General features: G+C 63.5%; 58 protein-coding genes and 1 pseudogene. 40 read left to right on the top strand and 19 right to left on the bottom strand.

Annotated features, from left to right (window positions below; all coding sequences use genetic code 11):
* The 30 genes and pseudogenes from RMO95_RS12460 to rplQ all read left to right on the top strand — a co-directional run.
* Positions 1-80: pseudogene (locus RMO95_RS12460) on the top strand (elongation factor Tu); the annotation flags it as partial.
* A gap of 79 nt (positions 81-159) precedes the next feature.
* Positions 160-471 (top strand): 30S ribosomal protein S10, encoded by a 312-nt coding sequence (gene rpsJ, locus RMO95_RS12455; RefSeq protein ID WP_294988002.1) that lies wholly within the window; start codon positions 160-162, stop codon positions 469-471.
* A 110-nt stretch (positions 472-581) separates the two neighbouring features.
* On the top strand, positions 582-1,226 hold the full coding sequence (rplC, locus tag RMO95_RS12450; RefSeq protein ID WP_310450955.1) for a 50S ribosomal protein L3: 645 nt from the start codon (positions 582-584) through the stop codon (positions 1,224-1,226).
* An 11-nt stretch (positions 1,227-1,237) separates the two neighbouring features.
* Positions 1,238-1,864, top strand: coding sequence for a 50S ribosomal protein L4 (gene rplD, locus RMO95_RS12445; RefSeq protein WP_310450954.1), 627 nt, complete (start codon positions 1,238-1,240; stop codon positions 1,862-1,864).
* Positions 1,861-2,175 carry a 50S ribosomal protein L23 gene (rplW, locus tag RMO95_RS12440; protein ID WP_310450953.1) on the top strand — a complete coding sequence of 105 codons (315 nt, stop codon included), beginning with the start codon at positions 1,861-1,863 and terminating at the stop codon, positions 2,173-2,175. Before rplD ends, rplW begins: the two co-directional genes overlap by 4 nt.
* The gene (gene rplB / locus RMO95_RS12435; protein ID WP_310450952.1) at positions 2,176-3,009 is read left to right on the top strand and encodes a 50S ribosomal protein L2; all 834 of its coding nucleotides are present in this window, start codon (positions 2,176-2,178) and stop codon (positions 3,007-3,009) included.
* Positions 3,010-3,012: 3 nt separating this feature from the next.
* Positions 3,013-3,294, top strand: coding sequence for a 30S ribosomal protein S19 (gene rpsS / locus RMO95_RS12430; RefSeq protein ID WP_041097057.1), 282 nt, complete (start codon positions 3,013-3,015; stop codon positions 3,292-3,294).
* A 9-nt stretch (positions 3,295-3,303) separates the two neighbouring features.
* Entirely contained in the window at positions 3,304-3,633 is a 330-nt protein-coding gene (gene rplV / locus RMO95_RS12425) for a 50S ribosomal protein L22 (protein WP_294988014.1), read from the top strand.
* A gap of 9 nt (positions 3,634-3,642) precedes the next feature.
* Positions 3,643-4,536 (top strand): 30S ribosomal protein S3, encoded by an 894-nt coding sequence (gene rpsC, locus RMO95_RS12420; protein WP_310450951.1) that lies wholly within the window; start codon positions 3,643-3,645, stop codon positions 4,534-4,536.
* Between the two features lie 3 nt (positions 4,537-4,539).
* Complete coding sequence (gene rplP / locus RMO95_RS12415; RefSeq protein ID WP_310450950.1) at positions 4,540-4,953, top strand: 50S ribosomal protein L16; 414 nt, start codon at positions 4,540-4,542, stop codon at positions 4,951-4,953.
* Positions 4,954-4,956: 3 nt separating this feature from the next.
* On the top strand, positions 4,957-5,151 hold the full coding sequence (rpmC, locus tag RMO95_RS12410; RefSeq protein ID WP_310450949.1) for a 50S ribosomal protein L29: 195 nt from the start codon (positions 4,957-4,959) through the stop codon (positions 5,149-5,151).
* On the top strand, positions 5,148-5,420 hold the full coding sequence (rpsQ, locus tag RMO95_RS12405; protein ID WP_310450948.1) for a 30S ribosomal protein S17: 273 nt from the start codon (positions 5,148-5,150) through the stop codon (positions 5,418-5,420). The genes rpmC and rpsQ overlap by 4 nt, the downstream gene beginning before the upstream one ends.
* Before the next feature lie 183 nt (positions 5,421-5,603).
* Positions 5,604-5,972: a 50S ribosomal protein L14 gene (gene rplN, locus RMO95_RS12400; RefSeq protein ID WP_041097068.1), complete on the top strand. Its 369-nt coding sequence runs from the start codon at positions 5,604-5,606 to the stop codon at positions 5,970-5,972.
* 22 nt (positions 5,973-5,994) lie between these two features.
* Positions 5,995-6,312, top strand: coding sequence for a 50S ribosomal protein L24 (rplX, locus tag RMO95_RS12395; RefSeq protein ID WP_310450947.1), 318 nt, complete (start codon positions 5,995-5,997; stop codon positions 6,310-6,312).
* 9 nt (positions 6,313-6,321) lie between these two features.
* A complete protein-coding gene (rplE, locus tag RMO95_RS12390; protein WP_310450946.1) occupies positions 6,322-6,861 on the top strand; it encodes a 50S ribosomal protein L5 in 540 nt (179 codons plus the stop codon).
* A 7-nt stretch (positions 6,862-6,868) separates the two neighbouring features.
* The gene (rpsN, locus tag RMO95_RS12385; protein WP_310450945.1) at positions 6,869-7,174 is read left to right on the top strand and encodes a 30S ribosomal protein S14; all 306 of its coding nucleotides are present in this window, start codon (positions 6,869-6,871) and stop codon (positions 7,172-7,174) included.
* A 10-nt stretch (positions 7,175-7,184) separates the two neighbouring features.
* Positions 7,185-7,580, top strand: coding sequence for a 30S ribosomal protein S8 (rpsH, locus tag RMO95_RS12380; RefSeq protein ID WP_310450944.1), 396 nt, complete (start codon positions 7,185-7,187; stop codon positions 7,578-7,580).
* Positions 7,581-7,592: 12 nt separating this feature from the next.
* Positions 7,593-8,126 (top strand): 50S ribosomal protein L6, encoded by a 534-nt coding sequence (rplF, locus tag RMO95_RS12375; protein ID WP_310450943.1) that lies wholly within the window; start codon positions 7,593-7,595, stop codon positions 8,124-8,126.
* Positions 8,127-8,141: 15 nt separating this feature from the next.
* Entirely contained in the window at positions 8,142-8,495 is a 354-nt protein-coding gene (gene rplR, locus RMO95_RS12370) for a 50S ribosomal protein L18 (RefSeq protein WP_310450942.1), read from the top strand.
* An 11-nt stretch (positions 8,496-8,506) separates the two neighbouring features.
* Entirely contained in the window at positions 8,507-9,034 is a 528-nt protein-coding gene (gene rpsE / locus RMO95_RS12365) for a 30S ribosomal protein S5 (RefSeq protein WP_310450941.1), read from the top strand.
* A gap of 3 nt (positions 9,035-9,037) precedes the next feature.
* Positions 9,038-9,220 carry a 50S ribosomal protein L30 gene (rpmD, locus tag RMO95_RS12360; protein WP_310450940.1) on the top strand — a complete coding sequence of 61 codons (183 nt, stop codon included), beginning with the start codon at positions 9,038-9,040 and terminating at the stop codon, positions 9,218-9,220.
* A gap of 16 nt (positions 9,221-9,236) precedes the next feature.
* Complete coding sequence (gene rplO, locus RMO95_RS12355; protein ID WP_310450957.1) at positions 9,237-9,683, top strand: 50S ribosomal protein L15; 447 nt, start codon at positions 9,237-9,239, stop codon at positions 9,681-9,683.
* A 21-nt stretch (positions 9,684-9,704) separates the two neighbouring features.
* Positions 9,705-11,033 (top strand): preprotein translocase subunit SecY, encoded by a 1,329-nt coding sequence (gene secY / locus RMO95_RS12350; RefSeq protein ID WP_310450939.1) that lies wholly within the window; start codon positions 9,705-9,707, stop codon positions 11,031-11,033.
* Between the two features lie 3 nt (positions 11,034-11,036).
* Positions 11,037-11,255, top strand: coding sequence for a translation initiation factor IF-1 (gene infA, locus RMO95_RS12345; RefSeq protein WP_310450938.1), 219 nt, complete (start codon positions 11,037-11,039; stop codon positions 11,253-11,255).
* Positions 11,256-11,282: 27 nt separating this feature from the next.
* Positions 11,283-11,396: a 50S ribosomal protein L36 gene (rpmJ, locus tag RMO95_RS12340; RefSeq protein ID WP_310450937.1), complete on the top strand. Its 114-nt coding sequence runs from the start codon at positions 11,283-11,285 to the stop codon at positions 11,394-11,396.
* Between the two features lie 91 nt (positions 11,397-11,487).
* Complete coding sequence (gene rpsM, locus RMO95_RS12335) at positions 11,488-11,853, top strand: 30S ribosomal protein S13 (protein ID WP_310450936.1); 366 nt, start codon at positions 11,488-11,490, stop codon at positions 11,851-11,853.
* Positions 11,854-11,868: 15 nt separating this feature from the next.
* Entirely contained in the window at positions 11,869-12,258 is a 390-nt protein-coding gene (gene rpsK / locus RMO95_RS12330) for a 30S ribosomal protein S11 (protein ID WP_041097093.1), read from the top strand.
* Positions 12,259-12,279: 21 nt separating this feature from the next.
* Complete coding sequence (rpsD, locus tag RMO95_RS12325; protein WP_310450935.1) at positions 12,280-12,909, top strand: 30S ribosomal protein S4; 630 nt, start codon at positions 12,280-12,282, stop codon at positions 12,907-12,909.
* Positions 12,910-12,964: 55 nt separating this feature from the next.
* Positions 12,965-13,948: a DNA-directed RNA polymerase subunit alpha gene (locus RMO95_RS12320; RefSeq protein ID WP_310450934.1), complete on the top strand. Its 984-nt coding sequence runs from the start codon at positions 12,965-12,967 to the stop codon at positions 13,946-13,948.
* 190 nt (positions 13,949-14,138) lie between these two features.
* Positions 14,139-14,531 (top strand): 50S ribosomal protein L17, encoded by a 393-nt coding sequence (gene rplQ / locus RMO95_RS12315; protein WP_310450933.1) that lies wholly within the window; start codon positions 14,139-14,141, stop codon positions 14,529-14,531.
* Positions 14,532-14,572: 41 nt separating this feature from the next.
* Here rplQ and RMO95_RS12310 read toward each other — a convergent pair whose 3' ends face one another.
* Together RMO95_RS12310 and RMO95_RS12305 are read right to left on the bottom strand one after the other, a co-directional pair.
* Complete coding sequence (locus RMO95_RS12310) at positions 14,573-15,739, bottom strand: pyridoxal phosphate-dependent aminotransferase (protein WP_310450932.1); 1,167 nt, start codon at positions 15,737-15,739, stop codon at positions 14,573-14,575.
* A 79-nt stretch (positions 15,740-15,818) separates the two neighbouring features.
* Positions 15,819-17,651, bottom strand: coding sequence for a phosphoenolpyruvate carboxykinase (GTP) (locus RMO95_RS12305; RefSeq protein ID WP_310450931.1), 1,833 nt, complete (start codon positions 17,649-17,651; stop codon positions 15,819-15,821).
* A 331-nt stretch (positions 17,652-17,982) separates the two neighbouring features.
* Between RMO95_RS12305 and RMO95_RS12300 the strand changes: the two genes are divergently transcribed.
* The 7 genes from RMO95_RS12300 to RMO95_RS12270 all read left to right on the top strand — a co-directional run bounded on the left by RMO95_RS12300 (position 17,983) and on the right by RMO95_RS12270 (position 26,885).
* Entirely contained in the window at positions 17,983-20,265 is a 2,283-nt protein-coding gene (locus RMO95_RS12300; RefSeq protein WP_310450930.1) for an NADP-dependent malic enzyme, read from the top strand.
* Positions 20,266-20,272: 7 nt separating this feature from the next.
* Positions 20,273-21,409 carry a patatin-like phospholipase family protein gene (locus RMO95_RS12295; protein ID WP_310450929.1) on the top strand — a complete coding sequence of 379 codons (1,137 nt, stop codon included), beginning with the start codon at positions 20,273-20,275 and terminating at the stop codon, positions 21,407-21,409.
* 117 nt (positions 21,410-21,526) lie between these two features.
* Positions 21,527-22,483 (top strand): D-alanyl-D-alanine endopeptidase, encoded by a 957-nt coding sequence (gene pbpG, locus RMO95_RS12290; protein ID WP_310450928.1) that lies wholly within the window; start codon positions 21,527-21,529, stop codon positions 22,481-22,483.
* A gap of 171 nt (positions 22,484-22,654) precedes the next feature.
* Positions 22,655-23,605 carry a hydroxymethylbilane synthase gene (hemC, locus tag RMO95_RS12285; RefSeq protein WP_310450927.1) on the top strand — a complete coding sequence of 317 codons (951 nt, stop codon included), beginning with the start codon at positions 22,655-22,657 and terminating at the stop codon, positions 23,603-23,605.
* Positions 23,606-23,871: 266 nt separating this feature from the next.
* Positions 23,872-24,654, top strand: coding sequence for a uroporphyrinogen-III synthase (locus RMO95_RS12280; RefSeq protein WP_310450926.1), 783 nt, complete (start codon positions 23,872-23,874; stop codon positions 24,652-24,654).
* Positions 24,632-25,690: a uroporphyrinogen-III C-methyltransferase gene (locus RMO95_RS12275; protein ID WP_310450925.1), complete on the top strand. Its 1,059-nt coding sequence runs from the start codon at positions 24,632-24,634 to the stop codon at positions 25,688-25,690. Before RMO95_RS12280 ends, RMO95_RS12275 begins: the two co-directional genes overlap by 23 nt.
* 7 nt (positions 25,691-25,697) lie before the next feature.
* Entirely contained in the window at positions 25,698-26,885 is a 1,188-nt protein-coding gene (locus tag RMO95_RS12270) for a heme biosynthesis HemY N-terminal domain-containing protein (protein WP_310450924.1), read from the top strand.
* Between the two features lie 89 nt (positions 26,886-26,974).
* On the opposite strand, the gene RMO95_RS12265 is transcribed toward RMO95_RS12270, so the two are convergent.
* The 9 genes from RMO95_RS12265 to RMO95_RS12225 all read right to left on the bottom strand — a co-directional run bounded on the left by RMO95_RS12265 (position 26,975) and on the right by RMO95_RS12225 (position 33,662).
* A complete protein-coding gene (locus RMO95_RS12265; protein WP_310450923.1) occupies positions 26,975-27,406 on the bottom strand; it encodes a type II toxin-antitoxin system VapC family toxin in 432 nt (143 codons plus the stop codon).
* Positions 27,360-27,596, bottom strand: a complete 237-nt coding sequence (locus RMO95_RS12260) for a type II toxin-antitoxin system Phd/YefM family antitoxin (protein ID WP_310450922.1) — start codon at positions 27,594-27,596, stop codon at positions 27,360-27,362. Before RMO95_RS12260 ends, RMO95_RS12265 begins: the two co-directional genes overlap by 47 nt.
* Positions 27,597-27,688: 92 nt before the next feature.
* Complete coding sequence (locus RMO95_RS12255; RefSeq protein ID WP_310450921.1) at positions 27,689-28,222, bottom strand: NUDIX domain-containing protein; 534 nt, start codon at positions 28,220-28,222, stop codon at positions 27,689-27,691.
* Positions 28,223-28,270: 48 nt separating this feature from the next.
* On the bottom strand, positions 28,271-28,702 hold the full coding sequence (locus RMO95_RS12250; protein ID WP_310450956.1) for a GFA family protein: 432 nt from the start codon (positions 28,700-28,702) through the stop codon (positions 28,271-28,273).
* A 115-nt stretch (positions 28,703-28,817) separates the two neighbouring features.
* Positions 28,818-29,732 (bottom strand): oxygen-dependent coproporphyrinogen oxidase, encoded by a 915-nt coding sequence (gene hemF, locus RMO95_RS12245; RefSeq protein ID WP_310450920.1) that lies wholly within the window; start codon positions 29,730-29,732, stop codon positions 28,818-28,820.
* A gap of 8 nt (positions 29,733-29,740) precedes the next feature.
* Complete coding sequence (gene purE, locus RMO95_RS12240; protein ID WP_310450919.1) at positions 29,741-30,241, bottom strand: 5-(carboxyamino)imidazole ribonucleotide mutase; 501 nt, start codon at positions 30,239-30,241, stop codon at positions 29,741-29,743.
* Positions 30,238-31,101, bottom strand: coding sequence for a bifunctional methylenetetrahydrofolate dehydrogenase/methenyltetrahydrofolate cyclohydrolase FolD (gene folD, locus RMO95_RS12235; RefSeq protein ID WP_310450918.1), 864 nt, complete (start codon positions 31,099-31,101; stop codon positions 30,238-30,240). The genes purE and folD overlap by 4 nt, the downstream gene beginning before the upstream one ends.
* A gap of 36 nt (positions 31,102-31,137) precedes the next feature.
* The gene (locus RMO95_RS12230; protein ID WP_310450917.1) at positions 31,138-31,773 is read right to left on the bottom strand and encodes an indolepyruvate oxidoreductase subunit beta; all 636 of its coding nucleotides are present in this window, start codon (positions 31,771-31,773) and stop codon (positions 31,138-31,140) included.
* Positions 31,770-33,662 carry a thiamine pyrophosphate-dependent enzyme gene (locus tag RMO95_RS12225; protein ID WP_310450916.1) on the bottom strand — a complete coding sequence of 631 codons (1,893 nt, stop codon included), beginning with the start codon at positions 33,660-33,662 and terminating at the stop codon, positions 31,770-31,772. The genes RMO95_RS12230 and RMO95_RS12225 overlap by 4 nt, the downstream gene beginning before the upstream one ends.
* A 278-nt stretch (positions 33,663-33,940) precedes the next feature.
* On the opposite strand from RMO95_RS12225, the gene RMO95_RS12220 reads away from it, so the two are divergent.
* The gene (locus RMO95_RS12220; RefSeq protein ID WP_310450915.1) at positions 33,941-34,270 is read left to right on the top strand and encodes a TusE/DsrC/DsvC family sulfur relay protein; all 330 of its coding nucleotides are present in this window, start codon (positions 33,941-33,943) and stop codon (positions 34,268-34,270) included.
* Between the two features lie 188 nt (positions 34,271-34,458).
* Positions 34,459-36,888, top strand: a complete 2,430-nt coding sequence (locus RMO95_RS12215) for a Lon protease family protein (protein ID WP_310450914.1) — start codon at positions 34,459-34,461, stop codon at positions 36,886-36,888.
* A 186-nt stretch (positions 36,889-37,074) separates the two neighbouring features.
* On the opposite strand, the gene RMO95_RS12210 is transcribed toward RMO95_RS12215, so the two are convergent.
* The 3 genes from RMO95_RS12210 to RMO95_RS12200 all read right to left on the bottom strand — a co-directional run bounded on the left by RMO95_RS12210 (position 37,075) and on the right by RMO95_RS12200 (position 39,219).
* Positions 37,075-38,079 (bottom strand): zinc-dependent alcohol dehydrogenase family protein, encoded by a 1,005-nt coding sequence (locus RMO95_RS12210; protein WP_310450913.1) that lies wholly within the window; start codon positions 38,077-38,079, stop codon positions 37,075-37,077.
* A 47-nt stretch (positions 38,080-38,126) separates the two neighbouring features.
* Entirely contained in the window at positions 38,127-38,363 is a 237-nt protein-coding gene (locus RMO95_RS12205) for a hypothetical protein (protein ID WP_310450912.1), read from the bottom strand.
* A 244-nt stretch (positions 38,364-38,607) separates the two neighbouring features.
* Complete coding sequence (locus RMO95_RS12200) at positions 38,608-39,219, bottom strand: protein-L-isoaspartate(D-aspartate) O-methyltransferase (protein ID WP_409574957.1); 612 nt, start codon at positions 39,217-39,219, stop codon at positions 38,608-38,610.
* Positions 39,220-39,467: 248 nt separating this feature from the next.
* Between RMO95_RS12200 and RMO95_RS12195 the strand changes: the two genes are divergently transcribed.
* Positions 39,468-39,626, top strand: coding sequence for a hypothetical protein (locus RMO95_RS12195; RefSeq protein WP_310450910.1), 159 nt, complete (start codon positions 39,468-39,470; stop codon positions 39,624-39,626).
* A 228-nt stretch (positions 39,627-39,854) separates the two neighbouring features.
* On the opposite strand, the gene RMO95_RS12190 is transcribed toward RMO95_RS12195, so the two are convergent.
* Genes RMO95_RS12190 through acsA form a run of 5 tightly spaced genes read right to left on the bottom strand, consistent with a single transcriptional unit; the run spans position 39,855 to position 45,111 of the window.
* A complete protein-coding gene (locus RMO95_RS12190; protein ID WP_310450909.1) occupies positions 39,855-40,106 on the bottom strand; it encodes an acyl carrier protein in 252 nt (83 codons plus the stop codon).
* Positions 40,103-41,287, bottom strand: coding sequence for a dihydrolipoamide acetyltransferase family protein (locus tag RMO95_RS12185; protein ID WP_310450908.1), 1,185 nt, complete (start codon positions 41,285-41,287; stop codon positions 40,103-40,105). The genes RMO95_RS12190 and RMO95_RS12185 overlap by 4 nt, the downstream gene beginning before the upstream one ends.
* Positions 41,284-42,258, bottom strand: a complete 975-nt coding sequence (locus RMO95_RS12180; protein ID WP_310450907.1) for a pyruvate dehydrogenase complex E1 component subunit beta — start codon at positions 42,256-42,258, stop codon at positions 41,284-41,286. The genes RMO95_RS12185 and RMO95_RS12180 overlap by 4 nt, the downstream gene beginning before the upstream one ends.
* Positions 42,255-43,298, bottom strand: coding sequence for a pyruvate dehydrogenase (acetyl-transferring) E1 component subunit alpha (gene pdhA, locus RMO95_RS12175; RefSeq protein ID WP_310450906.1), 1,044 nt, complete (start codon positions 43,296-43,298; stop codon positions 42,255-42,257). Before pdhA ends, RMO95_RS12180 begins: the two co-directional genes overlap by 4 nt.
* A 37-nt stretch (positions 43,299-43,335) precedes the next feature.
* Positions 43,336-45,111 (bottom strand): acetate--CoA ligase, encoded by a 1,776-nt coding sequence (gene acsA, locus RMO95_RS12170; RefSeq protein WP_310450905.1) that lies wholly within the window; start codon positions 45,109-45,111, stop codon positions 43,336-43,338.
* Positions 45,112-45,423 lie beyond the last annotated feature (312 nt).

Raw genomic sequence — 45,423 nt, 5'->3', positions numbered from 1 at the left:
TGGAAGAGGGTCTGCGTTTCGCCATCCGTGAAGGCGGTCGTACCGTCGGCGCCGGTGTCGTCGCCAAGGTCATCGAATAACTATTGTTGCAATACAGCGAAAAGGGCGATAAAATCTCGCCCTTTCGCGATTTGCGACCTCGCTCTTTAAGGATTTGTAATGCAAAGCCAGAAGATACGCATCCGCCTCAAGGCATTCGACTATCGCTTGATTGATCAGTCGGCGCTTGAAATCGTAGAAACGGCGAAGCGCACTGGCGCTGTCGTGCGCGGCCCGGTGCCGCTGCCGACGCGTATTGAACGCTTCGACGTATTGCGGTCGCCGCACGTCAACAAGACTTCGCGGGACCAATTCGAGATTCGCACCCATTTGCGCCTGATGGACATCATCGATCCGACCGACAAGACGGTCGACGCGCTGATGAAGCTGGATTTGCCCGCTGGCGTGGATGTCGAGATCAAGTTGCAATAATTTGTTCAGTAGCAGGGGCTCCGACTTTTTCGGAGTCTGTCGCGGTGACATTTGTCGCTGATTTTTGAAAGTGGGCCCGGCCAATCGTAGCTGGGGTTTAGGAGAATAAAATGAGTCTAGGCCTTGTTGGACGCAAGGTTGGCATGACGCGCGTCTTCGCTGAGGATGGTTCTTCCATTCCGGTGACGGTGCTCGATGTGTCGAATAATCGCGTCACACAAATCAAGACACCTGAGGTGGATGGTTATGCCGCCGTTCAGGTGACCTTTGGCAAGCGTCGCGCAAGTCGGGTCAGCAAACCCGCGGCGGGACATCTCGCCAAGGCCGGCGTCGAAGCCGGTGAAGTTCTGAGGGAATTCCGCGTTGCACCGGATCAGCTCGCCGGATTCAAGCCGGGTGACGTGATCGCGGCAAGCATTTTCAGCGTCGGACAGAAAGTTGACGTGAGCGGCACCTCAATCGGCAAAGGTTTTGCTGGTGCAATCACCCGCCACCATTTTTCGTCGAATCGCGCTTCGCACGGCAATTCCTTGTCGCACAATTCGGCGGGATCGATCGGCATGGCGCAGGATCCGGGCCGTGTGTTTCCCGGCAAGCGCATGGCGGGGCATCTCGGCGATGTCGCGCGTACGACGCAGAATCTCGAAGTGGTTCGCATCGACGAGGCGCGCCAACTCCTGCTGGTCAGGGGTGCGGTGCCTGGCGCCAAAGGGGGCGATGTGGTCGTCGCTCCGGCCGTCAAGGCATCCAACTGAGCGGGGATGACATGGAACTCAAACTAATTAACGCCCAGGGCCAAGCCGCGGCAACCATGACGGCGTCTGATGCGCTGTTTGGCCGCGAATTCAACGAAGCGCTGGTGCATCAGGTGGTGGTCGCCTATCAGGCAAACGCCCGCGCCGGCAATCGCAAGCAGAAGGACCGCGAAGAGGTGCATCACAGCACCAAGAAACCGTTTCGCCAGAAGGGTACCGGTCGAGCTCGTGCTGGTATGACTTCCTCGCCTATTTGGCGTGGCGGCGGTCGGATCTTTCCGAACACACCCGAAGAAAACTTCACCCAGAAGGTCAATCGCAAGATGTATCGCGCCGGTCTGGCAGCGATCCTGTCCCAACTGGCCCGAGAAGACAGGCTGGTGGTGATTGACGATTTCACCATGGAGGCGCCGAAGACCCGCCTGTTTGCACAAAAGCTCAAGGACATGGGACTGGGCTTGGACTCTGTGCTGCTGGTGACCGACAGCCTGGATGACAATCTGGTGCTGGCTTCGCGCAACTTGCCGAATGTGCTGGTGCTGGAAGCGCAGCAGGCTGATCCGGTATCCCTGGTGCGTTTTCCCAAGGTGATTTTCACCAAGGGCGCCGTGGCCAAGATCGAGGAGATGCTGGCATGAGCAAGAACTTCAATCCGGAACGTTTGCTGCAAGTGCTGGTGGCCCCGCAAATTTCCGAAAAGGCTACCTACATTGCCGACAAGAACGAGCAGGTCGTGTTCATCGTGACTCCCGACGCGACCAAGCCTGAAGTCAAGGCGGCCGTCGAAATGTTGTTCAAGGTCGAGGTCAAATCGGTTCAGATCGCCAACCTGAAGGGCAAGATCAAGCGCGCCGGCCGCAACATTGGCCGCCGCAGCGACATCCGAAAGGCATTTGTCTGCCTCAAGCCCGGTCAGGAAATCAATTTCGCGGAAGGGGGGGCTGCTTAAATGGCTCTCGTAAAAGTCAAGCCGACCTCGCCGGGTCGCCGTGGTGTCGTCAAGGTTGTCAACCCGAACCTGCATAAGGGGCGCCCGCACGACAAGCTGGTTGAGTCGAAGACCAGGACTGCTGGTCGCAATGCGCATGGCCATATCACCACGCGGCATATGGGTGGCGGCCACAAGAAGCTTTATCGGGTTATCGATTTTCGCCGTGACAAGGATGGAATTCCGGGCAAGGTGGAAAACCTTCAGTACGATCCGAATCGTTCCGCGAATATCGCTCTGGTGCTTTATGCCGACGGCGAACGCCGCTACATCATCGCCACCAAGGGGATGGTCGTTGGTCAGCCGGTGCTCAGCGGTCCCGAAGCTCCGATCAAGCCGGGCAATACCCTGCCGATTCGCAGCATTCCGGTTGGTACCACCATTCATTGCGTCGAGATGATGCCTGGCAAGGGCGCGCAGATTGCCCGTTCCGCCGGCACGTCGGCCCAACTTCTGGCCCGTGAAGGCACCTACGCCCAGGTTCGGCTGCGTTCCGGCGAAATCCGTCGCATCCACGTCGAGTGCCGTGCCACGATCGGCGAGGTTGGCAACGAAGAACACAGTCTGCGCAAGATCGGCAAGGCCGGTGCGATGCGTTGGCGTGGGGTTCGGCCGACCGTTCGCGGTGTGGCGATGAACCCGGTTGATCACCCGCATGGCGGTGGTGAAGGACGCACTGGCGAGGGACGCGTTCCCGTTAGCCCGTGGGGCCAGCCGACCAAGGGCTATCGCACTCGCAACAACAAGCGCACGGACGTCATGATTGTCCAACGCAGGCCGAAAGGTAAGAGGTAAGACATGGCACGTTCTATCAAGAAGGGCCCGTTCATCGACGCTCACCTGCTCAAGCGGGTGGATGCAGCGCGCGCCTCTAACGACAAGCGCCCGATCAAGACATGGTCACGCCGTTCGACTATTCTTCCCGACTTCGTGGGATTGACCATTGCCGTGCATAACGGCAAGCAGCACATCCCGGTCTATGTGTCGGAAAACATGGTTGGCCATAAGCTTGGCGAGTTCGCGCTGACGCGAACTTTCAAGGGCCACACGGGCGGCAAGAAAGCCGCTGCGAAGAAGTAAGGAGCGACGATGGAAACCAACGCAAACTTGCGCGGTGTCCGACTTTCTGCCCAAAAAGGCCGGCTTGTTGCCGACCTGGTGCGCGGCAAGCCGGTAGATCAGGCGCTCAGTATTCTGGCATTTTCGCCCAAGAAGGGTGCCGGCATCATCAAAAAGGTGCTCGAGTCGGCGATTGCCAACGCAGAGCACAATGATGGCGCAGACATCGATGCATTGAAGATTACGCGTATCTATGTGGAAAAGGGCACGGTGCTCAAGCGCTTTACGGCGCGAGCCAAGGGACGCGGCAACCGCATCCTCAAGCCGACTTGTCACATCTTCGTGACCGTTGGCGATTAAGGGGGACACATGGGACAAAAGATTCATCCGACCGGTTTTCGGCTTTCGGTCACACGCAACTGGACTTCCCGCTGGTACGCCAGCAGCAAGACCTTCCCGCAAATGCTCAAGGAAGATATTGAAGTCCGTGATTATTTGAAGAAAAAATTGGCGCATGCGTCTGTTGGTCGTGTGGTGATTGAGCGCCCGGCCAAGAACGCGCGGGTTACCGTCTACAGCGCCCGGCCTGGGGTTGTTATCGGCAAGAAGGGCGAGGACATCGAGCACCTGAAGGCTGAACTCCAGCGCAAAATGGGCGTGCCTGTGCATGTCAACATCGAAGAAATCCGCAAGCCGGAAATTGATGCTCAACTGATTGCCGACTCGATTGCCCAGCAACTTGAAAAGCGCATCATGTTCCGTCGCGCTATGAAGCGTGCGATGCAGAACGCCATGCGCCTAGGCGCTCAGGGTATCAAGATCATGAGTTCGGGTCGTCTGAACGGCGCCGAGATCGCCCGCAGGGAATGGTATCGCGAAGGCCGCGTGCCCTTGCATACCTTGCGTGCCGACATCGACTACGGTACTTCCGAGGCAAAGACCACCTACGGCATCATCGGGATCAAGGTCTGGGTGTTCAAGGGCGAGATTCTGTCACGCAGCGAAGCCTTGCTGGCAGCCCCCGAGCCCGCTGTTGATGACCAGCGCAAGCCCCGTCGCAGTCCCGGACGCCCGCGCGAGGGTGAGGCGGACGCCAGACCCGCAGCACGCCGTGCCCCCGCAAAAAAGGCCGAGGAAATTAAGCCCGAAACCAAGCCGGAAGCCGTTGCTGCAGCGCCCAAGGCACCTGTCAAGCGCGTGCGCAAGGCAGCCCCGGCCACGGCCGAGGGTGTTGATAGCGCAGCGAAAGAAGGCAAGGAGTAAAACATGCTGCAACCTGCCCGCAGAAAATATCGCAAGGAACAAAAGGGTCGCAATACCGGGCTCGCCACCAGGGGTGCCAAGGTGAGCTTTGGCGAGTTCGGCCTAAAGGCCATCGGTCGCGGTCGCCTAACTGCCCGTCAGATCGAAGCTGCTCGCCGTGCCATGACCCGTCATATCAAACGCGGTGGTCGAATCTGGATCCGCATTTTTCCGGACAAGCCGATTTCGAAGAAGCCGCTGGAAGTTCGTATGGGTAACGGTAAGGGCTCTCCGGAATATTGGGTCGCCGAGATTCAGCCGGGCAAAGTCCTTTACGAAATGGACGGTGTTGACGAGACGTTGGCGCGAGAGGCTTTCCGCCTTGCAGCCGCCAAGCTTCCGCTTGAAACTACCTTCGTTACCCGCCATTTGGGATAAGTCATGAAAACAAGCGAGCTGAGAGCAAAAAACGTCGAGGATCTGCAAAAGGAGCTTTTGGAGTTGCGCAAGGCGCAATTCGGACTTCGCATGCAGGTGGCTACACAACAGCTGACCAATACCAGCCAGGTCGGCAAGGTGCGCAAGGACATCGCGCGCATCAAAACCATTCAGCGTGAGAAGGCGGCAGCAAAATGACGGATGCGACGACTCAAACCGTGCGACGTACCCTCCAGGGGCGTGTTGTGTCGGACAAAATGCAGAAGACCGTGACGGTGTTGGTTGAGCGCAAGGTCAAGCATCCTGTTATCGGCAAAATCATGACGCGTTCAAAGAAATATCACGCACACGTTGAAGGTTTGGAGACTGTAGCCGGGGACTTGGTCCAGATTGAGGAATGTTCCCCAATCTCCAAGACCAAGGCATGGCGTGTCGCCAAGGTTGTCGAGAAGGCACGAGTGGTCTGATTGCGACTTTGCTGCGAAACATTCGGCAAAGCGAAAATATTAGTTGACAAGATGGTGGCGGGATGTAAAATCTCGCCTCTTTGCTCCGCCGGGGTATTCTCTGCCCGGCATTCCAGCCCCTAGCGGGCTCCAAGACTGATCGCGAGAGTTAACTCAAACGCGGATTAAGTTGGAGATGAAAAAATGATTCAAATGCAGTCTCTGCTGGATGTCGCCGATAACACGGGCGCGCGTTCGGTCATGTGCATCAAGGTGCTTGGTGGTTCCAAGCGCCGTTATGCCGGCATTGGTGATGTCATCAAGGTCAGCATCAAGGATGCCGCACCGCGTGGTCGTGTAAAAAAAGGTGAAGTCTATAGCGCAGTAGTGGTGCGTACCGCCAAGGGTGTGCGTCGTTCGGACGGCTCGCTCATCAAGTTTGACGGCAACGCAGCGGTATTGCTGAACAACAAGTTGGAACCGATCGGCACGCGCATCTTCGGCCCGGTGACGCGCGAGCTGCGTACCGAGCGATTTATGAAGATAGTCTCGCTGGCTCCCGAGGTTCTTTGAACCGGCAATCGAGGACTCGATCATGAATAAGATTCGTAAAGGTGACGACGTTGTCGTTATCACAGGCAAGGACAAGGGTAAGCGAGGCGTCGTATTGAATAGCCTCGATGCTGACCGCCTGCTGGTTGAAGGCATCAATCGCGTCAAGAAGCACACCAAGCCTAACCCGCTCAAGGGTAATCAGGGCGGCATTATCGAGAAAGAAATGCCGATCAATATTTCCAATGTGGCGCTGTTCAATCCTGCCACCCAGAAAGCGGATCGCGTTGGTTTCAAGCTGCTCGACGACGGTCGCAAAGTCCGGGTGTTCAAGTCGAACGGCGAAGTTGTTGACGCGTAAGGATCAGTCATGGCGCGCTTGCAGGAATACTACAAACAAACGGTCGTTCCCGAACTGCTCCAGAAGTTCGGTTACAAGTCGATTATGGAAGTTCCGCGCATTACCAAGATCACCCTGAATATGGGTGTGGGTGAGGCGGTCGGTGACAAGAAGGTGCTTGATCACGCTGTTGCCGATATGACAAAGATTGCCGGTCAAAAGCCGGTGGTTACCAAGGCGCGCAAGGCAATCGCCGGCTTCAAGATTCGTGAAGGTTATCCGATCGGCTGCATGCTCACGCTGCGCGGAAATCACATGTACGAGTTTCTTGACCGCCTGGTCACGATCGCAATGCCGCGCATCCGCGATTTCCGCGGAATTTCCGGCAAAGGTTTTGATGGGCGTGGCAACTACAACGTCGGGGTCAAGGAACAGATTATTTTCCCTGAAATTGAGTACGACAAGATCGATGCGTTGCGTGGCATGAATATCAGCATTACCACCACCGCGAAGAACGACGAAGAAGCGAAGGCGCTTCTCGCCGCATTTAAGTTCCCCTTCAAGAACTGAGGGACGTATGGCGAAACTAGCTCTAATTAACCGCGAAGAAAAGCGCGCCAAGACGGTGGCGAAGTATGCCGCCAAGCGCGCCGAACTTTTTGCCGTAATCAACAACGTCAAGCTGTCGGATGAGGAGCGCATGGATGCGCGACTGAAGCTCCAGCAGTTGCCCCGCAACGCGAGTCCGTCCCGTCAGCGCAATCGTTGCGCACTGACCGGGCGTCCGCGCGGTGTGTTCCGCAAGTTCGGTCTGTGTCGTAACAAACTGCGCGAGATTGCCATGCGCGGCGAAGTGCCCGGCATGACCAAGGCGAGCTGGTAAGGAGAGCGATATGAGCATGACCGATCCAGTTGCTGACATGTTGACCCGCATCCGCAACGCGCAGATGGCGGAGAAGGTGTCCGTTTCCATGCCGTCTTCCAAGCTAAAGGTGGCTATTGCCAAGGTGCTGAAGGATGAAGGCTATATTGATGATTTCGCGATTCGTGAGAATGGCGCCAAGCCCGAACTCGATGTTGCCCTCAAGTACTATGCCGGGCGTCCGGTGATAGAGCGGATTGAACGCGTTTCCAAGCCGGGCCTGCGTGTCTATAAGGGCAAGGATGATCTGCCTCGCGTCATGAACGGACTGGGTGTTGCCATCGTCTCCACGCCTAAGGGTGTGATGACCGACCGCCGTGCGCGGGCGGGCAATATGGGCGGCGAAGTTCTCTGCATCGTCGCCTAAGGAGCCGCTACCATGTCACGTATTGCAAAATATCCGGTTGATGTACCCAAGGGCGTCGAAGTGATGCTCTCCGATACCGAGGTCGCGATCAAAGGACCGCTGGGCACGCTGAAGCAGTTCATGTTGCCGGCTGTGAAAGTCGAGAGGAATGGCGAGCAACTGCTCTGTCGCGCCGTTGATGGGGCGCCCAACGCGGGTGCCATGTCGGGTACCATGCGCGCGCTGCTCAACAATATGGTTATCGGCGTAACCAAGGGTTTTGAAAAGAAGTTGAATTTGGTGGGCGTCGGCTATCGTGCCCAGGCACAGGGGGCCAAGCTGAATCTTACGCTCGGCTTTTCGCACCCGGTGGTGCATGACATGCCAAACGGCATCAAGGTTGAAACGCCGACCCAGACTGAGATCCTGATCAAGGGGATCGACAAGCAAGTGGTTGGTCAGGTAGCCGCTGAAGTCCGCGCCTACCGGTCTCCGGAGCCCTATAAGGGCAAGGGTGTCCGGTATTCGGACGAAGTGGTTGTCATCAAGGAAACCAAGAAGAAATAATCGAGGCGCTGAATCATGGAAAAGAAACAGGCTCGTCTGCGCAGGGCGCGCAAAACCCGCGCCAAAATTGCGGAGCTCAAGGTGGTGCGCCTCGCGGTGCATCGCAGTAACTTGCATATCTCTGCCCAGATTTTTTCGGACTGCGGCACCCGCGTACTCGCTGCTGCTTCGACCATGGAGCCGGAAGTGCGGAGCCAGGTCCCGAACGGCGGCAACGTCAATGCCGCCAAAACGGTTGGCAAACTCATCGCCGAGCGGGCCAAAGCGGCCGGCATCGAGCAGGTTGCGTTCGACCGCTCCGGTTTTCATTACCACGGCCGCGTCAAGGCGCTGGCTGAAGCCGCCCGAGAGGGCGGTCTCAAGTTCTAAGCGAGACGGACATGGCTAAACCGCAAGGCAGGAAACAGCAGCAGGTCCAGGAAGAGCGCGACGATGGCATGCGCGAAAAGATGGTGTCCATCAACCGCGTTACCAAGGTGGTGAAGGGCGGCCGAATTCTCGGTTTTGCCGCGCTGACCGTGGTAGGTGACGGCGATGGCGGCATCGGCATGGGCAAGGGCAAATCCCGCGAAGTTCCGGTCGCCGTCCAAAAGGCGATGGAAGAGGCTCGGCGCAAAATGTCCAAAATCAGCCTAAAGGACGGCACCCTGCATCACACAGTTAAGGGTAAGCATGGCGCTACCACGGTGCTGATGTCCCCCGCGTCTCCCGGTACCGGCGTCATTGCTGGCGGCCCGATGCGCGCCGTGTTCGAGGTGATGGGCGTGACCGACGTGGTCGCCAAGACCATCGGCTCGACCAATCCCTACAACGTGGTGCGCGCAACGCTGCACGGCTTGTTGGCGATGAGCACCCCGGCCGAGATCGCTGCGAAACGCGGCAAGGCCATAGCCGAAATTCTGGAGTGAACCATGGCTGACAAAACAATCAAGGTCACGCTGGTAAAGAGTGTGATCGGTACGAAGCAGGATCATCGTGCGACGGTTCGCGGCCTGGGCCTGAAAAAGCTGAATAGTTCGGCTCAACTCGAGGATACGCCCGCAGTGCGGGGCATGATCCGCAAAGTGGCCTATCTGCTGAAGTGCGAAGGCTGAGGGGATATCGATGAGCATGGAACTTAACAATCTGAAGCCGGGCGCCGGCTCCAAGCACGCCGCGAAGCGTGTCGGGCGCGGTATCGGCAGCGGACTCGGCAAAACCGCCGGCCGCGGACACAAAGGGCAGAAGTCGCGTGCCGGTGGTTTCCACAAGGTAGGCTTCGAGGGCGGTCAGATGCCGCTGCAAAGGCGTTTGCCGAAGCGTGGATTCGTTTCCCTGACGGCTAGCCGCAATGTTGAAGTGCGCCTGTCCGAGCTGGACAAGTTGCCGGTCGAAGAAGTGGATCTGCTGGTGCTGAAGCAGGCCGGCGTGATCGCAGGCGACGCCTTGTCAGCGAAAGTCATTCTGTCGGGCAAACTGAACCGCAAGATTGCGCTGAAGGGTGTCGGTGCGACCAAGGGTGCGCGTGCTGCGATCGAAGCGGCTGGCGGCTCTGTCGCCGATATAGCAGCAGCCTGATAGCGGACGAGGACGGACTCAGTGGCAACTCCCCAGGCAGCAGCTCTCGGCAAGACCGGAAAATTCGGCGACCTCTGGCGCCGACTCTGGTTCCTGCTGGGTGCGCTGGTGGTTTACCGAATTGGGGCCCATATTCCAGTGCCGGGCATCGATCCGGTAAAACTGGCCGAGTTGTTCCAGGGCCAGCAGGGCGGCATTCTTGGCGTTTTCAACCTATTTTCCGGGGGCGCGCTGTCCCGCTTTACGCTTTTCGCGCTGGGCATCATGCCCTATATCTCCTCATCGATCATCATGCAGTTGATGACGATCGCGGTGCCCTCGCTCGAGGCGCTGAAGAAGGAAGGCGAGGCAGGACGACGCAAGATCACCCAATACACCCGTTACGGAACCGTGGCCTTGGCGCTGTTCCAGGGCTTGGGCATGGCCGTCGCCCTTGAATCGCAGGCCGGACTGGTCCTCGATCCGGGCCTCATGTTCCGCTTCGTGACCGTCCTGACATTGCTGACCGGAACGATGTTCCTGATGTGGCTGGGCGAGCAGATCACCGAGCGCGGCTTGGGCAACGGCATCTCGATCATCATTTTTGCGGGCATCGTTGCCGGCTTGCCGAGCGCGTTGGGCGGGCTCTTCGAACTGGTCCGTACCGGGGCGATGCATGCAATTTCGGCGTTGTTCATTTGCGTCCTTGTGGTTCTGGTCACCGGCTTCGTGGTGTTCGTGGAAAAGGGCCAACGCAAGATTCTGGTGAACTATGCCAAGCGCCAGGTCGGCAACAAGGTGTACGGCGGACAGAGTTCGCATCTGCCTTTGAAGCTCAATATGTCAGGCGTGATTCCGCCGATCTTTGCGTCCTCGATCATTCTGTTCCCGGCCACGGCGGCAGGCTGGTTCGGGTCCGGCGAGGGCATGACCTGGCTCAAGGACATCGCGGCAACGCTGTCGCCGGGGCAGCCGATTTACGTGATGCTGTATGCGACGGCAATCGTATTTTTCTGCTTCTTCTACACCGCCCTGGTCTTCAATTCCAAGGAGACGGCGGACAACCTGAAGAAGAGCGGCGCATTCGTTCCCGGCATTCGTCCGGGCGACCAGACGGCCCGCTACATCGACAAGATTCTTACCCGTCTGACGCTGGCCGGCGCGATCTACATCACGGTGGTTTGCCTGTTGCCCGAATTCCTGATCCTGAAGTGGAACGTGCCGTTTTATTTTGGGGGTACCAGTCTCTTGATTATTGTTGTGGTGACGATGGACTTCATGTCTCAGGTGCAGGCCTATGTCATGTCGCACCAGTACGAAAGTCTTCTGAAGAAGGCCAATTTCAAGGGGGCGGGTTTCCCGGCTCGCTGAACCATGTCGAAAGAAGACGTCATTGAAATGCAGGGAGAGATTGTCGAAAACCTCCCGAATGCCACGTTCCGAATCAAGCTCGAGAACGGGCATGTGGTCCTGGGCCATATCTCCGGCAAGATGCGCATGCACTACATTCGTATTCTTCCCGGCGATAAGGTCACCGTGCAGCTCACGCCCTACGACCTTTCCAAGGGCCGTATCGTGTTTCGCGCCAAGTAGTTTGGCAATAATTTCCGGAGAAATCCAATGAAAGTTCTGGCTTCGGTCAAACGTATCTGTCGCAATTGCAAAGTCATTCGCCGCAAGGGTGTGGTCAGGATCATCTGTACCGACCCGCGGCACAAGCAGCGTCAGGGTTGATAGAGCGATTCTGATCAGATATAATCTACGGTTTCGCGTTTTTCAGCTAGCCCACCAATAACCGCATCAGCGGCGACGAACAGGTAAGCACATGGCTCGTATAGCAGGCGTCAACATCCCGAATCACCAGCACGCGGAGATTGCTCTCACCGCGATCTATGGCATTGGCCGCACCCGCGCACGGAAAATCTGTGACGCGGTTGGCGTCAAGCGTTCGGCAAAGATCAAGGAACTCACCGACAGCGAAATGGATCGCCTGCGTGAAGAGGTAGGCAGATTCACCGTCGAAGGCGATTTGCGCCGCGAAACGACGATGAATATCAAGCGCCTCATGGATCTTGGCTGCTATCGTGGCGTGCGTCATCGGCGCGGCCTGCCCGTGCGCGGACAGCGCACCCGTACCAACGCACGGACCCGCAAGGGACCGCGCAAGGCAATTTCGATGGGCAAGAAGTAAACCAGGAACCATTACATGGCTAAGACCGCAACCAAAGTTCGCAAGAAGGTCAAGAAGAACGTCGCCGAAGGCATTGCGCACGTTCACGCTTCCTTCAATAACACCATCATCACCATCACCGATCGCCAGGGCAACGCGCTGTCGTGGGCCACGTCCGGCGGTGCCGGCTTTAAGGGTTCGCGCAAGTCCACTCCGTTTGCCGCGCAGATCGCTGCCGAAGCTGCCGGCAAGGCAGCGCAGGAGTGTGGCGTCAAAAACCTGGAAGTTCGCATCAAGGGCCCCGGCCCGGGACGCGAATCTGCGGTTCGGGCGCTTAATGCGCTTGGCATGAAGATCACCAGCATCACCGACATTACCCCGATTCCCCACAATGGATGCCGGCCGCCCAAGCGCCGCCGCATCTAAGGCAATAAGGATACGACACCAATGGCCCGCAACCTAGATGCCAAGTGCCGCCAGTGCCGCCGCGAGGGCGAAAAGCTGTTCCTCAAAGGCGAGAAGTGCTTCACTGACAAATGTTCCGTCGAGCGCCGTGCCTACGCGCCCGGCCAGCACGGCCAAAAGTCCGGGCAGCGCTTGTCCGGTTACGGTACGCAACTGCGCGAAAAGCAAAAAATTCGTCGCATTTATGGCGTTCTCGAACGACAGTTCCGCAAGGTGTTCGGCGAGGCTGAAGCCAAGAAGGGACAGACTGGCGAGAACCTGCTGAAGCTGCTCGAAGCTCGCCTCGACACCGTTGCCTATCGCATGGGTTTTGGCGTGTCACGCGCCGAAGCGCGGCAGGTCGTGCGCCACAACGGCGTGCTGATCAACGGCAAGCCCGTAAACATCCCGTCCTACAACGTGCGTCCTGGAGACGTCATCCAGTTGCTCGACAGCACCCGCGGCCATTTGCGCACCAAAGCCGCGCTGGAAGCTGCCGAGTCACGTGGTTTCCCGGCATGGATCGAGGTGGATGTCAAGGCTGGCAAGGGTGTGTTCAAATCCTATCCGGCACGCGAAGATCTGCCGCCCTCGATCAACGAGGGTCTGGTCGTCGAACTGTATTCGCGTTAATAAGTAGTTATGCGCCTGGCGTCCTTCGGACGCCAGGCGTCGTCCATTTGAAGGAATGCACATGCACACACTTCTGAAACCCCGCAGTATCGATGTCCAGCAGCTTTCGCCGGTGCATGCCCGCGTGGTCATGGAGCCGTTTGAACGCGGCTATGGCCACACGCTGGGCAACGCCCTGCGCCGCATCCTGCTGTCCTCTATGGAAGGCGTGGCCCCGACCGAAGTATCGATCGAAGGCGTGCTCCACGAGTATTCGACGCTGGACGGCGTGCGCGAGGACGTGGTTGACGTTCTGTTGAACCTGAAGGGCGTGGTGCTGAAGATGCACAATCGCCGCGAAGCCACCCTCACGCTTTCCCGCGATGGCGAGGGCGTGGTAACGGCGCGCGACATCGAAACCACCCATGACGTCGAAATCGTCAACCCGGATCATGTCATCGCCCACATCGCTCCCGGCGGCAAGCTCAACATGCAGATCCGCGTCGAATCCGGCCGCGGCTACGTGCCGGCCAATCAGCGCGAAATCGCCCGCGAGAACCGCGCCATCGGCCAGATCATGCTCGACGCCTCGTTCAGCCCGGTGCGTCGCGTCAGCTATTCGGTCGAGTCGGCCCGTGTCGAACAGCGCACCGACCTCGACAAGTTGATTCTCGATATCGAAACCAACGGCGCGATCGACAATGCCGAGGAAGCGGTGCGTACCGCAGCCCGAATCCTGATGGAACAGCTGTCGGTGTTCGCCGATCTCGAAGGCACGCCGATGTCCGCAGAAGCGCCGAAGCAGACCTCGGTCGATCCGGTTCTGGTGCGCCCGGTGGATGATCTGGAACTGACGGTCCGTTCCGCCAACTGCCTCAAGGCCGAGAACATCTATTACATCGGCGACCTGATTCAGCGTACCGAAACCGAGTTGCTCAAGACCCCGAACCTGGGTCGCAAGTCGCTCAACGAAATCAAGGAAGTCCTGGCTTCGCGCGGCCTGACCCTGGGCATGAAGCTCGAAAGCTGGCCGCCGGCCGGGCTGGAAAAGCTCGCCTAAGCTAGCGTTCAGTGGACTTACCTTTGGTTAGTCGTAACTAAAAGCTCGCCTGATGGTTTCAAGACCGGGCTTCGGCCCGGTTGCTGCATCTGATTCATTGTTGTATTTGCTGCACTGATTCACAAACTCTCGATAACCATTAACCGGCCACTTGCATTGCGCGGTGGCCGCAAAAAACGAGGACATCAAAATGCGTCACGGTAACGGACTTCGCAAACTCAATCGCACCTCGGCGCACCGCCAGGCAATGCTGCGCAATATGGCAGTTTCCCTGTTGCGCCACGAGGCCATCAAGACCACCCTGCCCAAGGCCAAGGAATTGCGCCGCGTGGTCGAGCCCCTGATCACGCTGGGCAAGAAACCGAGCCTGGCCAATCGGCGCCTGGCGTTCGATCGCACGCGCGATCGCGAAATCGTCGGCAAGCTGTTCGACGAGCTCGGCCCTCGCTACGCTGCCCGCAACGGCGGCTATCTGCGCATCCTCAAGATGGGCTTCCGCGTCGGCGATAATGCACCGATGGCCTACGTCGAGCTGCTCGACCGTCCGGCGGGCGACACTGCCGAGGCTCCTGTAGCCGAATAAGCCAGAGCGATGCAAAAAAAGCCGGGTGATGCCCGGCTTTTTTATTGCCTCCGCGAATCCAGAAACCCCGCGATGCGGGCGAGGCCTTGCTCGATCAGGCCCCGATCGACTGTATAGGCAAAGCGCATGTGGTGTTGTGGCGCGTTGCGACCGAAGTCCAGGCCCGGCGTCGCGGCCACGCCCGCTTCGGTAAGCAGTTGCCCGGCAAGGTCGTCGCTGTCGGCGGCCAGGGCGCTGCAGTCGGCATATACATAGAATGCGCCATGCGGTTCGGCGGCGATTTTGAACCCGAGCTGGCGCAGACCGGGCAGAAGGACGTCCCGCCGCAAGGCGAACTCGTGGCGCCGGGCTTCGAGGATGGCCATCGTGTCAGGGTCGAAAGCGGCCAGCGCCGCATGCTGGGCCACGGTCGATGGCGCGATGTAGAGGTTTTGCGCCAGCTTTTCGATCTCGCGCACATGGCGTTGCGGTGCAACCAGCCAGCCCAGGCGCCAACCGGTCATGCCGAAGTACTTGGAAAAGCTGTTGATGACAAACACCTCGTCGCTGATCGCCAGCGCCGATTCTGCATCTGCTCCATAAGTCAGACCATGATAGATTTCATCGACCAGCAGCGTGCCACCGCGGACCGCGACGGTATTGGCCAGGGATGCCAGGGTCGCTGCATCGAGCAGGGTTCCGGTCGGATTGGCTGGCGAGGCCACCAGCAAACCGCGTGTCTGCCCGGTCCATGAGGTCGCAACCTGCTCCACCGTCGGCTGGTAGTTCGCTGCCGCCTCGACGGCGAGCGATACCGGCCTGCCTTCGAGCAGGCGCAGGAAGTTGCGGTTGCAGGGATAGCCGGGGTCCGGCAGCAGCCATTGGTCGCCGGGATTCACCAGCACGCCGAGCGCCAGCAGCAGTGCCCCGGAGGCGCCCGCCGTCACCACAATCCGCGCCGGCGAAATGTCCAGGCCGTAGCGCGCGTGATAGAAGCCGCTGATCGCTTCGCGCAACGGGGTCAGGCCGAGGGCCGCCGTGTAGTGCACGTGACCGCCGGCGAGGAAGCGCTGGGCGGCTTCGAGGATCGGATCGGCCGTGGCAAAGTCGGGTTCGCCCACCTCCAGGTGAATGATCGAACGACCCGCGGCTTCCAGCGCCGCAGCGCGCGCCATCAGCTCCATGACATGAAACGGCGCGATCTGCGCCATGCGTGCCGCGATGTTCACTCGGATCTCCAAAAAAACGGCCGCCTTGCGCGAAGCAGGGCGGCCGATTCGTGGTTCGGCGTACCGCCAGCGCCTACTCTTAATCCACCAACGCCAATTCGAACAGCTCGCGCTTGAGGGTCAGCGAGCGCGGCAAGCGGCTCTTCAGCTTGTCGAACCATTCGGCGTGCAGCTTGAGTTCTTCGCGCCAGGCGGCGGTGTCCACGGCGGTGAGTTGCTCGAACTGCGCCTTGCTGACTTCCTCGCTGCCGCTCCAGTCCAGGTCCTCGAAGCGCGGCATCCAGCCGAGTGCGGTTTGCCGGGCGTCGGCCCGGCCGGAGCAGCGGCCGACCACCCACTTGAGGACGCGCATGTTCTCGCCGAAGCCCGGCCACATGAAGTTGCCCTCGGCATCCTGACGGAACCAATTGACGGTAAAGATGCGCGGCGCGTGCTCGATCTGGTGCCCGACGCGCAGCCAGTGGTTGAAGTAGTCACCCATGTGGTAACCGCAGAACGGCAGCATGGCAAACGGGTCGCGGCGCACGATGCCCTGGGCGCCGGCAGCGGCGGCTGTGGTTTCCGAACCAAGCGTGGCCGCCATATAGACGCCGTAGTTCCAGTTGAAGGCTTCGAACACCAGCGGCACCGTGGTCGAGCGGCGGCCGCCGAAGATGAAGGCCGAGATCGGCACGCCGGCGGGATTCTCCCAGTCCGGGTCGATCGAAGGACACTGGCTGGCCGGCGCGGTGAAGCGTGAATTGGGGTGGGCGGCCTTGCGCCCGGTCTCCTTGCCGATCTGCGGCGTCCAGTCCTGGCCCTGCCAGTCGATGCAGTGCGCGGGCGGCTCCTTGCTCATGCCTTCCCACCAGACATCGCCGTCGTCGGTTAGGGCGACGTTGGTGAAAATGATGTTTTCCTTCAGCGTCGCCATGGCGTTGAAATTGGTTTTTTCGCTGGTACCGGGGGCGACGCCGAAAAAGCCGGCCTCCGGATTGATGGCGTAAAGACGGCCGTCCTGCCCCGGCTTGATCCAGGCGATGTCGTCACCGACGGTGGTGACTTTCCAGCCGCCGAGGCTCTCGGGCGGAATCAGCATGGCGAAGTTGGTCTTGCCGCAGGCCGACGGAAAGGCCGCCGCGACATAGGACTTTTCACCTTCCGGGGATTCGACGCCGAGAATCAGCATGTGCTCGGCCAGCCAGCCTTCGTCGCGCGCCATGGTCGAGGCGATGCGCAACGCAAAGCATTTCTTGCCCAGCAGCGCATTGCCGCCGTAGCCGGAGCCGAAGGACCAGATCTCGCGGGTCTCCGGAAAATGGCTGATGTACTTGGTTTTGTTGCATGGCCATTTGACGTCGGCCTGGCCGGGCTCCAGCGGATGACCCACGCTGTGCAGGCAGGGCACGAAAACGCCATCGCTGCCGAGCTGATCGAGTACCGCACGGCCCATGCGCGTCATGATGCGCATATTGACCACTACATAAGGGCTGTCGGAAAGCTCGATGCCGATGTGGGCGATCGGCGAGCCGATCGGGCCCATCGAGAAGGGGACCACGTACATTGTGCGCCCGCGCATGCAGCCCTTGAACAGGCCGCGCAGGGTTTCCTTCATCTGGTCCGGATGTTCCCAGTTGTTGTTGGGGCCCGCATCTTCCGGGTCCGAGGTGCAGACGTAGGTGCGGTCTTCGACGCGGGCGACGTCGGATGGGTCGGACTGGACGAGAAAGGAGTTCTTGCGTTTGGCCGGGTTGAGTCGAATGACGCTGCCGGTCGCGATCATCTGTTCGAAGAGTCGATCGGATTCTTCCCGCGAGCCGTCGCACCAGACGATGTAATCGGGTTCGGTCAGTGCGGCAACTTCGGCAACCCAGGCGACCAGACGGGCGTGTTTGACGTAGGCCGGGGCTTGGAACAGTTTGGGCTGGTTCATGACGCGAGAATCTCCACTATGGAATTGAAGTCGCGCCGGCCTGCCGGGCGATCGGCGGGTAGGGATCGACAAGGCTTCCGGCTGTCCGCAACGGAGGGCGGGGTGGCCCGATCGCGGAGCTGACATAAACGCAAATTATCCCACAATCGAATGCCGCACGCGGCAGGTCGACAGCTGCTGTCCTCCTCGTGCGGACAGCAATGACCGGGAATGGAGACCTGCTTGCCGGCCACTTTGGGGAAATGCGCCGGGAAACTTCCGGTTTGTCACAAAGTTGATGCTGGCGGCACGGCGCTACAATTGAGGCCGACGCTAACAGGAGATGGTTTTCATGGACGAACGTATCCGCGCAGCGGCGCTGGAATATCACCGCAACCCCAAACCCGGCAAGATCGCTGTTACCCCGACCAAGGCGCTGACCGGTCAGGCCGATTTGTCGCTGGCCTACTCCCCTGGCGTCGCCGCCGCCTGCGACGAGATCGTGCGCGACCCCTCCACGGCGGCCTTGTACACCTCGCGCGCCAATCTGGTGGCGGTCATCACCAATGGCACGGCGGTTCTAGGCCTGGGCAATATCGGGCCGCTGGCGGGCAAGCCCGTGATGGAAGGCAAAGGGGTGCTGTTCAAGAAGTTTGCCGGTGTCGATGTATTCGACATCGAAGTTGCCGAGAACGATCCGGACAAACTGGTGGACATCATCGCCTCGCTGGAGCCGACCTTCGGCGGCATCAACCTCGAAGACATCAAGGCACCCGAGTGCTTCTATGTCGAAGCCAAGCTACGCGAACGGATGAAGATCCCGGTGTTCCACGACGACCAGCACGGTACAGCGATCATTGCCAGCGCCGCGGTGCTGAACGGCATGCGGGTGGTCGGCAAGGATCTCGCCCAGGTCAAGCTGGTCTGCTCGGGCGCCGGGGCGGCGGCGATTGCCTGCCTCGACCTGCTGGTGAGCCTCGGCCTCGAGCCGAAGAACGTGTTCGCGGTCGATAGCAAGGGCGTGATCCACACCGGACGCGAAGGGCTTGACCCATCCAAGGCGCGTTATGCCCAGGCGACCGAAGCGCGTTCGTTGGGCGATGCGATAATCGGCGCCGACATTTTCCTCGGCCTGTCGGCGGCGGGTGTGCTGAAACCGGAGATGGTCAAGACCATGGCGCGCGATCCGCTGATCCTGGCGATGGCCAATCCCGACCCGGAAATCCGTCCGGAAGAAGCCAAGGCCGTGCGCCCCGACGCCATCATCGGCACCGGCCGTTCGGACTATCCGAACCAGGTGAATAACGTCCTGTGTTTTCCCTACATGTTCCGCGGCGCGCTCGACGTCGGCGCAACGACCATCAACGAGGCGATGAAAGTCGCCGCCGTGAGGGCGATTGCCGAACTTGCGCATGCCGAGCAGTCGGAGGTGGTGACGGCCGCCTACGGCACGGAGGAGCTTTCCTTCGGCCCCGAATACCTGATTCCGAAGCCGTTCGATCCCCGCCTGATCATCAAGGTGGCGCCGGCGGTGGCGCAGGCGGCAATGGATTCCGGCGTCGCCACGCGGCCGATTGCCGACATGGACGTGTATGCCCAGCAACTGAACGACTTTGTCTATTCCACCGGGCTGCTGATGCGCCCGGTGTTCATCGCCGCCAAGAAGAAGCCGGCCCGCGTGGTTTTCTGCGAAGGCGAGGACGAACGCGTGTTGCGTGCCGTGCAGACGGTATGCGACGAAGGCCTGGCCCTGCCGATCCTGATCGGACGTCCCGAAGTGGTGGACAAGAGCATCGCCCGTCACGGCCTGCGCATTCGCGCCGGCGAGCATTTCGAACTGGTCAGCCCGGATTCCGATCCGCGCTACAAGGAACTCTGGCAGGACTACCACGGCCTGATGTCGCGCCGCGGCGTCAGCGCCGAGTACGCCAAGCGCGAGATGAGGCGGCGCACCACGCTGATCGGTGCCATGCTGGTGCGGCACAACTATGCCGATGCGATGTTGTGCGGCACTTTCGGCAAGCATTCGCTGCACTTGCGCTACGTCGAGACGGTGATCGGGTTGAAGCCCGGGATCGAGCATTTCTATGCGATGAACATGCTGGTGCTGCCGCGCCGCACGCTGTTCATCGGTGATACCTATGTCAATTACGATCCGACCGCCGAGCAGCTCGCCGAGATGACCCTGCTGGCGGCGGACGAGGTGGCCCGCTTCGGCCTGGCGCCCAAGGTCGCACTGCTCTCGCATTCGAGTTTCGGCACCGAGGACACGCCGACCGCGATCAAGATGCGCCGCGCCCTGGAGATCCTGCGCAACATCGCGCCGCAACTGGAAGTCGATGGCGAGATGCATGGCGACGCGGCACTGTCGGAGAGTATCCGGCAGCAGGTATTTCCCGATTCGACGCTGAAGGGCCAGGCCAACCTGCTGATCATGCCGACGCTCGATGCCGCCAACATTTCGTTCAACCTGATCAAGACCTCGGCCGGCGACGGGCTGACCGTGGGGCCGCTGCTGCTCGGTGCGGCGCGTCCGGTGCACATCCTGACGCCGACCGCAACGGTGCGACGCATAGTCAACGTCACTGCCTTGTTGTCGGTGGAGGCGCAGCAGCAGGCCAGGAGTGGCGCTTGATCGGCCTATGACGGAATCCCGCACCGCCCTGATCCTCACCGGTGGCGGTGCGCGTGCCGGCTATCAGGTCGGCGTGCTGAAGGCGATCCGCGAGTTGTTGCCGCAGCCGCAGCGCAACCCGTTTCCGATTCTCTGCGGTACCTCGGCCGGCGCCCTCAATGCTGCGTCGATGGCCGCGGCGGCCGAGGATTTCGGGGCAGGCGTCGAGGGCCTGTTGCAGGTGTGGGAGAACTTCAGCGCCCATCAGGTCTATCGTGCCGATCCGGCAAGAATCGGCGTTGCCGGCGTGCGCTGGCTGTCGACACTGGCCTTCGGCTGGCTGACGCATCGTGCACCGCACTCGCTGCTCGACAACTCGCCCTTGCGCGGGCTGCTGAAAGACAGTCTCGATCTGGGTCGCATTGCGCAATCCATCGAAAGCCGGGCGCTGCATTCGGTCAGCATTACTTGCTCCGGTTACTCGTCCGGACAGAGCGTCAGTTTTTTCCAGGGCCGCGCCGATATCGAACCCTGGCGGCGCAGCCAGCGCATTGGGGCGCCGACCGAGATCTCGGTCGATCATTTGATGGCCTCCAGCGCGATCCCCTTCCTGTTTCCTGCCGTGCATATCAACCGGGAGTGGTTCGGCGACGGCTCGATGCGCCAGGTGGCGCCGATCTCGCCGGCAATCCATCTCGGCGCCGACAGGATTCTGGTCATCGGTGCCGGACGCATGGCCGACGAGAATGCGCGGCCGAACGGCGACAGCTATCCATCGCTGGCGCAAATTGCCGGGCATGCGCTGTCCAGCATCTTTCTCGACAGCATGTCGGTCGACCTGGAACGGATGAGCCGCATCAACCAGACGCTGTCGCTGATACCGGAGGCGGTGCGCCGCGAGCGCGGCACCAGCCTGCGCCCGATCGAGGTGCTGACCATTGCGCCTTCGCAGCGTCTCGACCATCTGGCGGCGCGCCACGCGCGGGCCTTGCCCTGGGCGGTGAGGGCCTTGCTGCGCAATATTGGCGCCATGAACCAGAACGGCGGGGCGCTGACCAGTTATCTATTGTTCGAGCAGCCCTACACCAGGGCCTTGATCGATCTGGGTTACGCGGACACCTTGGCACGCCGCGATGAAGTGCGACGTTTTCTTGATTTGAATTAATGTAGTTGCTGAATCCTGCTGTTCAACTCCTTTATTTGTAACAAGAACTCCAGAAACATCTTTTTTTCTAAGGGATTTCGTCTGCTAGAATCGAACGATTGCAGGAGGGGCGTCTCCATGAAGAAGGCACTACTGATGTTGTTGGTTGCGGCCATAGTCGGTGCCGGCGTGACGTCGAGCACGGCCGAGGCCGGCGAAAAAAAGAAATCCGTTTCTGCCAAGAAGAAGTCTCAGCGCGTGTCGGTGCTGCTCAGGGGCAAGAAGGTCGCGTATGCGCGACCGATACGGCGCAGCATGTCCCTGGATGATGCCCAGCATCTGGCCCTGCAGTCGTCTGCCGTGCTGGTGCAGGATCAGGCGACCGGCGCAATCCTGTTTGAAAAGAACGCCGGTTCCGTGTTGCCGATCGCTTCGATCACCAAGCTGATGACGGCGATGGTGGCGCTCGACGCCAAGCCGGACCTGAACGAGACCCTGTCGATCGGCGACGAGGATGTCGATATGCTCAAAGGCACCCGTTCGCGCCTCAAGGTCGGCACCCAACTGGCGCGCGAAGAAATGCTGCGCCTGGCCCTGATGTCTTCCGAAAATCGTGCCGCTTCGGCGCTTTCGCGCCACTATGCGGGCGGTCGCGAGGCTTTCGTCGCCGCCATGAACCAGAAGGCGCAGGACCTGGGTTTGGGCGACACACGCTTCCAGGACGCCACCGGCTTGACCGCCGCCAATGTCTCGAGTCCGCGCGATCTGGCGAAGCTGGTCAATGCTGCGCATCAGTACCCACTGATTCGCGAGTTTTCCACGGCGTCCGACGGCGAATTCAGCATCGCCGGCCGTCAGCAGCATTTCCACAACACCAATACCCTAGTCAGGAGTTCGACCTGGGAGATCGGTCTGTCCAAGACCGGCTACATCAGCGAGGCCGGGAAATGCCTGGTGATGCAGGCCTGGCTCAACAACAAGCCGATCATCATCGTGCTGCTCGACTCCTGGGGCAAGATGACCCGCATCGGCGACGCCAATCGCATCAAACGCTGGGTCGAGAGCGCTTCCCTGGTGCAGGCGAGCGCCGGCTGATTTTTCGGTCGCTGCCTGGCCGGCCCCCTGCGGGTGATCGGCATGTCGGCATGCCGCACGAAAAACTTGGCGGACTGCTAGAATTGCCAGCAGAATCATGCTGCTGCAAGACCGTCGTGGCGGGCCAGCGAGCAGTATCTCCGTATCCATTCTCCGTCGATCGACCGTCCAGTGAATCCCTTACCTTCCCCCCTATCCCCGCCTGAACGCATCGTCATCGCCACGCGCGAATCCCGTTTGGCCCTGTGGCAGGCCGAGCATGTGCGTAGCCTGCTGCAGCAACTGTATCCGGCCTGCAGCGTCGAGTTGCTCGGCATGACCACGCGCGGCGACCAGATCCTCGACCGGCCGCTGTCCAAGGTCGGCGGCAAGGGCCTGTTCGTCAAGGAACTGGAGGCTGCCCTGCTCGACGGCGCGGCCGATCTCGCCGTGCATTCCATGAAAGACGTGCCGATGCAGATGGAGCCGGAGTTTTCCCTGGTCGCCATCGGCCCTCGCGAAGTACCGCTCGACGCGCTGGTATCGAGCAAGTACGCCAGCCTTGCAGACATGCCGCCCGGCGCCGTGGTCGGCACCTCCAGTCTGCGCCGCGAAGCCCAGTTGCATGCGCGCTATCCCTACCTCGCCGTGACGCCCTTGCGCGGCAACCTCGACACGCGCCTGCGCAAGCTCGACGAAGGCCAGTTCGACGCCATCATTCTCGCCGCGGCGGGCTTGAAGCGCCTCGGTCTCGGCCAGCGCATCCGTGCCGTGCTGCCGGCCGAAGATTCCTTGCCTGCCGCCGGCCAGGGCGCGCTGGGCATCGAGGCCCTGGTCTCGCGCCCGGACGTGGCGGCCTGGCTGGCGCCCCTGAACGATACGGATACCGCGGCCTGCGTGCGCGCCGAACGCGCCGTGTCGCGCGCGCTGGCCGGCAGTTGCGAAGTGCCGCTCGGCGCCTATGCCGAAATGCGTGACGGCAGCATCTATCTGCGCGGCTTCGTCGCCTCGCCCGACGGCACGCGCATGGCGCATGCCGAACTCAGCGGCAGCGGCGCCGACCCCGAGGCACTCGGCCTGCAGCTGGCCGCCGAACTGCGCCGCCAGGGCGCCGCCGAAATTCTCGCCGCGCTCGGAAGTTAGGGCCTGCTGACGACCATGCGACGGTGGCGCCGGGATCAAATTGGGATGCGATGCAAGGCGCGGCGACGCCGCGATATTCATATCTCGCCAGGAGCCGCAACGCCGCAGCGCGCCCAATTTGACCCGGCCCTTCGGGTTGAGGCCGGACGCGGCGTCTGCGGCGTTGTCAGACTTGGCAAGGGATTACCCTTGCCGGCGTCCTCCGCCTTGCATCCATCCGCGTCGGGCCTCAACGCCATCCGCCGGATGGTCGGCAGCAGGCCCTGATGTCTTTGGCCGGCCGCCATGTCGTGGTGACGCGCCCGGCCGGGCAGGCGGCGCACTTCGCCACGGCCCTGACCGAAGCCGGAGCGGTGCCGGTGCTCTACCCGGTACTCGAAATTCGCGAGCTTGAGGATGTTTCGCCACTGCTCGATGTGGCGATCCGCCTCGACAGTTTCGATCTCGCCGTATTCGTCAGTCCCAATGCGATCGAAAAGGCGCTGGCCCAGATCCTGCCGCGGCGGCCATGGCCTGCCGCGCTGCGCGTGGCGGCCCTGGGCAAGAGCAGCGAACGCGAACTGGCGCGGCACGGCATTCACGACGTGATTTCACCGCCGCTGCGCTTCGATTCGGAAGCCTTGCTCGAACTGCCGGACCTGGCCGATGTGCGCGGCCGCCGCGTGATCATTTTCCGCGGCGACGGCGGCCGCGAACTGCTGGGCGATACGCTCCGGGCGCGCGGCGCCAGCGTCGGCTATGTGACCTGCTACCGACGTGCCGTGCCGCAGCTCGATCCTGCGCCGCTGCTCAGCCTGTGGGAGAAGGGCCAGCTCGATGCCGTGACCCTGACCAGCAGCGAAGGCCTGCGCAATTTTTACGACATGGTCGGACGCCTCGGCCAGGCCTGGCTGAAAAAGACCCCAGCCTTCGTGCCGCACGCCCGCATCGCCGAGCAGGCAGTGACTCTCGGCCTGGCCCGGGTGATCCCTACCGGCCCCGGCGATGACGGCCTGATGGCCGGACTCATGCAATACTTCGCATCCCATGGAAACGCCCATTCAAACTGATACGTCGCCGGCCCCCGGCCGCTGGTGGCATGGCCTGCGCCGGCCGTCGCTGCTGCTGGCAGCGGCGGCGATCGCAATCGTCGTCGCGCAGTGGATCGACACTCGCCTGGAAGTCGCCAGCCTGCAGCAGGAACTGGCACGACGCCTGGGCGAGGGTGATGCCGTGGCCAGGGAAGGGCGCACCCTGGCCCGTCAGAACCAGGAAGCCATGGCTGCGCTGCAGGCCAAGGTCGGCGCGCTCGAAGCCAAGCTGGCCGAAACGCAGAGCCAGGCCGTGGCGCTGGAGGCCATGTACCAGGAGATCTCCAGCACCCGTGACGAACGCCTGCTGGCCGAGGTCGAGCAGGCCGTCGTCATAGCCATGCAGCAATTGCAGTTCGCCGGGAATGTCGAGGCGGCGCTGATCGCGCTGCAGGGCGCCGACGCCCGCCTCGCGCGCTCCGTGCAGCCGCAGTTCCTGCCGGCCAGAAAGCTCATTCTGCGCGATATCGAGCGGCTCAAGGGCACGCCGGGGGCCAACATCAGCGGGCTGTCGCTGAAGATCGAAAGCGTGGTGGCCGCCGTCGACAGCCTGCCGCTGGCCTTCGAGCAGCGTCCCAAGGCCGTGACCGCCAAGCCGGCGCTTGCGGCCAAGCCGGCAAGCGTCGATTACTGGCGCGAACTGGGGGCGGACCTGTGGCGCGAATTCCGGCAGTTGGTGCGCATCGAGCGCATCGACCACGGCGACCCTGCGCTCCTGGCGCCGAACCAGAGCTACTTCCTGCGCGAGAACCTCAAGCTGCGCCTGCTCAATGCGCGCCTGGCGCTGCTGCAACGCGACGGCAAGGTCTTCCGCGAGGAGATCCGCCAGTCGCGCGAGCAGCTTGAACGCTACTTCGACGGCCGCGCCAAGCCGGTCCAGGCCGCACAATCGACCTTGGGCACGCTGGCGACAACCGACGTCAGTTTCGATCTGCCGGGACTGGCCGAAACCTTGACGGCGCTGCGCAATCTCAAGTTCGCCCGCGAGCGCAGCGCTGGCGGCAGTGCCCGGTAGCAGCGTCATGCGTGCCGTGTTCTGGCTGCTGATCCTGGCTGCGCTGGCGGTCGGGCTGGCGCTTGCCGCGCGCTACAACGACGGCTACGTGCTGCTGGTGCTGCCGCCGTGGCGCGCCGAGGTCTCGCTCAACCTGTTTCTGCTGCTCTGTGCGGTCGGATTCTTCGTCATCTACCTGCTGGCGCGCGCCGTCAGCCATACCCTGGCCTTGCCGCGTGCGGTCGCCGATTTCCGCCGGCGGCGGCGGCAGGAAAAGGCTGCGCGGGCCCTGCGCGATGCCTGGCGCCTGCTGCAGGAAGGGCGTTACGGGCATGCCCTGCGTTGCGCCGAGAAGGCCCAGCCGGATGACGATGCGGCCGCCGGCATGCTGGCCCTGGCCGGCTGGCGCGCCGCGCACGCCCTGCGCGACGCCGGGCGTGTGGCGGAATGGGCGGCGCGCATGCGCGGCCATGATGGGTCCGGCCTGCAGGCGGCGCGGCTGATGACCGAAGCCGAATTCGCCCTGGAAGAACGCCGCTTCGAGGACGCGCGCGACGCCCTGCATGCTTTCGCCGCCCGCGAGGGCCGGCATATCGCCGCCTTGCGCCTGAGCCTGCGTGCCGAGCAGGGGCTGGGCAACTGGCGCGAAGTGGCACGCCTGGTGCGCCAGCTCGAAAAGCATCAGGCGCTGACCACCGAGCAGGCGGCGCCGATCCGCAGCCGTGCCATGCGCGAAGCCCTGCGCAGCCTGCGCGAAGATCCTCCCGGCCTGATGCGCTACTGGCACGAACTCGACGATAGCGATCGCGCCGAGCCGGCACTGGCGCTGGAAACGGCAAAAGCCTTGATGGCCGCGGGCGATTGCCGCGAAGCCCAGCGCGTGATCGAGGATGCGCTCGACGAACGCTGGGATGCCACGCTGGTGCTGGCCTATGGCGAATGCTGCCGGGCCGGGGAACCCGCCGGTGACGTGCTCGGCCGCATCGCCCAGGCCGAAAAATGGCTGCAGCGCATGCCGCGCGACGGCGAACTGCTATTGACCCTGGGCCGGCTATGCCGCCAGCAGCAACTCTGGGGCAAGGCCCGCAGTTACCTGGAGGCGGCGCTGGCCATAGCTCCGTCGCGCGCCGCGCACGTCGAACTGGCGCAACTGCTGGACCAGCTCGAAGAGTCGACGCTGGCGATACGCCACTATCGCGCGGCCGCGGTGCTCTGACATAGCTGCATCACAAGAGTTGGCGCTGGTGGGACGGCGATTGGAGATGCGCGCTGGGGATCGGCCGAATTCCGCTATCGCGCAGCAGGCTATACGGCCCTGATCAGACCACCGTAGGCGGCGACCTTCGGGTCGGCAGTGAGCAGGACAAGTGGTTCGACAATTGACTGCGCCACCAGCAACCTGGCGAATGGATCCTTGTGATCATTGACCAGCGGCAAGCGGACGACTTGCGTCGCGTGAGCGGCGGCAATCGGTAGTTCAATGAAACCGCTGGCGACGATGGCGCGCGCCATTTCTTCCGGATCGGCCTTGATCTTGCCAAGGGCCGACTTGATTGCAATCTCCCAGATCGAGGCCGCCGAGACGAAGACCTCGGTCGCGTCGCGCATGACCTGTCTGGCTTCCTTGCCCAGGCGCCGGCTGTCGGTTACGGCCCAGATGAACACGTGAGTGTCCAGCAATATCCTCACGTCAGCGTCCCTCGAACCCGGCCAGCACCTCGTCGGGTAACGGGGCATCGAAATCGGCCGCGACGCGAACCTTGCCCTTCAGTATGCCAAAGCGTATCGCCCGCTTGACGGGCTGAATGGCCGTCAGCCGCGCGACCTGCTTGCCACCGCGTGCAATGATGACGTCCTGGCCCGATTCGGCCAATTCGACGTATTTCGAAAACTGGGTCTTCGCTTCGTAGATATTGACTTGTTCCATGTCCTGCTCCTGTCACTTGACCAACTCTAGTCCGGTCTATTCCGGTCTCGGTCCATGTCAAGCGCCTTGGCGGCAGGCTACGCGGACTGCATCTAGGTCGGCAGTTCGATCCACTGCGGCGTCACGCCGCGCGCGGTGAGCCAGTCGGCCAGCGCGTAGCCGGTGCCGGCGCGCCAGCACTTGAGGTCTTCGGGGCGGAACAGCTTGTATTCGGCAAGCTCCGGCGACAAGGCGATCTCGCCGCGCGCCAGCACGTGGTAGGCGACGATGAGCTGGTTCATGCGCTGGAAGTCGTAGACGCCGACCAGCCTGGGCGCCTCGACGCGCAAACCGGTTTCCTCGAGCACTTCGCGGGCGATGCCGTCCTCCGGCGTTTCGCCGGCCTCCATGAAACCCGTGATCAGGGCGAACATCCTGCCGGTCCATGCCGCATTGCGCGCCAGCAGCACCTGCCCCTCGCGGTCGGCCATTTCGATGATCGCGGCGAGCACCGGTGTCGGATTGTTCCAGTGGGTCCAGGCACAGGTCGGGCAACGCAACCGTGTCTTCGGGCCGCCGTCTTCCACTGCGGAGAGCAGTTGCAGGGGCGTTGCGCAATTGGGGCAGAAGTTGAAGTGATGATCCATGCAATGCCTCGAACAGGGAATGCACCGGTGTAGAACAAGGATACGTGTCTAATTCCTCGGCAATCTCACGTACGCCTGCTCATATTTGTCCGCGTCCGGCGGGAAGACGATCCAGTCGTGTGCGGAGCGGGTCCAGATGTGGCGATTTATCTTGAACCAGCCCGGATCGTCGAAAGTTCCGCCGGAGACGACCCGCACGCCGGGGTTCTTTTCCAGCGTGACCAGCACAGTGGTGCCGCAGCGATTGCAGAAGTGGGATCGAAGCCATCGATTGCTTTCGTCCGACCGATGCACGTACTGGGTCAGCGTGGTGCCGACCACTTCCACCTGGTCTTCCTTGAAGGCGACCACGATCGCAAATGCGGAGCCCGTGCGGCGCTGGCAAAACGTGCAATGACAAGCTTGACTGAGCGCGGGCTCTCCGGTGACGCGATATCGAATCGCACCGCACAAGCAGCCGCCTTCGTGTACTGAATTCATCGTCAAGTCTCCTTCGCAAAGTGTGCGCGACCAAGGGTTGGGAGATCCAGCGGGCATTGCTCGTGCCTCAAGAGTTGGTGCTGGTGGTACGCCGTCAACTCGCCGCTACGGTGTTTTAAACCCAGTCGCGTGGCGGCAGGAAGTCGGTGTAGAGTCTGGCCTCCTCGCTGCCTGGCTCGGGCTGCCAGTTGTAGCGCCATTTGACGATGGGCGGCAGCGACATCAGGATGGATTCGGTACGGCCGCCGGATTGCAGGCCGAACAGGGTGCCGCGATCCCAGACCAGGTTGAATTCGACGTAGCGCCCGCGCCGGTAGGCCTGGAAATCGCGCTCACGCTCGCCATAGGGCATCTCGCGGCGGCGTTCGACGAGCGGCAGGTAGGCCGTGGTGAAACTGTCGCCGACGTTTTGCATCAGCGCCTGACAGCGCTGAAACGGAGTTTCGCCGCCCGCGCCGCCCTCGTTGAGGTCGTCGAAAAAAATGCCGCCGATGCCGCGCGCTTCGTTGCGGTGCCGGAGGAAGAAGTAATCGTCGCACCATTTCTTGTAGCGCGCGTGGACCTCCGGGCCGAAGGGCGCCAGGGCATTCTTGCAGCTCTGGTGGAAATGCCGGGCATCTTCTGCGAAACCGTAGTAGGGCGTCAGGTCCATGCCGCCGCCGAACCACCAGACCGGTTCCTCGCCCGCCTTCTCGGCGACGAAGAAGCGTACGTTCATGTGCGAGGTCGGGCAGTAGGGATTGCGCGGATGGATCACCAGCGAGACGCCCATCGCCTGCCAGCGGCGACCCGCCAGTTCGGGGCGGTGGGCGGTGGCCGAGGCGGGCATCTGCTCGCCCATGACGTGCGAGAAATTGACCCCGCCGCGCTCGAACACCTTGCCGTCCTCGATCAGGCGGGAAATGCCACCGCCACCCTGCGGCCGGTCCCAGGCGTCATGCAGGAAAGATTGTCCCTCGATGGTTTCCAGTTCGCCGACGATACGATCCTGCAGGCCGGTGAAGTAGTCGCGGATCGGGGCGATATCCATCGGCAGCCTTAGGCTTCGGGCAGCTTCATCGCCAGCACTTTTTCACTCTGGCGTGCGCGGAAGTCCATGAGTTTTTTCGCCAGCGCGCGGCCGTAATCGTCGTTCGCCGTGGCGATGATGGCGATCGCGGTGAGCGCCGCATTGGCGGCGCCGGCCTCGCCGATGGCGAAGGTGGCGACCGGGACGCCCTTCGGCATTTGCACGATGGAGAGCAGGGAATCGAGGCCGTTGAGGTGCTTCGACGGTACCGGCACGCCGAGCACCGGGACGATGGTCTTGGCCGCCAGCATGCCCGGCAGATGCGCCGCACCGCCGGCGCCGGCGATGATCGCGCGCAGGTCGCGTTCCTGTGCCACGGCGGCATAGTCGAACAGCAGGTCGGGGGTGCGATGGGCCGAAACCACGCGGGTCTCGAAGGGCACGCCGAATTCCTTGAGCACGCTGGCTGCGGCCTGCATGACCGGCCAGTCCGAATCCGAGCCCATCACTATCCCGACCAGGGGTTTCATTTCACGCACCTCATTTGCATACGTTCAGCCGCTTCAAGCGTGTTCGCCAGCAGCATGGTGATGGTCATCGGCCCGACCCCGCCGGGTACCGGAGTGATGACGCCGGCAACTTCCTTGGCGGTTTCGAAATCGACGTCGCCACAAAGCTTGCCCTCGGCGGTGCGATTGATGCCGACATCGATCACCGTGGCGCCGGGCTTGATCATGTCGCCCGTGATCATTTTTGCGCGACCGACGGCAGCGACCAGGATGTCGGCGCGGCGGGTGTGGAAGGCCAGGTCCTTCGACTGCGAATGGCAGATGGTGACGGTGCAGCTTTGCGCCAGCAGCAGCATGGCCATCGGCTTGCCGACGATGTTGCTGCGGCCGACGATGACGACTTCGGCGCCTTTCAGCGGCACCTTCGCGCTTTCCAGCATCTTCATGACGCCATAGGGCGTGCAGGGAATGAAGCGCGGATTGCCCTGCATCAGCGCGCCGACGTTCTCGGCGTGGAAGCCGTCGACGTCCTTCTCCGGCGATATCGATTCGAGCACGGCCGCGGAATCGAAGTGCTTCGGCAGCGGCAACTGGACCAGGATGCCATGCACCGACGGATCGGCATTCAATTCGGCGATGCGCGCGAAGACCACGGCCGGATCGACATCGACGGCATAGACGTCCTTGATCGAGCGCATGCCGGCTTTCTCGCAGGCGGCGACCTTGTTGCGCACATAAACGGCCGACGCCGGATCTTCGCCGACCAGAATTGCCGCCAGGCAGGGCGTGATGCCCTTGGTCTTGAGGACGGCGGCGCGTTCCGCCAACTGGCCGCGCACTTCTGCCGAGAGTGCGTTGCCGTCGATGATTCTTGCTGTCATGGTGTCTTCCGCTTGGATGGTATTCGGTGGAGTGCCTCAGGCCGGCGTGTTCTCGGCTGGCTCGGCGCCGAGCTGCTTGGCCACCGCTTCGCGGCCGGCGGCAAAAGCGCGGCGGTTGGCGTCGACCACCTGCTCGCCCTTGCGCGCAAAGCGCTTGACGATGCAGGCCAGCAGCACTTCGGACGAAAAAGGCAGGTAGTCGGCGATGGCGCCGAGCATGACGGTGTTGCCCAGCCGCACTTCGCCGAGATCGCGGGCGATCGACATCGCGTCGAAGGAAACCACGCGGCGGCCCGCGGCGCGCATCTGCCCGGTGGGATCCTCGGGATAATCGAAGAGGCCGAGTTCGACCACCGGCGGCACCAGCTTGGCGTTATTCACCAACGCCAGGCCGTCGGGGCGCAGGTAGTGCGACCAGCGTAGCGCCTCGGCGCCCTCGAAGCCGAGCAGCACCTGCACCGTGCCCGGCTCGATCTGCGGCGAGAGCACCTTGCGGCCGAAGCGCAGGTGCGAGGTGACCACGCCGCCGCGCTGGGCCATGCCGGCCACTTCGGTTTTCTTGACGTCATGTCCTTCGGCGATCGCCGCCTCGGCGAGGATCTCGGTGGCCGTCATGACGCCCTGGCCGCCGATGCCGCAGACGAGGATGTTGGTGATCTGGTCCTTGCTCATGACGTACTCGAAGTCTTGACGATGTGGATCGGGATGTCGCGGCGCGGCACGTGCTGGATCGCGTCGGGTGCGCAGGGCTGGACGCAGAGGCCGCAGCCGGTGCAGGCCTGGTTGTCGATATTGACGAAGGCCAGCTCGACTTCGCGCCCAGAGGGCTTGATCACCTTCTCGCGGCGCGTGACGTGGATCGCCGGGCAGCCGACCTCGATGCAATTGCCGCAGCCGGTGCACTTGTCTTCCTCGACCAGATAGGGGCGGAAGGGCTTGAAGTCGTCGATCAGCACGCAGGGCCGGCGAGCGATGATCACCGAGGGCGCGTCGACCTTGATTTCGTCGCGGATGGTCTTGAACAGGATCGGCAATTCATAGGGGTCCACCACCTTGATGCGTTCGTTGGCGACGCCGAGCGCTTCGACCACCTTGGCCAGATCGACGCGCGGCGCGTCCTGGCCGTGGATATCCTTGCCCGAGGCCGGCGTGGCCTGGCCGCCGGTCATGCCGGTGGTGTTGTTGTCGAGCAGCAGGACGGTGATGTTGCCCTTGTTGTAGGTGATGTTGAGCAGGCCCTGCATGCCCATGTGCATGAAGGTCGAATCGCCGATCACGGCGATGATGCGCTTGTTCTTGTCGACGGCGCCGCGGCCCTTGTCGATGCCGAGTGCGACGCCCATCGTGGCGCCCATGCAGATCGTGGTGTCGAGCGCGTTCCACGGATGGCCGGCGCCCAGCGTATAGCAGCCGATGTCGCCGGTAACGATGATGTTCTTGATCTGCGCCAGGGTGTAGTAGATGCCCATGTGCGGGCAGGAGGCGCACAGCGTCGGCGGCCGCGGGAAGACCTTCATCGGCGCCGCGGCCGGCGGCGGGGGAGGCACGGGCCTGCCCAGCAGGCGGTCCACCGCGGGGCCCAGCACCTGCGGCGACAGCTCTCCCATGCGCGGCAGCACATCCTTGCCGTGGCAGGCAATGCCGGCGGCCTTGATTTCGGTCTCCAGCAACTGCTCGGTTTCCTCGACCACCACCAGCTTGTCGCACAGCGCCGCGAGTTCGCGCACTTTCTGCGGCGGCCACGGGTAGGAGAAGCCCAGCTTCAGCACCGGCGCATTGGGAAAGGCTTCCTTGACATGCATGTAGGCCGGGCCCGAGGCGACGAAGCCGACGCTTCTGTCCGTGCCCGCTTCCAGGATGTTGAGCGGCGAGGCCTCGCTCACCGCGCGCAGGGTTTCGTCGCGCTGGAACAGGTTGGGGATGCGCGTCCTGGCATGGGCCGGGACCATCACCCAGCGCTCCGGGTTCTTGACGAAGCCGGGCGGTTCATGGGCTTCGCGTTCGCCGACGGCGACCAGGCCCTTGACGTGGCAGATGCGCGTGGTCAGGCGCAGCAGCACCGGCGTCTCGTACTGCTCGGAGAAGCCGAAGGCGAACTTGGTCATCTCGTAGGCTTCCTGCGAGTCCGCCGGTTCCAGCACCGGCAGATGCGCGAAGCGGCCCCAGTAGCGCGAATCCTGTTCGTTCTGCGAGGACGACAGGCCGACGTCGTCGGCCACGGCGACCACCAGGCCGCCGTAGGCGCCGGTGATGGTCATGGTCATCAGGCAGTCGCTGGCGACATTGAGGCCGACGTGCTTCATGGCGCAGAAGGCCCGCGCACCGGTCATCGAGGCGCCCAGCGCGACTTCCATCGAGACCTTCTCATTGACCGACCATTCGGCGTGCAGGTCGGGATAGCGTGCCAGCGATTCGATGATCTCGGTCGCCGGGGTGCCGGGATAGGCGGCGGCGACGCGCACGCCGGATTCCCAGACTGCGCGGGCAACGGCCTCGTTGCCGGAAAGCAGGAGCCGGCTGGCGGCGGGAGGAGGTGCCAACTGGGACATGACGGCGGCCATGGTGCGCTTTCGAAACAGGGGAAAAAATTGACCTGCGCCGGGAGTACCCATCCACGCAGGTCATCGTCAAACGGTTCTGGTCGAATTATCCGGATTTGGGGGGCGGGCGTCCATAGCGCCGTGGTCGGGGGGCCGCCAAAGCCGGGCTGAGCCGGCGTCAAAGGATAAGACTACGCGATGACTGGCGCAGAAGACTCTATGCGTTTACCCGATCTTCATCCTATAATCCGACAAAAATAGTCAAGTAATATTCCCAACCCCTACAGAGAGATAAAAACATGATCAACGTAAATGGCCGTGAAATTGAAACCGACGCCGAAGGCTACCTGGCGTCGCTCGACGACTGGAGCGAGGACGTCGCCAAGTGTCTCGCCGAGCGCGATCAGCTGGCGCTGGCCGACGAGCACTGGCAGGTGGTGCGCTGGATCCGCGAGTACTACGCCGAAAACGGCACCGCGCCGAACCTGCGCATCATGTCGAAGCTGATCGGCGACTCGCTGGGTGAGCAGTACGGCGACAAGAAGTATTTGTTCGACTTGTTCCCCTACGGCCCGGCCAAGCAGGCGGCGCGTTATGCGGGAATGCCCAAGCCCACCGGCTGCGTGTAGTCCAGTCCGCTTGGCGCTGGCGGCGCCGTAGCGCCAGCGCCAACTTTCGGAGCGGCGTTTGACGGGCCGCATATTCGTGGGCCGAATTTGCCGGCATAATTCCTCACGCCCGCTGAGTCGCGCAACATCTGGCGTCGCAGCGGGTCGTGCCGGACATACGACCAGCAAATCAACCGAGCCCACCTGCCGTGACCGATCTCAAACCCGTTGCTCCGCAGGCGCTGTATCGTGCCTGCGATCCAGCCCTGCTCGACTTCGAGACTTCCGACCAGCTGCCGCCGCTGGACGAGATTTTCGGCCAGGTCCGGGCGGTCGAAGCCGTGCGCTTCGCGATCGACATCGCCCGTCCCGGCTACAACCTGTTCGTGCTCGGCGAGCCGGGCAGCAACCGTCACGATGACGTACGCACGTTGTTGCAGGCCAAGGCCGCCGGTCAGTCGGCGCCGGACGACTACTGCTACGTCAATAATTTCGCCGATGCCCAGTCGCCGCGGGTCCTGACCCTGCCGGCGGGGCGCGGCGCCGAGCTGCGGCGCGACATGCAGCGCCTGATCGAGGAACTGGAGCCCGCCATCGCGGCGGCCTTCGACAGCGAGGATTTCCGCTCCCATGCCGAGGCCATCCAGAACGAACTCAAGCAACGCGAAACCGCCGCCCTGAACCAGCTCGGCGACGAATCGCGCAAGCAGGGGATCGCGCTGGTGCGCACCGCCCAGGGCTTCGCCTTCGCTCCGCTGGCCGGTGAGGAACCGATGACGCCCGATGCCTTCGCCGCGCTGGCCGACGACGAGAAGCTGCGGATGGGCCATCTGATGGAGGAATTCGGCGAGCGCCTGCAAAAGCTCATGCACCAGTTCCCGCGCTGGCGGCGCGAAATGCAGGGCCAGTTGAAGCAACTCGGCCGCGACACCATGAGCCTCGCCATCGGCCACTTGATCGACGAACTCAAGGAGCGCTACGCCGGACTGGCGAATGTGCTGAGCTTCCTCGACGAGGTACTGGCCGACATCGTCGAATACGGCGAAAGCCTGCGCGAGCAGCACGGCGACAGCGAGGGCTTCGAGCTCACCGGCGACGGCATTTCGGTACAGCGCTACCACGCCAATCTGCTGGTGGATCACGGCGGCAGCCAGGGGGCCCCGATCATCGTCGAGGACAACCCGACCTTTCCCAACCTGCTCGGCCGGGTCGACCACATCGCCCACATGGGCACCCTGGTCACCAATTTCACGCTGATCAAGTCCGGCGCCCTGCATCGCGCCAACGGCGGCTTCCTGCTGCTCGATGCCGACAAGGTGCTGCGCCAGCCGTTTGCCTGGGAAGCGCTCAAGCGCACACTCAAGGCGGGAGAAATCCGCATCGAATCGCTCGACCGCGCGCTGGGTTTCGCCAGCGCCCTGCCGCTCTTGCCGGCGCCGATCGCGCTGTCGTGCAAGGTGGTGCTGTTCGGCGAGCCGATGCTCTACTACCTGCTCAAGGAATACGATCCTGAATTCAGCGAACTGTTCCGCGTCGCCGCGGATTTCGAAACCGACGTCGAACGCAGCGACGACAACACCCGCCACCTGGCGCGGCGCATCGCCGACCTGTGCCGCCGCGACGGCTTGCGCCCCTTCGAACGCGCGGCCGTGGCGCGCGTCATCGAACAGTCGGCGCGCTTTGTCGGCGATGCGCAACGCCTCTCCACCAACACCCGGCAGATCGCCAACCTGCTGCAGGAAGCCGAGCATTGCGCAGACCGCGCCGGTCGCGCCGCGGTCGCCACGGCGGACGTCGAGGCGGCGCTGGAAGCCCGCGTCCGGCGCCATGACCGCCTGCGCGAGCATTACCAGAAGGCGATCCTCGAAAATACCCTGCTGATCACCTCCAGCGGCGGCCATGTCGGCCAGATCAACGGCCTCGCGGTGATCGAGCTCGGCGACTTCCGCTTCGCCCATCCGGTGCGCATCACCGCCACCGTCAGGGTCGGCGAGGGCGACGTGATCGACATCGAGCGCGAAACCGAAATGGGCGGCCCGATCCATTCCAAGGGCGTGATGATCCTGTCATCCTTCCTCGCCACGCGCTATTCCAGCCAGACACCGCTGTCGCTCTCGGGCAGCCTGGTATTCGAGCAGTCTTACGGTCCGGTCGAGGGCGACAGCGCCTCGCTGGCCGAACTTTGCGCGCTGCTGTCGGCGCTGTCCGGCGCGCCGATCGACCAGTCGCTGGCGATCACCGGTTCGGTGAACCAGTTCGGCCAGGTGCAGGCGATCGGCGGCGTCAATGAAAAAATCGAGGGCTTCTTCGACATCTGCCGCTTGCGCGGCCTCACCGGCCACCAGGGCGTGCTGATTCCCGAAGCCAACCTGAAGCACCTGATGCTGCGCGCCGACGTCGTCGCTGCGGCGGCGGAGGGGCAATTCCGCATCCATGCCGTGGCCACCGTCGAGCAGGCCATCGAACTCCTGACCGGCATCGCCGCCGGCGATCCGGATGACGAAGGCGTGGTGCCCGAAGGCAGCATCAACTATCTGGTGGCCACGCGCATGGCCGAGATGTCGCAGGCGCGTCAGTCCTTCGCCGCCGGCGGACGGCGCCGCCGCCGCAGCAAGACGGCCGGCGGCGACCACGATTAGGCCAGGGTGGCGGTCAGCTTCGTCGGGTCGGCTTTAGCCGGCCAGAGGTGGATGGCGTTGTAGGGCCGTGTAGGGCCGACTTTAGTCGGCCGAGAGTGGATGGCGATGTAGGGCCGGCTTCAGCCGGCCGGGGTGGATGGCGGACTGAAGTCCGCCCTACGGTCCGCCCTACGGTCCGCCCTACGGCTATTTGTCCTTCATCGCCAGCACCGCCGCGCCCTGGAACGCGCCGCGCCGCAATTGTTGCAGTGCTTCGTTGGCGTCGGCCAGCGCAAAGCGGTGGACTTCGGTACGCAGTGGAATCCGCGGCGCGAGGTCAAGAAATTCCAGGCCGTCTCTGCGCGTCAGGTTGGCCACCGAGCGGATGCTGCGTTCGCCCCAGAGGATGTCGTAGGGAAAGGCCGGAATCTCGCTCATGTGTATCCCGGCGCAGATCACCGTACCGCCTTTCTCCAGGCGGCGCAGCGCCAGCGGCACCAGGGCGCCGGCCGGGGCGAAGATCAGCGCGGCATCGGCCAGTGCCGGCGCCGCCTGATCGGTGCCGCCGGCCCAGGCCGCACCGAGGCCGCGCGCGAAGGCCTGGCTGGCGAGGTCGCCGGGCCGGGTGTAGGCATGGAACTCGCGGCCCTGGAATTTCAGCACCTGGGCGACGATATGCGCCGCGGCGCCGAAGCCGTAAATGCCGATGCGGCGCGACTCGCCGGCCATGCGCAGCGCCCGGTAGCCGATCAGCCCGGCGCACAACAGCGGCGCCAGTTGCGCGGCGTCGCCGGCCGCATCGTCGTCGCCCGGCAGGGGAAAGCAGTAGCGCGCATCGGCCACGGTGTATTCGGCATAACCGCCGTTGATCTGGTAGCCGGTGAAGCGCGCCGCGTCGCACAGGTTTTCGCGCTCGCTGCGGCAAAAGCCGCAAGTGCCGCAGGTCCAGCCCAGCCAGGGAACGCCGACGCGCAGGCCGCTCGGCATGCCCGTGACATCGGCGCCGCAGGCGGCGACGCGGCCGACGATCTCATGGCCGGGAATCACCGGCAGCAGGGGGTGCGGCAATTCGCCGTCGATCAGGTGCAGGTCGGTGCGGCAGACGCCGCAGGCTTCCACCTCGATCAGCAACTCGCCGCGGCCCGGCTGCGGCAGCGGCAACTCGACCAGGCGCAGCGGCATTCCGGGCCGCTCAAAGAGCATGGCGCGCATGCGGGTCTTCATGGCTTCGGCGCGACGGGACCGGCCGCCCCGGCGGCTTAGCAGAGCGTGATGATCTGGATGTGGTTGCGGTTCACGTCGATGAACGGGGCCATCAGCACCTGCCGGCCCGCCACTTCCGCTTCGTAGATCTCGGCATCCATCACCGCGACGAACTCCCGCGACTCCTGCATGTAGTCGGTGACGCGGGCGCCGGGCAGCAGGTCGATGTAACCCTTGATGCGGTAGGTCCCGGTCAGGATGGTCACCTTGGTCTTGTTCTCATGGCTGCTCACGGTCGGTTCTCCTCTCCAAATATCCGCTTCGATTGCGTTCCCGGCACAGGTATGCCGCCGCGGTCTCTCGACACTATCCGCCTGCATGGGCCGCGGTCAACTGATGCAGGTCAAGGGTCTTCGCTCAGCGTTCACTGGACTACCCTCCCCCCAGCCCCCTCGCCGAGCGAGGGGGTGACAATGGTTCGCCACGGCGCGGCTCCGTGTGATGACTGGCGCCCCTTCGGGCGGCCGTGCGGGGCGCTCACTGCGCCCCGGTCAGGGGCACGAAGACTACCGGCAGCACGCTCCTTTTCTCGATCCGGCCGTCCGCGTCCTTGTTTACCAGCACCAGGTCCTGCGCGTCATGCTGGGCGCCGACCGGGATGACGAGGCTGCCGCCCGGCTTGAGCTGCTCGATCAGTGCGGCGGGAATCGTCACGGCGGCGGCGGTCACCAGGATCGCATCGTAGGGCGCGTGCTGCGGCCAGCCCTGGCGGCCGTTGCCGGCCCGTACCTCGACGTTGTCGTAGCCCAGGCGCTGCAAGCGGGCGGCGGCTTGCAGCGCCAGCGCATCCACGATTTCCATGGAATAAACCTGCTTCACCAGCCGCGACAGGATCGCCGCCTGATAGCCCGAACCGGTGCCGATCTCCAGCACCACATCGTCGGCCCGGGGCCGGATCAGGTCGGTCATCAGGGCCACGATGTAGGGCTGCGAGATGGTTTGCCCATGGCCGATCGGCAAGGGGCGATTGGCATAGGCGCCGTATTGCAGCTCGTCCGGCACGAAAGCATGGCGCGGCACCGCGCCGAGCGCCGCGACGACCCGCTGATCGAGCGCCGCACGCCCGGTGTAGTGGCGGGTGCCGCGCATTTCCTCGCGTATCTCATCGAGCAGGAGATCGAGCTCCTGCCTGCGCTCGTCCGTCATCTGCGGTCCCTGCCGGTGCCGGTGCCGTTGCCAACGCAGCGCGGCGGGGCGCAGGGGACGGTGCCGATATCGCGCGCTTTTCCGCCAGTTCTTGTGGCTTCGGAGCCTGCCGTTCCATGCAAGACTGCGGGATGCCGTTGCCGGCCGGTCACCGGGCCAGCCAGCAGGACGCATTCGGCAGGAGGCACGCCATGAACGCACCATTGTCTTTCGGGGAACTTCGCGCCGCGATTCGCGCCTGGCGTCGCTACGGGTTTTTCTCGCTGACGCCGCGCGAAGCGGAAATCATCGACGCGGTGTATTCCCGGCTGGCTGCCAGGCCGCCGGGCAGGCGCTCGGCCACCGGCTAGCGGTCTCACTGTAGGGCCGGCTTCAGCCGGCCGGGGTGGATGGCTTTGTAGGGCCGACTTCAGTCGGCCGAAGGGTGGATGGCTTTGTAGGGCCGACTTTAGTCGGCCAGGGGTGGATGGCGGACTGAAGTCCGCCCTACGGTCCGCCCTACGGTCCGCCCCACGGTCTGCTCCACAAGGGAGCGAATATTTCGCAGGCACTGCACTAGCGGCTGCATCGGCGGTGGTTCATTGCGCCGCCAGCTTGCTCTGCAGATAGGCGACGACGTCGTCGAGAGTGACCAGGCGCGCATAGTCGGCCTCGGGAATATCCACCTTGAGTTTCTCGTGGAGTCCGAGCAGGAAGTTCAGCCAGTCCATCGAATCGAGATCGACCTGGCTGCGCAGCGGGCGGTCGCCGCGCAGTTCGTCGGCCTCGACCTCGGGGGCGATGGACAACAGCGTGGCCAGCGCCACGGCGCGGATTTCGGCATCTGTCATTTTTCCAGTTCCTCAGGTCTTTGCAGCAGGTCGTTGAGTTCGCGCAGGAACAGCGCGCCGCGATGGCCGTCGGAGACCCGATGGTCGGCCGCGAGGCTGGCTGTCACCACCGGCAGCACCTTGAGCCCACCGTTTTCCGCCCACGGCCGTTCGGCGACGCGGCCGAATCCCACCAGCGCCACCTGCGGCGGCGTGATGACGCCGAACACGGCCTGCGCGCCCTGGTCGCCGAGATTGGTCACGGTGACGGTGGCCTGGCTCATTTCCGAACTGCGCAGCGACGCGGCGCGGGTGCGCTTTACCAGGTCCGTCAGTTCCTGCATCAGTTGCGTCAGCGTCTTGCTCCCGGCATCGAGCAGCGCCGGCGCGATCAGTCCGCCCTGGCGCAGCGAAATCGCCACGCCGAGATGGATGGCTTGCGCGGCCTGGAATTCGCCGTCGCGCCAGTAGCCGTTGAGCTCGGGATAGCGCTGCAAGGCCATGGCCACGCCCTTCAGCAGCAGCGCGGCCGGTAGCAGGCGTTCAGGCATGGGCCGCGCGGCGTTGGCCGCCTGCAGCCAGGCCAGCGCCTTCGCCAGCGGAATGTCCTCCGCGACGTAGTAGTGCGGAATCTCGCGCTTGGACCGGCTCATGGCGGCGGCGATGGTCCTGCGCATGTCTGCCGTGCGGTCGATCGGCTTGCCTTGCTCGAGCGCCGCGGCCGGCAGTTCCGCCGCGACCGGGGTGACCGGGGCGCCTGCCACGGCTCGCTCGACATCGTCGAGCGTCACCGCGCCATGCGGTCCGCTGCCGGTGACGCGGTCGAGGTCTATGCCTTTTTCCTCGGCATGCTTGCGCGCCGCCGGCGAGATCATGCGGCGCGGCGCGGGGGCCGCAGCGGCGGCGGGCGCGGGGGCGGGCGCGGGCGCCGTGTCGCCAGCGCCAACTCTTGCCGGGGCCGCCTCGCCGGCCTCGAGCAGGGTCGCCATCACGGTGCCGACCGGCATCTTCTGTCCCGGTTCGGCGATCAGGCTATGCACCGTGCCTTCCTGCCAGCTTTCGATATCCACGGCCGCCTTCGAGGTGTCGACGATCGCCACCACCTGGCCCTTCCTCACCGTGTCGCCAACGCCAACTTTCCATTCCAGCAGGGTGCCCTCGTCCATGTCGGAACCCAGCGCGGGCAGCTTGAATTCGATCATGCGAAAAGTCCTTTCACGGCCGCAACGATTTTGTCGGCCTGCGGCAAGGCGGCCTCTTCGAGGTGTTTCGCGTAGGGAATCGGCACTTCCTCGGAGCAGACCCGCACCACCGGCGCGTCGAGTTCGTAGAAGGCGTTTTCCATGATGCGCGCGACGACCTCGGCGGCGAGGCTGCCGCTCTTCCAGCCTTCGTCGACGACTACCGCGCGGCGGCACCTGGCAACCGAGGCCATGATGCTCGCGCCATCGAGCGGGCGCAGCACGCGCAGGTCCAGCACTTCCGCTTCGACGCCTTGTTCCGCCAGCGCCTGTGCCGCCGCCAGCGCCTTGGGCAGCGAGCCGCCGTGGGTGATGATGACGACGTCCTTGCCCGCGCGCCGCACCCTGGCCGAGCTGATGTCGGCGCTCCAGTCGTCGGGCAGTTCGCCTTCCAGGTTGAACAGCCCGGCATGCTCGAAGATCACCACCGGATCGGGATCGTCCAGCGCCGGTGCCAGCATGCCGCGCGCATCCTCGATGGTCGCCGGCGCCAGCACCTTGATGCCGGGGATGTGCGCGTACCAGCCTTCCAGGCTGTGCGAATGCTGGGCCGCCAGTTGGCGCCCGGCGCCGGTGGTCATGCGGATCACCAGCGGCACCGAGAACTGGCCGCCCGACATGTGGCGCAGGGCGGCCGCGGTATTCACGATCTGGTCCAGCGCCAGCAGGCTGAAATTCACCGTCATCACCTCGACGATCGGCCGCATGCCGCCCAGCGCGGCGCCGATGCCGGCGCCGACGAAGCCGAGTTCCGACAGCGGCGTGTCGCGGATGCGCTCGGGTCCGAATTCGTCGAGGAAGCCCTTGGAAAACGCATAAGTGCCGCCGTAGCGGCCGACGTCCTCGCCCATCAGGAACACGCGCGGGTCATTGGCCAGCGCTTCGTGCATCGCCTCGCGCATGGCTGCGCGGTAGCTGATCTTTCGGCTCATGGCGCGCTCCCTTGCGGCGTCATGACGTCGTTCAGCAAGTCGGCCACCGGCTCCCAACTGCCCGCTTCGGCGAAGGCGACAGCGGCGGCAACCTCGGCATCGGCCGCGGCATCGAGCGCGAGGAATTCATCTTCCGTCAGTTTGCCTTCGGCCTTGAGCCGCGCGGTGAAGGTGTGGATCGGGCCGCGCGTTTTCCATTCCTCGACCTCGGCCTTCTGCCGGTAAAGCTCGGCATCGAACATCGAGTGGGCGCGGAAGCGGTAGGTCTGGTATTCGACGAACACCGGCCCCGCACTTTCGCGCAGCGTGCACACCGCCTGTCGCGTCGTCTCATGCACCGCGACGATGTCCATGCCGTCGGCACGCAGCGCCGGCATGCCGTAGGACGCGGCCTTGAGGCAGAGGTCGGTCTGCGCTTCGCTGCGTTCGATCGCCGTGCCCATGCCATACAGATTGTTCTCGCAGCAGAACAGCACCGGCAGCCGCCACAGCGCGGCGAGGTTCAGCGATTCGTGGAATGCACCCTCGGCCACCGCGCCGTCGCCGAAGAAACAGGCGGTGATGCGCTGCTCGTTCCGCGCCCCGAAGGAAGTCCCCTTGGGGGACATCTTCGCCGCAAGCGCCAGGCCGACCGCCAGCGGCAGGCCGCCGCCGACGATGGCATTGCCGCCATAGAACCGGGTCGCCGCGTCGAACAAATGCATCGAGCCGCCGCGGCCGTGCGCGCAGCCTTCACGCTTGCCGTACATCTCGGCCATGATCGCGCCCATGTCCATGCCGCGCACCAGCGCGTGGCCGTGCTCGCGGTAGGTGGCGACGATGTTGTCCTCCGGCGACAGGGCATGCAGCGCGCCGACTCCCGTCGCCTCCTCGCCGATGTAGAGATGCAGGAAGCCGCGAATCTTGCCCGCGCCGTACATCTCGGCCGACTTTTCCTCCATGCGGCGGATGCGCAGCATGTCGGTCAGCAGGCGCAGCGCGAAATCCTTGTCCCAGGGCACAGGGCCGGCGGGCGGCGGCGGGGCGCGGTGATCGGTCATGGCTGACCACCGTCGGCCCCCGCCCGGCGGGCGGCACTCATGATCCGCTCTCCAGGGTCGAGGTATCGCCCTCGGGCAAGCCCAGCTCGCGCGCCTTCAGCAGGCGGCGCATGATCTTGCCGCTGCGCGTGCGCGGCAGCGAGGGCAGGAAGGCGATTTCCTTCGGCGCCACGGCGGCGCCGAGGCGCTTCCTGGCGTGGCCCAGCAGTTCCAGGCGCAGCGCCTCGCTCGCCTCGAAGCCCTTTTTCAGCGAGACGAAGGCCTTCACCACCTCGCCCACCACCGGATCGGGCTTGCCGATCACGCCGGCCTCGGCCACCGCCGGGTGTTCCATCAGCGCGCTCTCGACCTCGAAAGGCCCGATCAAATGGCCGGCCGACTTGATCACGTCGTCGGCGCGGCCGACGAACCAGTAGTAGCCGTCGGCATCGCGCTGCGCCAGGTCGCCGGTCAGGTACCACTGGTTGTCGGCGCCGGCGAAGCACTTGCGGTAGCGCTCCTCGTTGTTGAGGTAGGCGCGGAACATCGAGGGCCAGCCGCGCTTCAGCGCCAGTTCACCCTCGACCCCGGCTTCCGCGACCGGCGTCACCGAGCCGTCTTCGTGGCGGCGCATGATCGCGGCATCGATGCCGGGCAGCGGCCGGCCCATCGAACCGGGCTTGATGTCGAAGGCCGGCGTGTTGGCGATCATGATGCCGCCGGTCTCGGTCTGCCACCAGTTGTCGTGGACGGCCAAGCCCAGCACGTCCTTACCCCAGCGCACCGCCTCGGGGTTCAGGGGCTCGCCGACGCTGGCGATGAAGCGCAGGCGCGGAAAGCGGTATTTGCGCGGAATCTCGGCGCCGGCCTTCATCAGCATGCGGATCGCCGTCGGCGCCGTGTACCAGACCGTCACGCCCTCGTCCTGCAGCAGGCCGTACCAGCGCTCGGCGTCGAATTCCTCGGCGTCGATGAGCGAAGTCACACCATGCAGCAGCGGCGCGATGATGCCGTAGGAAGTGCCGGTGACCCAGCCCGGATCGGCGGTGCACCAGTAGATGTCGTCGGCATGGAGGTCGAGCGCGTAGCGGCCGGTGGCCCAATGCGTGGCGACCGCGCCATGCACATGCACGGCGCCCTTCGGCGTGCCGGTGGTGCCGCTGGTGAAATGCAGCAGCGACATGTCCTCGGCGCCGGTCGCCGCCACCGCGGATTGGTCACTCGCGGCCGCCATCAGCGCCGCCAGATCGAGCGTGCCGGGGATCTTGCTGCCGCCGCCATCCTCGGCCACCAGCAGCACATGTTCCAGCGTCGGCATTTTGTCGCGCCACTTCGCCACCTTGCGCTCGTAGAGCATGTCGGTGGTGACCAGCACCCGGCCCGCGCCGAGATTTACCCGCGTCGCGATCGGCTCGGGGCCGAAGGCGGAGAACAGCGGCGAAACCACCGCGCCGTGCTTGAGGCCGCCGAGCACCGCGACATAGAGTTCCGGAATGCGTCCGGCCAGCACGAACACCCGCTCGCCGCGGGCGATGCCGAGCCCGGCCAGCACGTTGGCGAAGCGGCTGGTGAGCCGCGCCAGTTCGCCGAAGCCGACATCGCGGGGCGGCTTGCCGCGCGCGCGAAAACGGAACGCGGTCTTGTCGCGCAAGGCGCCCGTCGCGTGGCGATCCACCGCCTGCCAGGCGATGTTCAACGCGCCGCCGGGCTGAGCCGCCAACTCGCGGCCGACACTCTCCCAGGAAAAACGCCGACGCTCGCCGTCGTAGTCGGAAAAGTTGGGCGCAATGCGCAAATCTGCCGCGGTCTTGCGGATGATCGGTGAAGTGTCCATGCCTCCCTCACTGCTTATGCAGGAAATATAGCCCCTTCTTACCGCGGGGGAAAGGCGGCGTTTCGATCCGGGATTTGCCTGCCGGGCAGGGGCGGCAAGAGTTGGCGCTGGCGATACGCCGTGGGGGCCGTCGCGAAGCACTGCTTCGCGCCCACGGCGGTCGGTGGGCCATGCAAGGCCCACCGAGGGCCCCGATCAGGGGCCGCGTGGGGGAGTGGAGGAAGGGGCGCTTGTCGGCCTTATGTTGAGCTCCACATAAGGCCGATTATGTAGATGCCTTGATTATGTTGAGCTTTCAGCGACGTGGCTTGC

This window comes from Sulfuritalea sp. (assembly GCF_031426875.1).
Taxonomy (GTDB): domain Bacteria; phylum Pseudomonadota; class Gammaproteobacteria; order Burkholderiales; family Rhodocyclaceae; genus Sulfuritalea.
This window is presented reverse-complemented; position numbering and strand designations above follow the sequence as displayed.

What these genes read in the sequence shown, in the direction of transcription:
- rplD (WP_310450954.1), top strand. Translation starts at nt 1,238, where the DNA reads ATGGAACTCAAACTAATTAACGCCCAGGGCCAAGCCGCGGCAACCATG.
- rplF (WP_310450943.1), top strand. Translation starts at nt 7,593, where the DNA reads ATGTCACGTATTGCAAAATATCCGGTTGATGTACCCAAGGGCGTCGAA.
- RMO95_RS12230 (WP_310450917.1), bottom strand. Translation starts at nt 31,773, where the DNA reads ATGAGCAAGGACCAGATCACCAACATCCTCGTCTGCGGCATCGGCGGC.
- RMO95_RS12270 (WP_310450924.1), top strand. Translation starts at nt 25,698, where the DNA reads ATGCGTGCCGTGTTCTGGCTGCTGATCCTGGCTGCGCTGGCGGTCGGG.
- rpsS (WP_041097057.1), top strand. Translation starts at nt 3,013, where the DNA reads ATGGCACGTTCTATCAAGAAGGGCCCGTTCATCGACGCTCACCTGCTC.
- RMO95_RS12295 (WP_310450929.1), top strand. Translation starts at nt 20,273, where the DNA reads ATGACGGAATCCCGCACCGCCCTGATCCTCACCGGTGGCGGTGCGCGT.
- rplE (WP_310450946.1), top strand. Translation starts at nt 6,322, where the DNA reads ATGGCGCGCTTGCAGGAATACTACAAACAAACGGTCGTTCCCGAACTG.
- rpsD (WP_310450935.1), top strand. Translation starts at nt 12,280, where the DNA reads ATGGCCCGCAACCTAGATGCCAAGTGCCGCCAGTGCCGCCGCGAGGGC.
- folD (WP_310450918.1), bottom strand. Translation starts at nt 31,101, where the DNA reads ATGACAGCAAGAATCATCGACGGCAACGCACTCTCGGCAGAAGTGCGC.
- acsA (WP_310450905.1), bottom strand. Translation starts at nt 45,111, where the DNA reads ATGGACACTTCACCGATCATCCGCAAGACCGCGGCAGATTTGCGCATT.
- rplR (WP_310450942.1), top strand. Translation starts at nt 8,142, where the DNA reads ATGGAAAAGAAACAGGCTCGTCTGCGCAGGGCGCGCAAAACCCGCGCC.
- rplB (WP_310450952.1), top strand. Translation starts at nt 2,176, where the DNA reads ATGGCTCTCGTAAAAGTCAAGCCGACCTCGCCGGGTCGCCGTGGTGTC.
- rplW (WP_310450953.1), top strand. Translation starts at nt 1,861, where the DNA reads ATGAGCAAGAACTTCAATCCGGAACGTTTGCTGCAAGTGCTGGTGGCC.
- infA (WP_310450938.1), top strand. Translation starts at nt 11,037, where the DNA reads ATGTCGAAAGAAGACGTCATTGAAATGCAGGGAGAGATTGTCGAAAAC.
- rpsN (WP_310450945.1), top strand. Translation starts at nt 6,869, where the DNA reads ATGGCGAAACTAGCTCTAATTAACCGCGAAGAAAAGCGCGCCAAGACG.
- RMO95_RS12200 (WP_409574957.1), bottom strand. Translation starts at nt 39,219, where the DNA reads ATGCGCGGCACCCGCCACTACACCGGGCGTGCGGCGCTCGATCAGCGG.
- RMO95_RS12265 (WP_310450923.1), bottom strand. Translation starts at nt 27,406, where the DNA reads ATGCCCCGTTACCCGACGAGGTGCTGGCCGGGTTCGAGGGACGCTGAC.
- pbpG (WP_310450928.1), top strand. Translation starts at nt 21,527, where the DNA reads ATGAAGAAGGCACTACTGATGTTGTTGGTTGCGGCCATAGTCGGTGCC.
- rplX (WP_310450947.1), top strand. Translation starts at nt 5,995, where the DNA reads ATGAATAAGATTCGTAAAGGTGACGACGTTGTCGTTATCACAGGCAAG.
- pdhA (WP_310450906.1), bottom strand. Translation starts at nt 43,298, where the DNA reads ATGACCGATCACCGCGCCCCGCCGCCGCCCGCCGGCCCTGTGCCCTGG.
- RMO95_RS12255 (WP_310450921.1), bottom strand. Translation starts at nt 28,222, where the DNA reads ATGGATCATCACTTCAACTTCTGCCCCAATTGCGCAACGCCCCTGCAA.
- RMO95_RS12210 (WP_310450913.1), bottom strand. Translation starts at nt 38,079, where the DNA reads ATGCGCGCCATGCTCTTTGAGCGGCCCGGAATGCCGCTGCGCCTGGTC.
- rplO (WP_310450957.1), top strand. Translation starts at nt 9,237, where the DNA reads ATGGAACTTAACAATCTGAAGCCGGGCGCCGGCTCCAAGCACGCCGCG.
- RMO95_RS12225 (WP_310450916.1), bottom strand. Translation starts at nt 33,662, where the DNA reads ATGGCCGCCGTCATGTCCCAGTTGGCACCTCCTCCCGCCGCCAGCCGG.
- RMO95_RS12180 (WP_310450907.1), bottom strand. Translation starts at nt 42,258, where the DNA reads ATGAGCCGAAAGATCAGCTACCGCGCAGCCATGCGCGAGGCGATGCAC.
- RMO95_RS12280 (WP_310450926.1), top strand. Translation starts at nt 23,872, where the DNA reads ATGTCTTTGGCCGGCCGCCATGTCGTGGTGACGCGCCCGGCCGGGCAG.
- hemF (WP_310450920.1), bottom strand. Translation starts at nt 29,732, where the DNA reads ATGGATATCGCCCCGATCCGCGACTACTTCACCGGCCTGCAGGATCGT.
- rpmC (WP_310450949.1), top strand. Translation starts at nt 4,957, where the DNA reads ATGAAAACAAGCGAGCTGAGAGCAAAAAACGTCGAGGATCTGCAAAAG.
- rpsE (WP_310450941.1), top strand. Translation starts at nt 8,507, where the DNA reads ATGGCTAAACCGCAAGGCAGGAAACAGCAGCAGGTCCAGGAAGAGCGC.
- RMO95_RS12190 (WP_310450909.1), bottom strand. Translation starts at nt 40,106, where the DNA reads ATGACAGATGCCGAAATCCGCGCCGTGGCGCTGGCCACGCTGTTGTCC.
- rpsK (WP_041097093.1), top strand. Translation starts at nt 11,869, where the DNA reads ATGGCTAAGACCGCAACCAAAGTTCGCAAGAAGGTCAAGAAGAACGTC.
- RMO95_RS12305 (WP_310450931.1), bottom strand. Translation starts at nt 17,651, where the DNA reads ATGAACCAGCCCAAACTGTTCCAAGCCCCGGCCTACGTCAAACACGCC.
- purE (WP_310450919.1), bottom strand. Translation starts at nt 30,241, where the DNA reads ATGAAACCCCTGGTCGGGATAGTGATGGGCTCGGATTCGGACTGGCCG.
- rpmD (WP_310450940.1), top strand. Translation starts at nt 9,038, where the DNA reads ATGGCTGACAAAACAATCAAGGTCACGCTGGTAAAGAGTGTGATCGGT.
- RMO95_RS12250 (WP_310450956.1), bottom strand. Translation starts at nt 28,702, where the DNA reads ATGAATTCAGTACACGAAGGCGGCTGCTTGTGCGGTGCGATTCGATAT.
- rpsJ (WP_294988002.1), top strand. Translation starts at nt 160, where the DNA reads ATGCAAAGCCAGAAGATACGCATCCGCCTCAAGGCATTCGACTATCGC.
- RMO95_RS12195 (WP_310450910.1), top strand. Translation starts at nt 39,468, where the DNA reads ATGAACGCACCATTGTCTTTCGGGGAACTTCGCGCCGCGATTCGCGCC.
- rplV (WP_294988014.1), top strand. Translation starts at nt 3,304, where the DNA reads ATGGAAACCAACGCAAACTTGCGCGGTGTCCGACTTTCTGCCCAAAAA.
- RMO95_RS12275 (WP_310450925.1), top strand. Translation starts at nt 24,632, where the DNA reads ATGGAAACGCCCATTCAAACTGATACGTCGCCGGCCCCCGGCCGCTGG.
- rpsM (WP_310450936.1), top strand. Translation starts at nt 11,488, where the DNA reads ATGGCTCGTATAGCAGGCGTCAACATCCCGAATCACCAGCACGCGGAG.
- rpsQ (WP_310450948.1), top strand. Translation starts at nt 5,148, where the DNA reads ATGACGGATGCGACGACTCAAACCGTGCGACGTACCCTCCAGGGGCGT.
- RMO95_RS12260 (WP_310450922.1), bottom strand. Translation starts at nt 27,596, where the DNA reads ATGGAACAAGTCAATATCTACGAAGCGAAGACCCAGTTTTCGAAATAC.
- RMO95_RS12220 (WP_310450915.1), top strand. Translation starts at nt 33,941, where the DNA reads ATGATCAACGTAAATGGCCGTGAAATTGAAACCGACGCCGAAGGCTAC.
- rpsC (WP_310450951.1), top strand. Translation starts at nt 3,643, where the DNA reads ATGGGACAAAAGATTCATCCGACCGGTTTTCGGCTTTCGGTCACACGC.
- rpsH (WP_310450944.1), top strand. Translation starts at nt 7,185, where the DNA reads ATGAGCATGACCGATCCAGTTGCTGACATGTTGACCCGCATCCGCAAC.
- rplN (WP_041097068.1), top strand. Translation starts at nt 5,604, where the DNA reads ATGATTCAAATGCAGTCTCTGCTGGATGTCGCCGATAACACGGGCGCG.
- RMO95_RS12320 (WP_310450934.1), top strand. Translation starts at nt 12,965, where the DNA reads ATGCACATGCACACACTTCTGAAACCCCGCAGTATCGATGTCCAGCAG.
- rplP (WP_310450950.1), top strand. Translation starts at nt 4,540, where the DNA reads ATGCTGCAACCTGCCCGCAGAAAATATCGCAAGGAACAAAAGGGTCGC.
- rplQ (WP_310450933.1), top strand. Translation starts at nt 14,139, where the DNA reads ATGCGTCACGGTAACGGACTTCGCAAACTCAATCGCACCTCGGCGCAC.
- rplC (WP_310450955.1), top strand. Translation starts at nt 582, where the DNA reads ATGAGTCTAGGCCTTGTTGGACGCAAGGTTGGCATGACGCGCGTCTTC.
- RMO95_RS12185 (WP_310450908.1), bottom strand. Translation starts at nt 41,287, where the DNA reads ATGATCGAATTCAAGCTGCCCGCGCTGGGTTCCGACATGGACGAGGGC.
- rpmJ (WP_310450937.1), top strand. Translation starts at nt 11,283, where the DNA reads ATGAAAGTTCTGGCTTCGGTCAAACGTATCTGTCGCAATTGCAAAGTC.
- RMO95_RS12300 (WP_310450930.1), top strand. Translation starts at nt 17,983, where the DNA reads ATGGACGAACGTATCCGCGCAGCGGCGCTGGAATATCACCGCAACCCC.